At 56.8% G+C, this 48,307-nt stretch carries 50 protein-coding genes; 15 read left to right on the top strand and 35 right to left on the bottom strand.

What is annotated here, in order from left to right; genetic code table 11:
- Nucleotides 1–422 precede the first annotated feature (422 nt).
- Together JJL52_RS06375 and JJL52_RS06380 are read left to right on the top strand one after the other, a co-directional pair.
- Nucleotides 423–860, top strand: coding sequence for a hypothetical protein (locus JJL52_RS06375; protein WP_202051564.1), 438 nt, complete (start codon nucleotides 423–425; stop codon nucleotides 858–860).
- Between the two features lie 60 nt (nucleotides 861–920).
- Nucleotides 921–1,433 carry a lipocalin family protein gene (locus JJL52_RS06380; protein WP_202051565.1) on the top strand — a complete coding sequence of 171 codons (513 nt, stop codon included), beginning with the start codon at nucleotides 921–923 and terminating at the stop codon, nucleotides 1,431–1,433.
- 336 nt (nucleotides 1,434–1,769) lie between these two features.
- Here the strand turns inward: JJL52_RS06380 and JJL52_RS06385 are convergent, their stop codons facing one another.
- From JJL52_RS06385 to JJL52_RS06400, 4 genes are all read right to left on the bottom strand, one after another.
- Nucleotides 1,770–2,348 carry a DUF4166 domain-containing protein gene (locus tag JJL52_RS06385; protein ID WP_202051566.1) on the bottom strand — a complete coding sequence of 193 codons (579 nt, stop codon included), beginning with the start codon at nucleotides 2,346–2,348 and terminating at the stop codon, nucleotides 1,770–1,772.
- A gap of 22 nt (nucleotides 2,349–2,370) precedes the next feature.
- Nucleotides 2,371–2,844, bottom strand: coding sequence for a DUF2269 family protein (locus tag JJL52_RS06390; RefSeq protein WP_202051567.1), 474 nt, complete (start codon nucleotides 2,842–2,844; stop codon nucleotides 2,371–2,373).
- Entirely contained in the window at nucleotides 2,841–4,127 is a 1,287-nt protein-coding gene (locus JJL52_RS06395; RefSeq protein WP_202051568.1) for an SDR family oxidoreductase, read from the bottom strand. The genes JJL52_RS06390 and JJL52_RS06395 overlap by 4 nt, the downstream gene beginning before the upstream one ends.
- A 72-nt stretch (nucleotides 4,128–4,199) precedes the next feature.
- Entirely contained in the window at nucleotides 4,200–4,739 is a 540-nt protein-coding gene (locus JJL52_RS06400) for a GbsR/MarR family transcriptional regulator (protein WP_202051569.1), read from the bottom strand.
- A gap of 203 nt (nucleotides 4,740–4,942) precedes the next feature.
- Between JJL52_RS06400 and JJL52_RS06405 the strand changes: the two genes are divergently transcribed.
- Nucleotides 4,943–5,500 (top strand): hypothetical protein, encoded by a 558-nt coding sequence (locus JJL52_RS06405; RefSeq protein WP_202051570.1) that lies wholly within the window; start codon nucleotides 4,943–4,945, stop codon nucleotides 5,498–5,500.
- Between the two features lie 188 nt (nucleotides 5,501–5,688).
- Here the strand turns inward: JJL52_RS06405 and JJL52_RS06410 are convergent, their stop codons facing one another.
- Both JJL52_RS06410 and ispB read right to left on the bottom strand, forming a co-directional pair.
- A complete protein-coding gene (locus JJL52_RS06410; RefSeq protein WP_202051571.1) occupies nucleotides 5,689–5,964 on the bottom strand; it encodes a cupin domain-containing protein in 276 nt (91 codons plus the stop codon).
- A 171-nt stretch (nucleotides 5,965–6,135) separates the two neighbouring features.
- A complete protein-coding gene (gene ispB, locus JJL52_RS06415; protein ID WP_236994081.1) occupies nucleotides 6,136–7,146 on the bottom strand; it encodes an octaprenyl diphosphate synthase in 1,011 nt (336 codons plus the stop codon).
- 262 nt (nucleotides 7,147–7,408) lie between these two features.
- On the opposite strand from ispB, the gene rplU reads away from it, so the two are divergent.
- From rplU to proB, 4 genes are all read left to right on the top strand, one after another.
- Nucleotides 7,409–7,720, top strand: coding sequence for a 50S ribosomal protein L21 (gene rplU, locus JJL52_RS06420; protein ID WP_202051572.1), 312 nt, complete (start codon nucleotides 7,409–7,411; stop codon nucleotides 7,718–7,720).
- An 18-nt stretch (nucleotides 7,721–7,738) separates the two neighbouring features.
- A complete protein-coding gene (gene rpmA / locus JJL52_RS06425; RefSeq protein ID WP_202051573.1) occupies nucleotides 7,739–7,996 on the top strand; it encodes a 50S ribosomal protein L27 in 258 nt (85 codons plus the stop codon).
- A 147-nt stretch (nucleotides 7,997–8,143) separates the two neighbouring features.
- A complete protein-coding gene (cgtA, locus tag JJL52_RS06430; RefSeq protein WP_202051574.1) occupies nucleotides 8,144–9,181 on the top strand; it encodes an Obg family GTPase CgtA in 1,038 nt (345 codons plus the stop codon).
- Nucleotides 9,168–10,289, top strand: a complete 1,122-nt coding sequence (gene proB, locus JJL52_RS06435; protein WP_202051575.1) for a glutamate 5-kinase — start codon at nucleotides 9,168–9,170, stop codon at nucleotides 10,287–10,289. Before cgtA ends, proB begins: the two co-directional genes overlap by 14 nt.
- Nucleotides 10,290–10,454: 165 nt before the next feature.
- Here the strand turns inward: proB and rpsT are convergent, their stop codons facing one another.
- Nucleotides 10,455–10,718 (bottom strand): 30S ribosomal protein S20, encoded by a 264-nt coding sequence (gene rpsT, locus JJL52_RS06440; protein WP_202051576.1) that lies wholly within the window; start codon nucleotides 10,716–10,718, stop codon nucleotides 10,455–10,457.
- Between the two features lie 104 nt (nucleotides 10,719–10,822).
- Between rpsT and JJL52_RS21535 the strand changes: the two genes are divergently transcribed.
- The 5 genes from JJL52_RS21535 to JJL52_RS21735 all read left to right on the top strand — a co-directional run bounded on the left by JJL52_RS21535 (nucleotide 10,823) and on the right by JJL52_RS21735 (nucleotide 13,998).
- Nucleotides 10,823–11,200: a lipid II flippase MurJ gene (locus tag JJL52_RS21535; protein WP_272901713.1), complete on the top strand. Its 378-nt coding sequence runs from the start codon at nucleotides 10,823–10,825 to the stop codon at nucleotides 11,198–11,200.
- A complete protein-coding gene (locus tag JJL52_RS21540) occupies nucleotides 11,197–11,478 on the top strand; it encodes a lipid II flippase MurJ (protein ID WP_272901714.1) in 282 nt (93 codons plus the stop codon). Before JJL52_RS21535 ends, JJL52_RS21540 begins: the two co-directional genes overlap by 4 nt.
- Nucleotides 11,475–11,852, top strand: a complete 378-nt coding sequence (locus JJL52_RS21275; protein WP_236994082.1) for a lipid II flippase MurJ — start codon at nucleotides 11,475–11,477, stop codon at nucleotides 11,850–11,852. The genes JJL52_RS21540 and JJL52_RS21275 overlap by 4 nt, the downstream gene beginning before the upstream one ends.
- A 534-nt stretch (nucleotides 11,853–12,386) precedes the next feature.
- Entirely contained in the window at nucleotides 12,387–13,346 is a 960-nt protein-coding gene (locus tag JJL52_RS06450) for a GNAT family N-acetyltransferase (RefSeq protein ID WP_202051577.1), read from the top strand.
- A 310-nt stretch (nucleotides 13,347–13,656) separates the two neighbouring features.
- On the top strand, nucleotides 13,657–13,998 hold the full coding sequence (locus JJL52_RS21735; protein WP_202051578.1) for a cytochrome P450: 342 nt from the start codon (nucleotides 13,657–13,659) through the stop codon (nucleotides 13,996–13,998).
- A gap of 98 nt (nucleotides 13,999–14,096) precedes the next feature.
- Here JJL52_RS21735 and JJL52_RS06460 read toward each other — a convergent pair whose 3' ends face one another.
- The 25 genes from JJL52_RS06460 to JJL52_RS06580 form a co-directional block, all read right to left on the bottom strand.
- Nucleotides 14,097–16,268, bottom strand: a complete 2,172-nt coding sequence (locus JJL52_RS06460) for an amylo-alpha-1,6-glucosidase (protein ID WP_202051579.1) — start codon at nucleotides 16,266–16,268, stop codon at nucleotides 14,097–14,099.
- Entirely contained in the window at nucleotides 16,265–17,335 is a 1,071-nt protein-coding gene (locus JJL52_RS06465; protein ID WP_202051580.1) for a glycosyltransferase family 4 protein, read from the bottom strand. Before JJL52_RS06465 ends, JJL52_RS06460 begins: the two co-directional genes overlap by 4 nt.
- Before the next feature lie 156 nt (nucleotides 17,336–17,491).
- Nucleotides 17,492–19,321, bottom strand: coding sequence for a glutamine--fructose-6-phosphate transaminase (isomerizing) (glmS, locus tag JJL52_RS06470; RefSeq protein WP_202051581.1), 1,830 nt, complete (start codon nucleotides 19,319–19,321; stop codon nucleotides 17,492–17,494).
- A gap of 1 nt (nucleotide 19,322) precedes the next feature.
- A complete protein-coding gene (gene glmU / locus JJL52_RS06475; protein WP_202051582.1) occupies nucleotides 19,323–20,693 on the bottom strand; it encodes a bifunctional UDP-N-acetylglucosamine diphosphorylase/glucosamine-1-phosphate N-acetyltransferase GlmU in 1,371 nt (456 codons plus the stop codon).
- Between the two features lie 329 nt (nucleotides 20,694–21,022).
- A complete protein-coding gene (locus JJL52_RS06480; protein WP_202051583.1) occupies nucleotides 21,023–21,445 on the bottom strand; it encodes a F0F1 ATP synthase subunit epsilon in 423 nt (140 codons plus the stop codon).
- A 19-nt stretch (nucleotides 21,446–21,464) separates the two neighbouring features.
- Nucleotides 21,465–22,868 (bottom strand): F0F1 ATP synthase subunit beta, encoded by a 1,404-nt coding sequence (atpD, locus tag JJL52_RS06485; protein WP_202051584.1) that lies wholly within the window; start codon nucleotides 22,866–22,868, stop codon nucleotides 21,465–21,467.
- Nucleotides 22,869–22,903: 35 nt separating this feature from the next.
- Entirely contained in the window at nucleotides 22,904–23,770 is an 867-nt protein-coding gene (gene atpG / locus JJL52_RS06490; RefSeq protein WP_005374754.1) for a F0F1 ATP synthase subunit gamma, read from the bottom strand.
- Between the two features lie 12 nt (nucleotides 23,771–23,782).
- Nucleotides 23,783–25,324 (bottom strand): F0F1 ATP synthase subunit alpha, encoded by a 1,542-nt coding sequence (gene atpA, locus JJL52_RS06495; protein ID WP_202051585.1) that lies wholly within the window; start codon nucleotides 25,322–25,324, stop codon nucleotides 23,783–23,785.
- A gap of 12 nt (nucleotides 25,325–25,336) precedes the next feature.
- On the bottom strand, nucleotides 25,337–25,870 hold the full coding sequence (locus JJL52_RS06500; RefSeq protein WP_202051586.1) for a F0F1 ATP synthase subunit delta: 534 nt from the start codon (nucleotides 25,868–25,870) through the stop codon (nucleotides 25,337–25,339).
- Between the two features lie 11 nt (nucleotides 25,871–25,881).
- Nucleotides 25,882–26,352, bottom strand: a complete 471-nt coding sequence (locus JJL52_RS06505) for a F0F1 ATP synthase subunit B (RefSeq protein ID WP_202051587.1) — start codon at nucleotides 26,350–26,352, stop codon at nucleotides 25,882–25,884.
- 42 nt (nucleotides 26,353–26,394) lie between these two features.
- Complete coding sequence (gene atpE / locus JJL52_RS06510; RefSeq protein ID WP_005374759.1) at nucleotides 26,395–26,679, bottom strand: F0F1 ATP synthase subunit C; 285 nt, start codon at nucleotides 26,677–26,679, stop codon at nucleotides 26,395–26,397.
- A 52-nt stretch (nucleotides 26,680–26,731) separates the two neighbouring features.
- The gene (gene atpB / locus JJL52_RS06515; RefSeq protein WP_202051588.1) at nucleotides 26,732–27,508 is read right to left on the bottom strand and encodes a F0F1 ATP synthase subunit A; all 777 of its coding nucleotides are present in this window, start codon (nucleotides 27,506–27,508) and stop codon (nucleotides 26,732–26,734) included.
- A 21-nt stretch (nucleotides 27,509–27,529) separates the two neighbouring features.
- On the bottom strand, nucleotides 27,530–27,889 hold the full coding sequence (locus JJL52_RS06520) for an ATP synthase subunit I (protein ID WP_202051589.1): 360 nt from the start codon (nucleotides 27,887–27,889) through the stop codon (nucleotides 27,530–27,532).
- A 102-nt stretch (nucleotides 27,890–27,991) separates the two neighbouring features.
- Entirely contained in the window at nucleotides 27,992–29,278 is a 1,287-nt protein-coding gene (locus JJL52_RS06525; RefSeq protein WP_202051590.1) for a TolC family protein, read from the bottom strand.
- Nucleotides 29,275–32,382, bottom strand: a complete 3,108-nt coding sequence (locus JJL52_RS06530; RefSeq protein WP_202051591.1) for a CusA/CzcA family heavy metal efflux RND transporter — start codon at nucleotides 32,380–32,382, stop codon at nucleotides 29,275–29,277. Before JJL52_RS06530 ends, JJL52_RS06525 begins: the two co-directional genes overlap by 4 nt.
- 10 nt (nucleotides 32,383–32,392) lie before the next feature.
- Complete coding sequence (locus JJL52_RS06535) at nucleotides 32,393–33,508, bottom strand: efflux RND transporter periplasmic adaptor subunit (protein WP_236994083.1); 1,116 nt, start codon at nucleotides 33,506–33,508, stop codon at nucleotides 32,393–32,395.
- Nucleotides 33,509–33,588: 80 nt separating this feature from the next.
- Nucleotides 33,589–35,016 (bottom strand): sensor histidine kinase, encoded by a 1,428-nt coding sequence (locus JJL52_RS06540; RefSeq protein ID WP_202051593.1) that lies wholly within the window; start codon nucleotides 35,014–35,016, stop codon nucleotides 33,589–33,591.
- On the bottom strand, nucleotides 35,006–35,680 hold the full coding sequence (locus JJL52_RS06545) for a response regulator (protein ID WP_202051594.1): 675 nt from the start codon (nucleotides 35,678–35,680) through the stop codon (nucleotides 35,006–35,008). Before JJL52_RS06545 ends, JJL52_RS06540 begins: the two co-directional genes overlap by 11 nt.
- A 78-nt stretch (nucleotides 35,681–35,758) precedes the next feature.
- Complete coding sequence (locus JJL52_RS06550) at nucleotides 35,759–36,298, bottom strand: hypothetical protein (RefSeq protein ID WP_202051595.1); 540 nt, start codon at nucleotides 36,296–36,298, stop codon at nucleotides 35,759–35,761.
- A gap of 319 nt (nucleotides 36,299–36,617) precedes the next feature.
- On the bottom strand, nucleotides 36,618–37,715 hold the full coding sequence (gene nadA, locus JJL52_RS06555) for a quinolinate synthase NadA (RefSeq protein ID WP_202051596.1): 1,098 nt from the start codon (nucleotides 37,713–37,715) through the stop codon (nucleotides 36,618–36,620).
- A gap of 59 nt (nucleotides 37,716–37,774) precedes the next feature.
- A complete protein-coding gene (locus tag JJL52_RS06560; protein ID WP_202051597.1) occupies nucleotides 37,775–37,990 on the bottom strand; it encodes a 2-oxoisovalerate dehydrogenase in 216 nt (71 codons plus the stop codon).
- A gap of 43 nt (nucleotides 37,991–38,033) precedes the next feature.
- A complete protein-coding gene (locus JJL52_RS06565; protein ID WP_202051598.1) occupies nucleotides 38,034–38,216 on the bottom strand; it encodes a type II toxin-antitoxin system HicA family toxin in 183 nt (60 codons plus the stop codon).
- Entirely contained in the window at nucleotides 38,216–38,407 is a 192-nt protein-coding gene (locus JJL52_RS06570; protein WP_005374776.1) for a type II toxin-antitoxin system HicB family antitoxin, read from the bottom strand. The genes JJL52_RS06565 and JJL52_RS06570 overlap by 1 nt, the downstream gene beginning before the upstream one ends.
- 124 nt (nucleotides 38,408–38,531) lie before the next feature.
- Entirely contained in the window at nucleotides 38,532–40,316 is a 1,785-nt protein-coding gene (gene aspS / locus JJL52_RS06575) for an aspartate--tRNA ligase (RefSeq protein WP_202051599.1), read from the bottom strand.
- A gap of 83 nt (nucleotides 40,317–40,399) precedes the next feature.
- Nucleotides 40,400–40,657, bottom strand: coding sequence for an FmdB family zinc ribbon protein (locus JJL52_RS06580; RefSeq protein WP_202051600.1), 258 nt, complete (start codon nucleotides 40,655–40,657; stop codon nucleotides 40,400–40,402).
- A gap of 107 nt (nucleotides 40,658–40,764) precedes the next feature.
- Here JJL52_RS06580 and pyrC point away from each other — a divergent pair, with 107 nt between their 5' ends.
- Nucleotides 40,765–41,811: a dihydroorotase gene (gene pyrC / locus JJL52_RS06585; protein ID WP_202051601.1), complete on the top strand. Its 1,047-nt coding sequence runs from the start codon at nucleotides 40,765–40,767 to the stop codon at nucleotides 41,809–41,811.
- A 333-nt stretch (nucleotides 41,812–42,144) separates the two neighbouring features.
- On the opposite strand, the gene JJL52_RS06590 is transcribed toward pyrC, so the two are convergent.
- Nucleotides 42,145–42,546 carry a helix-turn-helix domain-containing protein gene (locus JJL52_RS06590; RefSeq protein WP_202051602.1) on the bottom strand — a complete coding sequence of 134 codons (402 nt, stop codon included), beginning with the start codon at nucleotides 42,544–42,546 and terminating at the stop codon, nucleotides 42,145–42,147.
- 116 nt (nucleotides 42,547–42,662) lie between these two features.
- Here JJL52_RS06590 and JJL52_RS06595 point away from each other — a divergent pair, with 116 nt between their 5' ends.
- Nucleotides 42,663–44,642, top strand: coding sequence for a DNA methyltransferase (locus tag JJL52_RS06595; RefSeq protein ID WP_202051603.1), 1,980 nt, complete (start codon nucleotides 42,663–42,665; stop codon nucleotides 44,640–44,642).
- A gap of 202 nt (nucleotides 44,643–44,844) precedes the next feature.
- On the opposite strand, the gene JJL52_RS06600 is transcribed toward JJL52_RS06595, so the two are convergent.
- Both JJL52_RS06600 and JJL52_RS06605 read right to left on the bottom strand, forming a co-directional pair.
- On the bottom strand, nucleotides 44,845–45,039 hold the full coding sequence (locus tag JJL52_RS06600) for a hypothetical protein (protein WP_202051604.1): 195 nt from the start codon (nucleotides 45,037–45,039) through the stop codon (nucleotides 44,845–44,847).
- A complete protein-coding gene (locus tag JJL52_RS06605) occupies nucleotides 45,011–45,208 on the bottom strand; it encodes a hypothetical protein (RefSeq protein ID WP_202051605.1) in 198 nt (65 codons plus the stop codon). The genes JJL52_RS06600 and JJL52_RS06605 overlap by 29 nt, the downstream gene beginning before the upstream one ends.
- Before the next feature lie 79 nt (nucleotides 45,209–45,287).
- Here JJL52_RS06605 and JJL52_RS06610 point away from each other — a divergent pair, with 79 nt between their 5' ends.
- Nucleotides 45,288–48,245 carry a DEAD/DEAH box helicase family protein gene (locus JJL52_RS06610; RefSeq protein ID WP_202051606.1) on the top strand — a complete coding sequence of 986 codons (2,958 nt, stop codon included), beginning with the start codon at nucleotides 45,288–45,290 and terminating at the stop codon, nucleotides 48,243–48,245.
- Nucleotides 48,246–48,307: the final 62 nt, after the last annotated feature.

Consider the following 48,307-nt stretch of genomic DNA (forward strand, 5'->3'; position numbering starts at 1 on the left):
GCCCTTGCCGGTGTCTTACACTGGCCGTCTCATTTCGGCACAAAGCCGCCAATCTCTAAATACACATAGGCCCATAGGATGGGCTGACGAAGGAAGCCCATCGTTCGCGATTGATACCCTAAAGGGCACTGGGCGAGCTTCGTCTCAGCCCATCCTATTCCATATCCTACGCAGAGAAACCGCGGTTGAATTTCTGCACCGCAAATCAACATCAATTCCCCTCAATTTTGTACAGATACTGTATAACTTTATCTTGACAACGAAATAAGCCCGGGTACACTGGCTTTGCAGAAGATGAGGTCTTCGCCGGCACGCTGACCGGACTGGCGCGGCTTCCATTCTGCACGTGCTCAGTGAGCAACATATATCCTCTTCTCAACCTCCCTTTCACAAAAGGGAGTTTTTTTTATGGATCGCGCAACATGAAGGCAATGCCGTCGAAAAGCCGGACAGCCCTGAAAGGGCTGATCGAGATCAATTTCTATGTGTCCGTAGCCGTACTGATTGCGGGCTGCGTCCTGTCGATTTCGGAAGACGCTTCGCTTTTCGAGTTCAATGTCGACCTCTACGGCCCCTTGGCGAACAACCTGCGGATGATCTTGGTTTATCTGGCGCTTACCGAAGTTTTTCTCTGCATCGGGTGTTTTTTATTGGGAAAAACCCAGTTCTTCATCCTGATCGGCCTGTCCCTGGTGCTGATGATCGGTTCCCTGGAAGTTTACGGCATGATCAACGGCATCGAAGTGGATCCCGATTTGTCGACTTTTTTCGCGTACACCGGCTTGTCGCACATCGCTTTCGGACTGTCGGCGTATTTTTCGAACGAGAAAAATATAAATGCCAAAGCAAAGCCTTACTGATTTTCACGCCTGCCCGGCAGTTTTTCCTCTTTGTATATAATTAGCCCGGATCGATTCAAGATGAACATTTTCTGGCTTCTGGCATTTTTACTCACGAGTTGTACAGGTTTACCGAAGGGCCTTACACCGGTCGAAGCGTTCGATATAAACCGCTATCTCGGCACATGGTACGAAATCGCCCGGCTGGACCAGCGTTTCGAAAAAGGCCTGGACAATATTTCGGCCAATTATACGCTCGCGCCTGACGGTGGCGTCGAAGTGCTGAACCGGGGCAGGAATCCGGAAACCGGCGAATGGAAACAAGCCGAAGGCAAGGCTTATTTTATCGATCAGCCGACCGTAGGCAGGCTCAAGGTGTCCTTTTTCAGGCCTTTCTACGGCAGCTATAACATCATCGCGCTGGACCGGGAAAACTATCGGTATTCGATGGTGACGGGACAGAACCGTTCTTATCTCTGGATCCTGTCCAGAACCAAGACGATGCCGAGGGAAACGCGCGACGCCTTGATCGATAAAGCCAGGAGAATGGGCTTCGCGACCGATAAGCTGGTCATGGTAAAGCATGACCGCTGACTCGCTGATAGACCGGCAGCGGCTCCTGGGTTTTTACCGGTGAAGTTCTTTGTTACCCTCATCAGAAATGAGTGATCGTATTAGGATTTCGCCAAAAATAACTTCCCCCTTTGAAAAAAAGGGACTTCGTCAACAACACCTCCCCCTTTGAAAAAGGGGGATCGAGGGGGATTTATTTGATCAATATCCCCCGCCCCCTCGGCAATATAGCTCCTGCATTGCCTACCTCCTGCTTCCCTGCAGTCGTCGGCAATCGCTCCTGCATTGCCCTACCTCCTGCATGAACGCTATGGATGGCGTGAATGCCAAGCTTAATCTCACCCTCATCCCTCAAGCTTATCGGGTTATCTTGAAAACTCCCCCATAGCTGTACGTCCTGCCCCATAGGGGGTGTACGATCTCAAACCGCAGCAGGAACGAGTCGTCCGACAAGGCCTCTTCGCTGATCACCGCCCGTCCAAGCAACAGGCTGTCCGGAATAGGCAGCGTGATCGGCCCGAGTTTCAGCAAATGCCCGTTGCTGCGGTAAACGAGCCGGCCTTCTTCAACGTGAACCTTTAGGCGAATTCCGAAGCCCATGCCGACATATTCGACCAATTCATGCGCCCGTCGGCTGACCATCCGCGAAGGAAACACGCAACTCCGCCCGTCGTCCGCCTGAACATGACGATGCCAGCGCAGCACGGAGCTATCTTCACCCCGCCATTTCTTGACCTCCACGGTCATCGGTCCGCCTTTCAGATCGACCAGCGCTTTGCCCAATCGCAGCAGCTTCAGCGCCGGCCTTAACCAATCCGGATAATCGATAGTCATGCTGCCGGTCACGAGCGTGCTTTCCTCCGGATCGGAAATAGCGTAATGGCTCCGAATCGCCAACGGCAGAGTCTCCCATTCTTCAGCCAGCACCCTTTGCATTAAAGCCCTATTTGAAGACATATTATCCCCACAGGGCCGGTTTAAGGACCATCAGCATCACGATCAAAATCATCGCGGCAAACGCCGGCACGCCCAGCCAGAACCAGATGCGCGCGCAGCGGAAATATTCCCCGGTCAGTCCGGTATTTTGCTCCACCGCCCGCCTGGACAGCTCGCGCATCCGGATTTGCAGAAAGACGACCGGCAGCCAGCAGGCGCCGGCCAGCAGATACAGCATGACCGAAACCAGCAGCCAGGGCGTAGTGAGCGAGAAAGGCAACTGCTGCAACAGGTAATAGCCGGTAATCGGCTGGATCAGCACCGTCGGCGTGGTGAACCACCAGTCGGCAAGCACCACATGCCTATTGGTCGTATAGATCGCCCGCACATCGCCGTGCAAATCGGCCATGAACTTGTAGAAGGCGCTGCCGAGGCCGGTGCCGAACAGCAACACCAGACTGAAAATATGCAAACTTTTTAGAGTCAGGTAGCTCACGGTTTTTCCTCTTCAAGAATTAACATGATCAGAGTCGCCGCCAAGAGCGGCAGATTTTTGGTTAACGGTCCGAAAGGATGCAGCCAGAACTCCGGCAGAAAAACGCTGATCACCGCCATGTAAATCAGCATGATCGCGACTTGCGCCGCCACTACCGGCCGCAGCCGCCAACGCATCAGTAATGCCAGGCCCATGGCGAAATCGGCCAGCGACGCTCCGTAGAGAACGAACGGGGCCAAGCCGCCTTCGATCCCGACGCGGCTCAGCATCCGGTAACTTTCGTCGACCGGATAGACAAAGGCGGATATCCAGCCGGTCCAAAGCCAGACCAGCGCGATGCTCAGCGTCAATAAAGGACGCAAAAAATACAGCCGCGCATGCCAGCGTTCGGCCTGCGAAACGGGCGTCGCCCGCAGAAACCGTTCCAGCCCGGCTGGACGGCGGCCGATAAGCGCCGCAAACGGATCGGGATCGGCAGTATTGCCGCGCTGCAGCATCGCCAGGCTTTGCCGGTTCAGGATCGGCTCATCCAAAACCGACGCCAACGGCAACAGCCTGTCGACCCAAACGCCGGACACCGGAATTGTGTTCAAACGCCTGCCCAAATGATCGGCCAACAGCCCCAGCAGCGCCGCAAAAGGGATCGGCTGCGGCCCTACCGCATCAATGATCCGGCGCGGCGGGGTTTCGGGTTTCAGCGCCAGCATCACTGCCTGCGATATATCGTCAACATCGACGGGCTGCAGGCTCTGTTCGCCTCCGCCCGGCAGCGGCGTGACCGGTAAAGCCGCCATCGCCGCCAGCAATCCCATGCTTTTGGCCCCCTTCCCGAACACGATCGACGGCTTGAAGATGAACCAATCCAGATCGAGCGACTGCAGATGGGCATCCGCTTTCGCCTTGCTGGTGAAATAGAGGGTTTCCGCATCGAGCGCCGCACCTAGAGCGGAAATCTGCACGACTTTTTTGACGCCTCTTTGCACACAAGCGCTAAACAAGGCAGCGGGAGCCAGATAATGCACGGCTTCGAAACTCGCGCCGGAAGACTCTTTGATCAATCCGGCCGCATTGACCACCGCATCGATATCCTGCAAATACGGCAGCCAATCGCCGCTACGGGTCGCGCCCGCAAAATCCAGCGCGATAGCCCGCACCTCCGGAAACTGCCGAAGCAGCCTTTCGGGGCGTCGGCACACCACGGTCACGCGATGATTTTCAGCCAACAAAACACGCAGCAGATGACCGCCGATAAAGCCCGCCGCACCGGTCAGCAGAATATTCATATTTTTATTTACCGTAATTTCTGAAATTAGAGAAATAAATTACCCAAATACAGTCCCGAGAATGACCGCGCCTTATGATTTTTTGGAAAACGACAGCAATTTGACCACCGAATCCCCCAGCCTGACCAGCTGCATCAACGTGCTATTGGGCAGTTTTCTCAACTGGTCGTACCAGTGCGTCATCACCTCCAGAAAATCCAGCATGTCGGCAATGCGTTTTTTGACTTCCGGGTCGGTTTCGGTATCCGCATCGGCTTCGATGCTCAGGTCGCGCAGCAGCGAAAGGGTGGGATCGACCTCGCGTTTCCTGCGTCCCTCGACCACGATATTGAACATCTCCTGCACGTCCTTGATCGCCTCGAAATAATCGCGCCGATCGCCGACCTCCAGATGCGTGACCTTGATCAGCCCGATGCTCTGCAGTTCTTTCAGGCTGGTGGACACATTCGAGCGCGCCAGCACCAGCGTATCGGCGATTTCTTCGGCATTTAGCGGCTTAGGCGACAAATACAGCAATGCATGGATCTGGGCCACGGAGCGGTTAACGCCCCAACGCGCGCCCATTTCTCCCCAGTGCAAAATAAAACGTTCCATTGCATTCGTAAGCCGCATTGAAGTTCTCTTATTTCTGTTTTGACAGAATTTAGAGAAAACCATAGTCATTGTCAAACTATTTTTTTACCGGGATCATTGCATCGTTACGGCAAGACTCGTAAGGTATAGCCCCCCAACCCGGAACCCAGCCGGGATCATCGCGGAACGGGCGCAACCCCTGCCGTTTACCGTTATATTTTTTACAGTTTGAAGGAATGACTATGAAAATGTGTTTTCGCCGGAGTTTCATCGTGTTCGCCTTGCTCGCGCTGCTGGGCTGCGCCAAAAGACTGGACGACGCCTCGTCAGGCATTAGCATCGGGGAGACCCATTACGCACAGGTATCGTTTCAGTATGAAAAAGGCCGGCATTTGACGACCAATTACCGGCGCGGCATTCTGGTCCCCGTGAATACGCCCGTCCGGCTGGAAGACATCGCTTCGGACGAGATTTTCGTGGAGATACTCCCGTCGCATGCCAAACTGCGCGTGGTCAACGTGAAAAAACACACCGGCGACAGCACGGCCCGCGCGTTCGCCAAGCTGTTCGGCAAAAATAAGCTGGACTTGTCGCACTTTTCGAAGCTGGAACAGGAAAACATTCCGGCCGGAAAAGCCGCGAAATCGATGAGCAAGAAAGCGGTGATTGCGGCAATCGGCTATCCGCCGATTACCGAAACGCCGAATTTAAGCATGAATCAATGGACTTACTGGAGTTCGCGGTTCAACCGGTTTATCGTCCATTTCGAAAATGACCGGGTGGCGCGAATTCAGGATTAACCCTAAATCGGATTAATCCCATACTTTTCGTTTCTAAACAACCGGAAACGGATTATTGTCCGGCATCGGGGTAGATTGCGAACCCGCGCCGTTTATGGAATTTGACAGCCCCTGTCGCGTTGCCGAGCGCTAACAGGATCATTTGAAAACGAAAAAAGGCATCCGAAGATGCCTTTTTTCGTCCGCGCTTAATCGTAGCTGTAGTGCTTGCGTAAGGGCTTGACCACTTCCCACTGGCTGTTCAGGCCTGCCGGAAACACCACCAGGTCGCCCGGCAGGATCCGCACCGGCTCGCCGCCTTCCGGCGTGACCAGAATCTCGCCGTCCAGAATATACGCAGTTTCGGTCTCGTCGAAGTCGATCGGAAAGCGGGAGACTTCTTTTTCCCAGATTGCCCAATCGGCAACACCCAATTCTTGCAGGCGTTCTTCACTGGGGTTGTGTTCAATCGTGATTTGCGGCATGTGAGTTCCGAGTATTTAGGTAAGGTTATTAAAAGGAGTATCCCCCTCTTTGAAAAAGAGGGGTTAGGGGAGATTTATCAAAATATAAATCCCCCTCGATCCCCCTTTATTTATAAGGGGGAAGCGAAGAGTCGCAAAAAAATTTATCACAGCAGGTTTGCAGCATTCTGATCAATAATTCCGCTGCACCGAAAACTTCGCCAGTTGAATCAGGGCGTCTTTGTAGTCGGATTGGGGCAGCACATCCAGCGCCTCGATCGCTTTTTCGGCTTCTTCGTCGGCCCGCTTTTCGGTATATGCGATCGCCTGCGTGCGCTGTACGACCGCGTAGACTTCGTTGAACAGTTCGCGCTTGCCGTTCCTGATCGCATCGATCACAATTTTCGCATCGCTTTCGCTGCCGTTCTGAATCGCATGGATCAACGGCAAGGTCGGCTTGCCTTCGGCCAGGTCGTCTCCCAAATTCTTGCCGAGTTCTTCCTGGTTAGCTTTGTAATCGAGCGCATCGTCGATCAACTGAAACGCAATGCCCAGATGCTGGCCGTATTTCGCGAGCCCTTCCTCGGTTTCCGGAGAAGCCCCCGAGATCACCGCCCCAAGCCGGGTCGCCGCACTAAACAGAATCGCGGTTTTGCGGGATATCACTTCGAGGTATTTGGTTTCGGTCGTCTCGGGATTGTTGCAGTTTAGCAGCTGTAACACCTCGCCTTCGGCGATCAGCGTAGTGGTTTTCGAGAGAATTTCCATCACCCGCATATTGCCGGTGCGCACCATCATCTCGAAAGCGCGTGAATAAAGGTAATCGCCGACCAGTACGCTGGCTGCATTGCCCCACACCGCATTGGCCGATTCCCGTCCGCGCCGAAGTTCGGATTCATCGACCACATCGTCGTGCAGCAAAGTGGCTGTATGAATGAATTCGATCACCGCGGCCAGGATCAGATGTTTGTCGGTCACCTCGCCGAGCGCCTTCGCCGCGAGCAGCAGCAGCATCGGCCTGAGCCGCTTGCCGCCGTTGCCGACGATATAGTGGCCCATCTGATTGATCAGCACGACATCCGAGCTCAACTCATTAATGATCAGTTGATCGACGGCTCTAGCTTCGGTTTTGGTCAGACCCTTGATCGATTCGAAATCGATCGGCGCCGTCGGACTCGGGGCGGTGTGTGTTTGCAATGCCATGCTAATCAGTATGAAAATTGGGGGTTATTTTTGATCGTAAAGCTGCAAATCCGCTGCATTTTGACACTACGCTGTCCGAGATTTCCTAATGAACAGCAAACTCCCCATCGTATTGAATAAGGCCTATTGATGTCAATAGCTTTTTTATGTTATCTTAAAAAGATAACTCACGGTCCGGCCAGATTTTGGTTGACGCGCCGTTAAATGCGAATATAATAGTCTGTTCACTTTTTACAGTAAATGCTTGACGGAGCTTACTCTGATGTATGCGGTAATTCAAACGGGTGGTAAACAGTACCGGGTGGCCGAAGGTACGACCTTAAAAATAGAAAAATTGGAACTGGGTACTGGCGACAGCGTTGAATTCGACAAAGTCCTGCTGGTTCAGTCGGGCGACGCGGTTAAAGTCGGCGCGCCTTTCATCGAAGGCGGCAAAGTCTCTGCGGAAGTTCTCTCGCAAGGCCGCCACAAAAAAGTCAAGATCATTAAATTCAGACGGCGTAAGCACCATATGAAGCAAATGGGCCATCGCCAATATTACACGGAAGTCCGGATCACCGGCATTTCCGCATAATTCTCAAAGAGGTGCATTGTGGCTCATAAAAAAGCGGGTGGTAGTACTCGGAACGGTCGCGACTCAAACGCGAAAAGATTAGGCGTGAAACGCTTCGGCGGCGAAGCCGTCAAAGCCGGCAATATCATCGTTCGTCAACGCGGCACGCATTTCCATGCCGGCGACAACGTGGGTATCGGCAAGGATCACACCCTGTTTGCAACGGCAGACGGCAAAGTCGTATTTCAGGTTAAGGGCGACAAAGGCCGCAAATTCGTCAGCATCGTTGCTGCCTAAGCCAAAACCGAAATCCAGGGCAACTCCGTAAGTTATGCTTCGGGATTTGCGCTTAGCAGCCCGAAACTCCCCAAAAAAGCTCCGCCAATTCATCGCGGGGCTTTTTTTGTTTTGAACGATTGCAAACCTGCACAGCATAATTGATCAATGAAGTTTGTTGACGAAGCAGAAATACGCGTGGAAGCGGGCGATGGCGGCAACGGCGTCATCGGTTTCCGGCGCGAAAAATACATTCCGATGGGCGGCCCGGACGGCGGCGACGGCGGCGACGGCGGCAGCGTTTATCTGATCGCGGCCGAAAACGTCAACACGCTGGCGGATTTCCGCTACCACGCCGTGCATCGGGCCGAACGCGGCCAGAACGGCATGGCGCGCAACTGCACCGGCCGAAAGGGGGAAGACTGCCACGTCCCCGTCCCGCTCGGCACGCGCGTCAGCGATGCGGACACCGGCGAAGTGATGGGCGAACTGCTCGCGGTCGGCGAGACCTTGCTGGTCGCAAAGGGCGGTTTCCACGGCCTCGGCAATACCCGCTTCAAAAGCAGCACCAACCGCGCCCCGCACAAGGCTAGCAAAGGCACGCCGGGCGAACATCGGAATCTGCTGCTCGAAATGACTCTGATTGCGGACGTCGGCCTGCTCGGCATGCCGAACGCAGGCAAATCGAGCCTGATCCGCGCCGTCTCGTCCGCCCGCCCCAAGGTCGCCGATTATCCTTTCACCACCCTGCACCCGAATCTCGGCGTGGTCCGGATCGACGAGATGAAGAGCTTCGTGATCGCGGATATCCCCGGCGTCATCGAAGGCGCAGCCGAGGGCGCTGGACTCGGCCTGCAATTCCTGAAACATCTGTCGCGGACCGGCCTGCTGCTGCATGTGATCGACATCGCGCCTTACGAGAGCAGCGACGACCCGGTCACTTCCGCCAAAAAAATCATCCACGAAATCGAGCAGTGGAGCGACGACCTGGCGGACAAACCGCGCTGGCTGGTGCTGAACAAGATCGACATTGTGCCGCCCGACGAAGCCGATGCGCACTGCGATGCGATCGTTAAGGCATTGGACTGGAACGGGCCGGTCTACAAAATTTCGGCCACCAGCGGCGAAGGCACCCGCGAACTGATGTTTTCGATCATGGACTTTTTAGAAGAGCAGCGACGGAAAGACGACAGTGAAGAGGAATGATTTTTCGCATGTGAAACGCGTCGTCGTCAAGATCGGCAGCTCGCTGCTGACCAAAGGCGGCAAGGGCCTCGACCAGACCGCCATTGCCGGCTGGGTTTCCCAAATGGCAGGGCTCCGCAAGCAAGGCATTGACGTGATCCTGGTCTCCTCCGGCTCGGTCGCCGAAGGCATGTGCCGCCTCGGCCTGAAAGTCCGCCCGAAAACGCTGCACGAACTACAGGCTTCGGCCGCGGTTGGCCAAATGGGCCTGGTGCGCGTGTTCGACGACAATTTTCAGCAGCATGGACTGCATGCCGCCCAGGTGCTCCTGACCCACGACGACCTGTCCGACCGGCGCCGCTATTTGAACGCGCGCAGCACCCTCTTAACCCTGCTCGACTTCGGCGTCGTGCCGGTGATTAACGAAAACGACACGGTCGCGACCGAGGAAATCCGCTTCGGCGATAACGATACATTGGCCGCCCTGGTCGCAAATCTGGTCGAAGCCGAACTCCTGATCATCCTGACCGACCAGCAGGGCCTGTTTACCGGCGATCCGACCGTTTATCCGGACGCCACCCTGGTTTCCGAAATCCGCGCGAACGATCCGAAACTCGACCAGATGGCCGGCGCCAGCCGCAGCGGCCTCGGACGCGGCGGCATGTCCACGAAAGTCCGGGCGGCGCGACTGGCTTCCCGATCGGGCACTGCCACCGTGATCGCGCCCGGCGTCGCCGAACAGGTGATCACCCGCGTGATGGAAGGCAAAAATATCGGCACCTATTTCGTCCCCGACCTGGAACCTTTGGTTGCGCGAAAACGCTGGCTGGCCGGCCAACTGCAGATCAAGGGCCAACTGACGCTCGATCCGGGCGCGGTGAAAGTCCTGAAGACCAACGGCAAGAGCCTTTTGGCCGCCGGCGTCAAATCGGTGTCGGGACGTTTCGAACGCGGGGAATTGGTATCCTGCATAGACGAGGAAGGCAATGAAATCGCGCGCGGACTGATCAATTACGGCAAAGCGGAAGCGGAACTGATCGCCGGCAAGAACAGCGCGGAGTTCGAAAGGATCCTCGGTTATGCGGACGACGCGGAGATGATCCACCGCGACAATATGGTGCTGATTTAGAACAGTCCCGGAGCCCCCCCCCCGGCAGGCGAATGCGCTTCGCTTATCCCGCCCGCTACATGCCCATACAGACAGCCGCAACCCTCCGGAAACAAAAAAGGCCGAAACTCGAAGAGTTCGGCCCTTTTGGAAGCTGTCGCCTTGCTACTTTATCTGCGTAAGGAATTACGCGAGCGCTCTGACTTTTGCGTTCAATCTGCTTTTGCTGCGAGCGGCCTTGTTTTTATGGATCAGACCTTTGTTCACAGCAGAATCGATGACAGGCACCGCAGTATTGTAAGCGGCTTGCGCTTTTTCCTTGTCGCCCGCGTTAATGGCGGCAATCACTTTTTTGATGAAAGTACGCAAGTTGCTGCGTTGTCCTGCGTTGCGAACACGGCTTTTTTCCGCTTGCTTCGCGCGCTTTTTAGCTTGTGCTGTATTAGCCATAGTGTCTCGACTCGTGCAAAAGTATCAAGGTAAGTTAAAAGACTGGCCATTATGCTGATAAATGTTATGATTGTCAAGAATTTAACTTCTTTTTCGAATCGTTCTTGCGCGGACAACTCTTAAAATCGACCGCGCTGGTTGGCGCCATGACCCTGATCTCCCGGCTGCTCGGCTTCGTCAGGGACATGCTGATCGCCCGCCTTTTCGAAGTCGATCCCGCTACGGACGCTTTTTTTGCCGCCGTCAAACTGCCGAACTTTTTGCGCCGCCTGTTTGCCGAAGGGACATTCGCGCATGCGTTCGTGCCGGCGCTGACCGATTACAAGGAAAATCACAGCCAGGCCGAATTAAAAGGTTTTATCGATAAAACCGCCGGTACGCGGGCGCTGATCCTGTTTCTGCTGACTGCGGCCGGCGTGGTTGCCGCGCCTCTGCTGATCATGGGGATCGCCGGGTTTCGCCTGACAAAGTGCCCAGCATGAACTGGCGGCAGAATTGCTTCGCATCACCCTGCCCTATTTTTTTCTTTTCGTTGACCGCTTTTGCCGGCGCGATCTTGAACGTGTACGGTGAATTCGCGCTGTCCGCCTTGACCCCCGTCTGGCTGAATATCGCGATGATCGCCGCCGCGATCGAACTCGCGTCGCGACTGAGCCAACCGGTCACGGCGCTGGCCTGGGGCGTGTTCGCGGCCGGTATCGTGCAACTGGCGTTTCAACTGCCCGCAAAACTCCGGTCCGCTACAGTATTTATGCGATGATCGTGAGTTTGCTCCTGAACGTACTCGCGATCCCTTACGCGCATGCGGGGCTGGCGCTGGCGACGTCGCTTGGCGCGCTCTTCAATGCTGCCCTGCTGCTCGTCAAACTGCGGCGCGAACGTATTTATCTGCCGGCCACAGGCTGGGGGCTCTTTTTATTGCGCATTGGGCTCGCCACCCGCGTAATGTCGGTAGCTTTATACAGCCAAACCGATCCGCACGATTGGTTATACGCAAGTTCGGACAAGCGAGCCCTACTGCTATTGGAGTGGATCGGCATCGGCCTGCTGCTTTACGGGTCGACCTTATGGCTGACGGGCATGCGAACACCTCTTCCGGCGATTAAATCGCGGATGGGCCGTTCGAACGGCTGACCGGAACCCGCTTTCATACTCCCGCCAAGGCAGTGAATTAGAAGCAAATCGCCGTTCCACTTAACCTGGCCTATGCCGCTGCAATAAGGATTTCGCCAAAAACACCTCCTCCTTTGAAAAAGGGGGATCGAAGGGTATTTATTAAAAAATCTCCCCCGGCCCCTCGGCAATATAGCTCCTGCATTGCCTACCTCCTGCCTCCCTGCAGTCGTCGGCAATTGCTCCTGCATTGCCCTCGATCGCTTGTTCCCGACGCGATCTACCTCCCCCATCCGTGGGGTCGTCGATCGCGTGTTCCCGACGCGATCTACCTCGCCCTTCCTTGGGCTCGTACCTCTGTCCATAGACCACCCTTTAGTGGTGGCATCCATGCAATCGTCTTTTTCAAAGAGGGGAAAATAAATCTGCTTTTCATAACAATCAATTTCGAAAAGTAATTTCCTACCAGATCTAAACGGAAGAAAAGCACATTCCTCCTATTCTCGATGTTCTGCTAGTCTTGTTGCTGCATTCAATCGAAAATTGGCCGCTTTTATGAACATACCCGATTACCGGATCGAACCTGCGGATTTTCAAGCCGATAGCGAAGACCTTCGCGCGGTGCGTAATACTGTGTTCGTGGACGAACAGCACATTCCTCCCGAGATCGAATGGGACGAACTCGATCCGCACAGCGTCCATCTGATCGCCCGTGACAGCCGGCACACTCCGATTGGAACAGGCAGGCTCACCCCCGAGCGCAAAATCGGGCGGATGGCGGTATTGAGCGCCTGGCGCGGCCAAGGGGTCGGCAAATCGTTGATGGCCGCCTTGCTGAGCGAAGCGCAAAAGCGCGACTGGCCGGAAGTGAGCTTGAACGCTCAGGTGCCGGTCGTCGGTTTTTACGAACAATTCGGTTTCGTCAGGGAGGGCGAGATTTTTATCGAGGCCGGCATCCCGCATCAGGCGATGCGCCTGAAACTTCAGCCTGCGACGGCAGCCGAACGACGGACCGTCCATTCAGGACGATCTTCGGTACCGGCCGTCGAATTCGCAACGCTTGAGTCAGCAATCGCAGCGACGCTCGAGATCATTGCGGGCGCCCGCCGCAGCCTCGGTGTCTTTACGCCCAATCTGGAACTTCCGCTTTACGGACATCCCGACATCGCCGCCGCCCTCAGGCAGTTCGCGATCCGAAGCCGGGACGGCTGCGCCCGGATCATCATACAGGATACCGCGAGGCTGCGCGGCCAGCCCCATCCTGTGCTCGAACTTGCGCAGAAGCTGCCGTCCTCGTTTCAATTCCGCACTCCGTCCGAACCCGAAGACCAGCAATATGCGTCGGCCTATCTCTTCAACGATCGCGAAGGCTACCTGTTCCGCCTGTTCGGCGACCGCTACGCGGGCGTCTGGAGCTCTTCCCTGTCGGGCCGTAATCGCCAACTCGCCGAGGAATTCGAGCGGTGCTGGCAGCGTTCTCAGCCCTGCACGGAATTCCGGTTATTGAGCATTTGACTCGAAATTCCGCTCGGAACCTTGATAGGCTTACTGCATCTGCCGAATGACGGCATAGCACTCGGCGAGTAACTGGAACAGCTTCACTGCACCCGCGCCGTTCTGTTCGAAACGATGCGAATCCGTCCCCCCGTAGAAATTATAATTCGAAAAATCGTGCGCAATACCCTCAAGGACCACAATCTGCACGCGACCGGCATGGCGATATCACTATCCGCAACGACCACCACCATCCGGCGGCTCAGGACAAACCCGACAAGCTTCGATCCAGTACGATTCGTCAACCAAAGATTAGCGAAATTCCACCTTCTTGCCGTTCGGTGTCGGCTCGCGGCTCTGCATCGGCTGCCATTTTACGGCAACGGAACTGACTTTGCTGCTGTCGATACTCGCGCAACGCTTTGATTTCGTACTTTGTAGCGAACGGAAACCGGGAATCGACATGGTAGTGACGCTGCAACCGAAAGACAGACTTAGACTGAAAATGAGTCAGACCGAGTCCCGAGAAGAGACTCGCGGGAGCATAATCGTAGAATGGGTACGACTACAAGAACATAGGAGTTACGCCCCTACGAATGGGGGAGATAGATCGCATCGGGAACCAGCGGTGGAGAGCAGCGTATGGAGCAATTACCGACGACTGCAAGGATGAGGGGACAGGGCAATGCAGGAACTATTGCCGAGAGCAAAACGAAATCCATTGCGTAAGCTTCATGATGGGTTTCGCTTCGCTCTATTATCCTACGGCCCTTAAAGGATGATTGCCACGTCAATTTCTCCCTCCTTACGGCGCACATGGATCCCGACTTCGGTGTCGCGGCGCTCGAATACCAAGTCCAAAAGCGCGCCCTTGAAGCGTAGATTATTAACTTCCACTTGGTCAAGGAAAGGAGGCAGCCGCGGGTGCTGAAAATGAAGCTGCGGCTTTTCCGGTGAAAAACTCATGCCGAGACAGGCCTTAAGCATGTGAAACACCGCTCCGCTGGCCCAAGCCTGCGGCGAACAGGCAACAGGATAACGAGTTGGTCCCTGTCCGGGCAGACGTCCGAATCCGCAGAATAATTCGGGCAGGCGATGCAACTCGGAAAAAAGACTGGCGTCGTACAGTCCGCCGAGAATGCTTAGGGCTCCTTCCTTGTATCCGTAGCGGGCCATGCCCATGGCGATCAGGGCGTTGTCGTGCGGCCATATCGAGCCGTTGTGATAAGACATGGGGTTATAGCGCACCTCGTTGCGGGCCAAGGTTCGCACGCCCCATCCCGAATAAAAATCTTCCGATAGCAGTGTCTGGACAACCTCCCCGGCGTGCGCCTCATCGGCGATGCCGGTAAAGAGGGCGTGACCGGCATTCGAGGCTCGTACCCGGCAAAGTTGCTTCCGGCCATCTAGAGCCAGTCCGAAACTGTGGAGTTCTTCACACCAAAATTTTTGGTTGAAGCGCTGCTTCAGCTGTTTCGCCTCGGCGATCAACGTGGCGGCGCGTTCGTTTTTTCCCAAAAGTTCGGCCAGTCCGGCACCTGCCAACTTAGCGGCATAGGCGTAACCTTGTACTTCACATAGGGCTATGGGGCCTTCGGCAAGGCGGCCGTCCGCATGAGACACGGCATCGTCGGAATCTTTCCAGCCTTGATGGACAAGACCGTAAGCCGAATGGCGGAGGTATTCCAGAAAACCGTCGCCGTCCATGTCGCCGTGGCGGTCCATCCATCCGAGCGCCCGGTCAATGCTGGGCCAGAGGACTTCGATAAAATCCCGGTCGCCGCTTCGGCGATAATAAGCCTCGGCCAGCATGACGAACAAGGGTGTGGCGTCAATGGTGCCGTAATAACGCCCAAACGGGATTTCGCCGAGAGCCGCCATCTCGCCTTCGCGCGTCTCATGCAATATTTTGCCGGGCTCCGCGTCATCTTCAGGACTCAACGCATCGGATTGAAGGGCGGCCAGGTATGCCAGCACGCCCCGAGCCATCGCCGGTTCCAGCCACAGATACTGCAAGGCGGTAATGATCCCGTCACGCCCGAATGCGGTGCTGAACCAGGGTACGCCGGCGTAGGGATAGGGGCCGTGGGACGTTTCGGTGACCAGCATGGACAGATCGGCCGTCGAGCGGTTGATCCAATCGTTGAATTGCCTGTTGGAGGTGTAGATGCTTGCCGCGGTTTCACAGGCGGCCGCCCGCGCCCACATCTGTTCGTGGACCTCACGGTAGGATAAGAGTTCGGACAGTTGTCCATCCAGTTCACAGGCGACGGTTAGGAAAAGTTCCGTTTCGCTGTGAGGTGTCAGTTCCAGATTGAAGTAGAGCTCCCGCTCGCCGGCAAATTGGGGGACATGGCTGAATAGGATATGGGTACGACGTAACGCCCCGTCCAGCCCCCGATAACTGAGGACAATCCCCATGTCGGTCCGCTCTATGGCCAGCCTCTCGCCGCGCCGGGGACGCCGCACGCCGCGCACCTCGAAAAGATCGGCAAAATCGGCGGCAAATACCCAGGACAGTCGAAGGGGTACATTGGACTGCCCGAAATTGGACAGTGAAATGTGCTCATGGAATGATCCTTTCCATATGATCTGTGCCCGAAAGATATGCAGCGTGCCTTTGGAAATCAGCAGTGTCTTGCCTTGTCTGAGGTCGGGTGTGGTCAGGTCCACGGCATGCAGGGTATTGTCCTCTTTTACCGCCGAATTAAGCAACATGGGCCGGGTACCGTTGACGGCAAGTTCCATCTGCGAAAGAAATCGTGTCCCGCGATGGAACAGCCCCTGCTCGCAGAGGCCGATAGGCCGCATCTCGCCGTAATGGTCGAGCACCCCGAATGTATCGTCATGTTTCAGCACACGGGTGCGGTCGTCGGCAAGGGATGATGTCGCCAGTACATACCAATGGTCGTCCACGCAGATGCGTTCGTGAGGCAAGTTCATATCGCCAATCTTGCAGTGGAGGTAATAGAGGTTTTCCGCATTCGTCCGGCCAGAAAATCCTCATAGACGGCTACATAGCCTTCGGCCATATGACGCGTCGTGAACCGTTTCTCAAATGCTTTCCGGCAGACAGCCCGGTCCAGGGCAGCTATTCGCTCGAGAGCCGATAACGCGTCAGCCTCGCTATCCACTATAAAACCGCTCACCTCATCGACCATGACTTCCGGGACCGATCCGCACCGCCAGGCAATGACCGGCGTGCCGCAGGCCATGGCCTCGATCATCACCAGCCCGAAAGGTTCCGGCCAGTCGATGGGAAACAGCAGCGCATAGGCGCCGCCCAAGAACTCAATTTTTTCGGCATCATTGATCTCACCGATATATTCCACCAGCGGATGCTTCAATAAGGGCTTAATCTTTGTTTCATAGTATTCGCAGTCGGCTTTGTCCACCTTCGCGGCAATTTTCAGTTGCATCCCGAACCGGATTGCCAGATCGATGGCGCGATCAGGACGTTTCTCCGGAGAAATACGGCCTAGAAAGGCCAAATATCGGCCTGGAGTAGGTTCGAATCGAAAAAGATCTGCCGGGATGCCGTTATAGACCGTAGCGAGCCAATTGGCAAAAGGCAAAGGGCTTCTTTGATGGTCCGAAATTGAAACTACCGGCATCTCGTTGAACTCCCGGTAAAGCGGCATGAGTTCGGGAATGTCCAGGCGGCCGTGAAGCGTGGTGACCGACGGCAGTTGGTGTGCACGAGTGGCCGGGAAGTGCAGATAATCGGTATGGAAGTGGATAATGTCGAACTTTCGCCAGTGACGCTTCACGGTCTCCAGTTGCAGGAAATGGGGGGCGAGAGAATCGACGCAGCGGCTGTCCAGGCGCAATGCCTGCTCGACAATGGGTTTGAGGCGCGCACTGGTAACCGAATCGCCACTGGCAAACAGCGTTACGTCATGCCCCATCGCAACCAGTTCTTCGGTCAGATACGAGACAACTCGCTCGGTGCCCCCATATAGCTTGGGCGGAACGCTTTCACTAAGAGGAGCTACCTGTGCAATACGCATAACTGACTCTCCTGGCAAGTCCATGCCTGATTTTTAGTAATTACTAATCGGACTCAGACATTCATTTGCGAGTTCAGAAACACTCCTTAAAATTAGTCGCGCAGATTGGGCTACACTTTTCGTAATCCCACAACAATATAGGGGCGAGATTAACGGTTATTCCACCGTAACCGATTTTGCCAAGTTTCTCGGCTGATCAACATCGGTGCCTTTCAATACCGCAACGTGGTAGGCAAGAAGCTGCAGCGGGATAGAGAAGACGATTGGCGAAATTTCGTTTTCGACCTTGGGGATTTCAATATACTGCACATTGCCGTCATCCGGAGCGGCAAACCTTTCGTCTTTGAAGACGATCAGTTGACCGCCGCGGGCACTGACCTCCTGCATGTTCGATTTCAGTTTTTCGAGCAGGCTGTTGTTCGGGGCGACCGTGATCACCGGCATGTCGGCGTCGATCAGCGCCAGGGGACCGTGCTTCAACTCCCCGGCCGGATAGGCTTCGGCGTGAATATAAGAGATTTCCTTCAGCTTGAGTGCGCCCTCCATCGCAATCGGATAATGCGTACCCCGGCCCAGAAACAAGGCGTGCTCTTTTTCGGCAAACTGCTCGGCCAATTCCTTCACCTCGTTGTCCAGCTCCAGCACTTTTTCGATCTTGCCGGGTAGGCCGAACAGTTCTGAGGTGATTTTTTCCTCCAGTTCGTTCGGCAGCTGGAAACGACGGCCGATCGCGATCACCAACAGCATCAGCGTGACCAGTTGGGTCGTGAAGGCCTTGGTCGAGGCGACCCCGATTTCAGGGCCGGCCCGAGTCATCAGCGCCAGGTCGGACTCCCGGACCAGTGAGCTTTCCGGCACGTTGCAGATCGCGACCGAGTATTTGGCGCCCTGCCGCCTCGCCTCCTGCAGCGCGGCCAAGGTATCGGCGGTTTCGCCCGACTGCGAGATCGTGATGATCAGCGTGTCCGGCGACAGTACCGGATTCCGATAGCGGAATTCACTCGCAACTTCGATATCGCAAGGAACGCGCGCGAACCGTTCGAACCAGTAGCGCGCGACCAGCCCGGCGTGGTAGCTGGTTCCGCAAGCGAGAATCTGCACCGATTTGATCCGGTCGAAAATTTCATTGGCATTATGCCCGAACGCGTTTTCCTGCAGGCGATTCTTGACGAAGCGGCCTTCCAGCGTCTGTGAAATCGCGAACGGCTGCTCGTAGATTTCCTTTAGCATATAGTGCCGGTAATTGCCTTTATCGACCGCATCCGGCTTCAGGCAGCTTTCCTTGATTGGACGCTCGACGATATGGTCTTCCGCATCGTAGATGACCAGCTGATCGGTCTTGAGGGCGGCAATATCGCCGTCTTCGAGAAAGATGAAACGCTGGGTGACAGGCAGCAGAGCGGCCACGTCCGAGGCAATGAAATATTCGCCGATACCGACGCCGATCACCAGAGGGCTGCCTTTGCGGCAGGCGATCAGAAGCTCCGGATCGACCGTGCTGATGATGCCGAGCGCGTACGCGCCTTCAAGCTTTTTGACCGTCTGCTTGACCGCATCCAAGAGCCCACCGGCAGTTTCCAGCGCATGGTTGATCTCATGCACGACGACTTCGGTATCGGTTTCGGAAGTGAATTCGTAGCCGTTCTGCTTTTGCACACAACGCAGATCTTCATGATTTTCGATAATACCGTTATGGACGACCGCGACTTTGTTGCGGCTGACATGCGGGTGCGCATTCTCGGTACAGGGCTTCCCGTGTGTCGCCCAACGTGTATGCGCAATCCCGAGCAGGCCGGATATCGGATCGGCGTCCAGCGAATCCGCCAATCCCTTAACCTTGCCGACTTCCCGTTTCCGTCGGATATCCTGTCCGGCGACGATCGCGATCCCGGCCGAATCATAGCCGCGGTATTCAAGCCGCCGCAAACCTTCAAGTAAGATCGGAACCACGTTCCGCTCTGCAATGCCGCCTACGATACCGCACATATCATTTTTCCTTTTTTACAGGCCGTTGCCAGCCGGGAATTGAAACCTGTTTGGCCCTGGACAGGGTGAGCTGATTTTCAGGACTGTCCTTGGTGATCGTCGAGCCGGCGCCGATCGTCGCATAATTGCCGACCGTGACCGGCGCGATCAATTGCGTATCGGAGCCGATAAAGGCGCCGTCGCCGATCACGGTCCGGAACTTGTTCACTCCGTCGTAATTGCAGGTAATCGTGCCGGCGCCGATGTTGACCCTGCTGCCGACCGTGCTGTCGCCGATATAGCTGAGATGGTTGATTTTCGAGCCCCGGCCAACCGTGGATTTCTTGATCTCGACAAAATTGCCAATATGCACCTCTTCGGCCAGTACCGTTTCCGGACGCAGCCGCGCGAATGGACCAACCCGGCTGCCCTGCCCGATCACCGCATTTTCGATCACGCAGTTCGGCAGAATTTCGGCGTCATCCTCGATCATCGAATCCTTGATTTGACAGTTCGCGCCGATTTTGACGTTGCTGCCGATGTTGATGCGGCCTTCCAGAATCACGTTCACATCGATTTCGATGTCCTGACCAAGCGCTTCGATCGTACCTCTCAGATCGAAACGCGCAGGATCGTAAAGCGTGACGCCTTGCGCCATCAGCGCCCCGGCCTGCTCGTTCTGATATACTCGCTCCAAATGGCTGAGCTGGTTCCGGTCGTTCACGCCGAGCACTTCATCCTCGGTTTCCGGCTGGCTCGTCACGACAGCAACCTGATCCGCGACGGCCATTTCAATGATATCGGTCAGATAATATTCGCCCTGGGCGTTATGGTTCTTCAACCGGCCGAGCCATTTTCTAAGCTGGCCGCCACGCACCGCCATGATGCCGGTGTTCACTTCGCGGATTTGTTTCTCGGCCTCGCCGGCGTCTTTTTCTTCCACAATTTTGGTGACCGCGCCCTGGTCATTCCGGACGATTCGGCCATAGCCTTTCGGATTGTCGAGCATCACGGTCAACAGGCCCAGCGATTTTTCGCCGACATTCTCAAGCAATTTTTCTACGGTCGATTTTTTCAGCAGCGGCACATCGCCATACAGAATCAATACGTTATCCTGCGCCTGAACATGATCGCTGACCTGCTGTACTGCATGGCCGGTGCCGAGCTGCTGTTTTTGTTCGAACCAGCCGGCATCGATGTCTTTCAACGTTTCGAGTACCCGCTCCGCACCGTGGCCATAAACAATTAAAACCCGGTTATTTTCGAGCGTGCGGCTCATGTCGTAAACATGGCGAAGCAAAGGTTTACCGGCGATTTTGTGCAAGACTTTCGGCAACTCCGAACGCATCCGGGTACCTTTCCCGGCGGCGAGAATGACGGTGGTCAGATTCATTGCATTTTTCCTATGCGTGCTGGATTCTAAGCGAATTTATCTAACAAAATTTGAACAATCTTCTTTGAATTTGCAGCTGCAGATAAATTGGCGAAATAGATTTTTCGCACCCGAGAAGAAAGATTAGGGCGCAGGAATAACTCGAACAATCTCTCTCCCGTAATCAACCTTTCACATCTGCAAGAGAAGGAATCTTAATTCCTGAATTCTATTATAGTAGCGGAGAGCTTGAGTACGATGAAAATTATTCAAAATAAAAAGCCCGATAACGCCGAATGACGTTATCGGGCTTGATTTATTCGCTGCGTAAAGAAAGCGGATTTTCGCGTTTAGCCGCCGCGTTTTCTGAGCCGATCCAGCGTACGAAGCTGCATGATCGCCTGCGCGAGCTGCGCCTGCGCGGTCGCGTAGTCGACTTTTCCGGATTTATCGGCCAAGGCTTCTTCGGCTCTGGCTTTGGCCTGCAGCGCCGCCGCTTCGTCGATATCCCGTGCGCGGATCGCCGTATCGGCCAAAATTGTGACCAGATGCGGCTGCACTTCGAGAATGCCGCCCGAAATGAAATACGGCTGGCTTTCCGTCGCGCTGACCTTGACCCTGACTTCGCCGGGATTCAAGCGCGTAATCATCGGTGCGTGCCGCGGCGCGATGCCCACTTCGCCCATTTCGGCGGGTGCGAACACCATTTCCGCAGCGCCGGAAAAGATCTCCTTCTCGGCGCTGACGATATCTACGTGTACGGTCATGACCATGTTTTATCCCGTCAAAAAATTAAGCTTTCAGGGTCTTCGCTTTTTCGAGCGCTTCGTCGATCGTGCCGACCATATAGAAGGCCTGCTCCGGAACCGAATCGTATTCGCCATCGATAATGCCCTTGAAGCCGGCAATCGTGTCTTTCAGCGAAACGTATTTGCCCGGGGAACCGGTGAACACTTCCGCCACGAAGAACGGCTGCGACAGGAAACGCTGAATCTTCCGGGCCCGAGCCACGGTCAGCTTGTCTTCTTCGGACAGCTCGTCCATACCCAGAATCGCGATGATGTCGCGCAGTTCCTTGTAGCGTTGCAGAATGCTTTGCACCTTACGCGCTACGTAATAATGCTCCTGACCGATCACCAGCGGGTCGAGCTGGCGGCTGGTCGAGTCGAGCGGATCGATCGCGGGGTAAATACCCAGTTCGGCGATTTGCCGCGACAATACGACGGTCGCATCCAAGTGCGCGAAAGTGGTTGCAGGGGACGGGTCGGTCAAGTCGTCCGCAGGCACGTAAACGGCCTGGATCGAGGTGATCGAACCGGTCTTGGTCGAGGTGATCCGCTCCTGCAGTACGCCCATTTCTTCCGCCAGGGTCGGCTGGTAGCCTACCGCGGACGGCATCCGGCCGAGCAATGCCGAAACTTCGGTACCGGCCAGGGTGTAACGGTAGATGTTGTCGACGAAGAACAACACGTCGCGGCCTTCGTCGCGGAAATATTCCGCCATGGTCAGACCGGTCAACGCCACGCGCAGACGGTTTCCCGGCGGCTCGTTCATCTGGCCGTAAACCATCGCCACTTTGGATTGGGTCAGATCGTCTGCATTGATGACGCCCGCCTCCTGCATTTCGTGATAGAAATCGTTACCTTCACGAGTCCGCTCGCCGACGCCGGCAAATACCGACAACCCGGAATGCGCGGTTGCAATATTGTTGATCAATTCCATCATATTGACGGTTTTGCCGACGCCGGCGCCGCCGAACAGACCGACCTTGCCGCCTTTCGAGAACGGGCAGATCAGATCGATGACCTTGATGCCGGTCTCCAGCAATTCATTTCCGGACGCTTGGTCGGCATAGCTCGGCGCTTCGCGGTGAATGCCCCATGAGGTCTTTTCGCCGATCGGCCCTCTTTCATCGATCGGCTGACCGAGAACATTCATGATCCGGCCCAGAGTCTCCAAACCGACCGGCACCGAAATCGGCGCCTTGGTATTGGTGACTGCCATGCCGCGGCTAAGGCCGTCGGTGCTGCCCATCGCAATCGTCCGGGCCACGCCGTCGCCCAATTGCTGCTGTACTTCCAGCACCAGGCCGGCGCTTTCCACGTTCAATGCATCATATACTTTGGGCAGTTCCTCGCGTGCGAATTCCACGTCGACGACCGCGCCGATAATTTGTACGATTTTACCCGAACTCATTGAGTTTTCCTCTTGTTTGTCTCGCTTTTTTGGGCTTAAACAGCAGCTGCGCCGCCGACGATTTCTGAAATTTCCTGGGTAATGGCTGCCTGCCGGGCTTTGTTGTAGATCAACTGCAGCTCGCCGATCAGGTTGCCGGCATTGTCCGATGCGCTCTTCATTGCGATCATCCGGGCCGCCTGCTCGCAGGCATTGTTTTCGACCAGCCCCTGGTATACCTTCGATTCGATATAGCGGGTCAGTAAATGATCCAGCACTTCTTTCGCATCGGGCTCGTAGATGTAGTCCCAATGGCCGCCCAGCTTTTCTTCGATTTCTTCGGTTACGACCGGCAGCAACTTTTCGATCGTCGGACGCTGCGTCATCGTATTCACGAATTCGTTGCTGACCACGTGCAGTTCGTCGATCTTGCCTTGCTCGTATTCGTCGAGCATCAAACGGATGATGCCGGCGATGTCATGCAGATGCGGCGTGTCGCCCAGCTTCGAAATCTGGCCGACCAGCTGCACTTTTTTCAGCGTGCTGAAAAAGACGGTCGCCTTGGTCCCGATCGTACTGACCTCGACCTCGATGCCGGCTTTGTCCCATTCGGCCAATTGGCTCAGCGTGCGCCGGAACAGGTTCGAATTCAGACCGCCGCACAGGCCGCGGTCCGAGCTGATGATGATCATTCCGATCCGCTTGACATCGCGCTTGATCAAGTACGAATGCTTGTACTCGGGATTCGCATGGGCCAGATGCTTGATGATCCGGCCGATCTGCTTCGAATACGGCCGCGTCGCCTGCATTCTGTCTTTGGTCTTACGCATTTTGCTCGCGGCGACCATTTCCATCGCGCGGGTGATCTTTTGAGTATTCTTGATACTCGCGATCTTGGTGCGTATTTCTTTGCCGACTGCCATTGGATGCGCCCTTTACCAGCTATGCGTTTTGACGAAAGTTTCGATGGCTGCCTGCAAGCCTTGTTCAATTTCGCTGTTCCAGTCGCCGGTCGCGTTGATCTTGTCCATCAATGCGCCGTGCTCCGTTTTCATGTACAACTGCAGCGCGGATTCGAACGCCAGGACTTTGTTCACTTCAACCGGATCCAGGAAGCCCTGGTTCGCGGCGTACAGCGAAACCGCCATTTGCGCAACCGACATTGGAGAATACTGATTTTGCTTCATCAGTTCGGTCACCCGTTGACCGCGTTCGATCTGCTTGCGGGTGCTTTCGTCGAGATCCGACGCGAACTGCGCGAATGCCGCCAACTCGCGGTATTGCGCGAGGTCGAGACGGATACCGCCGCCGAGCTTCTTGATGATCTTGGTTTGCGCGGCGCCGCCGACCCGGGACACCGAAAGGCCCGCGTTGACCGCCGGACGGATGCCCGAGTTGAACAGGTTGGTTTCCAGGAAGATCTGGCCGTCGGTGATCGAGATCACGTTGGTCGGTACGAACGCGGACACGTCGCCGCCTTGCGTTTCGATGATCGGCAATGCGGTCAATGAACCGGTCTTGCCTTTGACTTTGCCGCCGGTCAGTTTTTCGACTTCATCGGCATTGATTCGGGAGGCCCGTTCAAGCAAACGCGAGTGCAGATAGAACACATCGCCCGGATACGCTTCACGTCCCGGCGGACGGCGCAAGAGCAGCGAAACCTGACGGTAAGCCCAGGCCTGCTTGGTCAAGTCGTCGTAGATGATCAGCGCGTCTTCGCCGCGGTCGCGGAAATATTCGCCCATCGCGCAGCCAGTATACGGCGCAATGAATTGCATCGCGGCCGATTCGGACGCGGAGGCGGCGACCACGATGGTGTGTTCCATCGCGCCGTGCTCTTCGAGCTTGCGCACCACGTTCGCAATCGATGAACGTTTTTGGCCGATCGCGACATAGATACATTTGATGCCGGTGCCTTTCTGGTTGATGATCGCATCGACCGCGATCGCGGTCTTGCCGGTCTGACGGTCGCCGATGATCAACTCCCGCTGGCCGCGGCCGACCGGAATCATCGCGTCGATCGATTTCAGGCCCAATTGTACGGGCTGGCTGACCGATTGCCGCGCGATAACGCCCGGCGCGATTTTTTCGATTGGCGAACTTTCGGTCGTTTCGATCGCGCCTTTGCCGTCGATCGGTTTGCCGAGCGCGTCGACCACGCGGCCGAGCAGCGCTTCGCCGACCGGCACTTCAAGAATCTTACCGGTGCACTTGACGGTATCGCCTTCGGAAATGTGCTGGTAGGAGCCCAAAACAACCGCGCCGACCGAGTCGCGTTCGAGGTTCAACGCCATGCCGTAGGTATTGCCGGGGAATTCGAGCATTTCGCCTTGCATCGCTTCGGAAAGACCATGAATTCTCACGATGCCGTCGGTCACGCTGACTACGGTGCCTTCGGTGTGCGCTTCGGCGCCCAGATCGAAGCCTTCGATCTTCTTTTTAATCAGATCACTAATTTCGGATGGATTTAATTGCATTTTATATCACTCTCACTGTAGCGCTTTTTGCATGTGTTGGAGTTGACCTTTGATCGAACCGTCTATCACCTTGTCGCCTGCGCGCACCAGAACGCCGCCGATCAACGACTTGTCGACCGAAACGTTCATCCGGACTTTCTTGCCGAACTGTTTTTCGAGCTTGGCGGCAAAGCTCTGCTTGCCCTCTTCGCTAAACTTATAAGCGGCATGGACCTCAACGTCCAGATAGCCTTCATCCTCTGCCTTATGCTCTTCAAAAATCTTCGCGATCTGGGGAACCAGATTCAATCGCCGGTTCGCTACGAGCAGTTTCAGAAAATTCGCGCCTTCCTGATCGAGCCGGCCTTCGGAGATATCGAGCATCAATTTCGTCAAACGCTCATTGCCGACTTTGGGGTTGTTTACATAACCGGCAAGGCGGTCGTCGTTCAGAACGCTCGACAGGAATGCCAGCGTGTTGGACCACTGCTCGGACGTACCGGTTTCTTTGGCCCGCTTGAAGACAGCCGCCGCGTAAGGTCTTGCCAATGTTGCCAATTCGCTCATTATGCTCAACCTTATAGTTTATCGGAGACTTTGCCGATGATGTCCTGATGCTTTTTTTGATCGATTTCCGCACCGAGAATCTGCTCTGCCGCGCTGACTGCCAAGGCCGCTACCTCTTTGCGCAGGGCTTCCTTGGTTTGCTCGATTTCCTGTTCGATCTGCGCCTTGGCCGCCTGAATGCGGCGCTCCGCTTCCTTGTTCGCGTTATCCTTGGACTCCTCGACGATCTCGTTCGCGCGTTTTTGCGCCAGGGTGACGATCTCCGAAGACTGATCCTTTGCTTCCTTGATGATGTTTTTGGCTTTCTTTTCGGCCAGTTTCAAATCTTCCTGGCTTTTATCGGCCGCCGCCAAACCGTCGGAAATTTTCTTTTTGCGCTCTTCCATTGCGTTGATGAAAGGCGGCCAGATGTACTTCATGGTAAACCATACCAGAAGTGCAAAGGTGATCATTTGTCCAATCAGAGTAGCATTGATACTCACGATGCGTTCCTCTTGTCGTTTCTAGGAAAGGGTAGGCTCAACTTAGCCTGCAGCGGCTTGTACGGCTGACAGGAACGGGTTTGCGAAAGTGAAGAACAGAGCCAAACCGACGCCGATCATGGTGACCGCGTCCAAGAGACCTGCAACAACGAACATTTTGACTTGCAGCATAGGCACCATCTCAGGCTGACGCGCCGCGCCTTCCAGGAACTTTCCGCCCAACAGACCAAAGCCGATCGCGGTTCCGAGCGCGCCCATGCCCAATACCAGACCGACCGCAATCGCAGTCATGCCCTGCACGTCAGCAATCAATTTTGCAATTTCCATGATACCTCCAAAGGTAAAAAGTTAAGTTGTAGAATGGTTAAAAAATAAAGATTTAATGGTCTTCGTGCGCCATGCTCAGGTAAACGATCGTCAATACCATGAAAATGAACGCCTGCAGAGTGATAATCAGAATATGGAAGATCGCCCACGGCAGACTCAGGATCGGCTGCACGTAACACGGCAGGAGCGCGATCAGGATGAAAATCAGCTCGCCCGCATACAGGTTGCCGAACAACCGGAGGCCGAGCGAGATCGGTTTCGCGATTTCTTCGACCACTTTCAACAGCAGGTTGAACGGCATCAACCAGGGTCCGAACGGCTGCAGCAGCATTTCCTTTGCAAAACCGAAAACGCCCTTGACCTTGATGCTGTAGAAAATGATCAGCAGGAACACCGAAATCGACATCGCGAAGGTCGCATTCAGATCGGTGCTGGGCACGACTCTGAGGTAAGGTATGCCCATCGCCGAACCGATCATCGGCAGAATGTCGACCGGGAACAGGTCCATGAAATTGAACAGGAACACCCAGCAGAAAATGGTCAATGCCAGCGGCGCGATCAGCGCGCTTCGGCCGTGGAAAGTATCCTTAACCTGCGTGTCGACGAACTCGATCAGCATTTCCGCAACATTCTGCAGCGGACCCGGCACGCCGGAAGTCGCCTTTTCGGCCGCGGTCTTGAAAAACCAAATGAACAATACGCCGAGCAGCGCCGAAAAAAACAGGGTGTCCAGGTGCAAAGTCCAGAAACCCTCGCCTGCCCTCAACGGAGTCAAATGGTGGATGATATAGCCGGTTGCCCCTTCAGCCGCGTGCGCTTCGGTTGCCATCGTTCCTCTCTCGTCAAAAATTCAGCGCATCAATAGCGCAAACCAAAAAACCGACAATGCCGTCAGATAGCCGACGAGCAACGGTAATAAATCTATCTTAGGGATTTGAAAAATCAGGACGAAAATAGCCGCCGTCAACAGCAGCTTGCCCACTTCGCCAGTGTAAAATGATACGACGATCTTGCGCGCTTCTTGCCCGGTCGCCTTTTTAATTCTGTACGCAAAAAACAGGTTCGGAAAAAACGCCGCCGCCCCGCCCAGAGCCGTGGACAAGGCCGCCATTTTTCCGACAGCGGCGGCAAATCCGGCCGCCATCATTACAATTATCAGAACTTGATAAAGCAGTATCTTGCTGACAGTAGACAAGCTTCTATCTGCCACACACGTGCTCCAGTCAATTTAGCTGACGAATTATAACGGCCGAGGGGTTTTTAATCAAGGAGGAATGAAGCTGCCGAAACGCCGACGCCGCGGGGTTACGCGTCAATTCGCGCGGGCTGGGCCGTTTTCGAAGCGCCGGATCAATAAACCGGCAGCGCGCAGGGCATCCAGCTCGGCTTCGACCTCCGACTGCAACAGATCCAGCCGGGTCAAACGGGTTTCGGTCCTGGAACGCGACGCATCCAACAGTTCCAAAAGGCTGCCTTTACCCAGACGGTAACTGGACTCGCCCATGTCTTTGAGGTCCGGCAGTTTCGCAATGACACTGCGCTCGAAATTCGCCCGCGTTTCCCTGCGCCGCGCCAGCAGTTCGACGGCGCGTTCGAGCGTGCCCCGCGTACGCAAGACCGTCAAATCGCGCTGCAGCAACGCCGCATGTTTTGCCGCATTAGCGCGCGCCACGGCTCCCTGGCCGCGGTCGAAGATCGGCAAATCGACCGCAACGCCGGCAAAACTGGTATTCCCGTAGGGCGAATCGGTAAACACCGTGCCGACCTGAAAAGTCGGCGTCGGCCAGCGTTCGCGCTTGGCCTTCGCCAACTCGGCTTCGGCGGCGACCTCGCCGCGCCGCGCGGCTTCGATGTCCGGATGCGTCGCCTCGGCATCCGCCCACAGCGCGTCAAGATCGGTCGGCACGTTCAGGCCGGCCAGTTCTCCCCGCGCTTCCGGACGCCAATCCGGCAATCCCAGCAGAATACCCAGTTCGGCCGCCGAAGCGGCCAAGTCGTTACGCAAAGTTTCCCGGCGCGCCTCGACATTTTTCGCCTCGATATCGATCCGTAAGAGATCGTAGCGGCTGGCACTGCCCGCCTGCAGGCGCCCGGAAACAATGCCGGACAAATGTTCGATATAACGGGCCGTTTCGTCGAGTACGGCGATGCGCTGCTTATCCGCCAACTGTTTGACGAACAGCGCCCATTCGTCGTAAATCAGGCCGACAAAGTCGGCGGCGATATCGGCGGCGGCCGCGTCCGCCCTTTTTTCCGCCGCCTCCAGGCGCGCTCCGCGCTGGCCGGCGATCAGCACCGGCACCTCCAGAATGACCTGCTGCTGAACGTTGCCGTCATACATCGTGTTCGTCCGGCTCAACAGGTCGTAGCGCCCGTAGCTGAGCCGCGGATTGGGCAGAATGCCCGCTTCGACGATTTCCGCGCCGGCCGCCTCGATGCGCTGCTGCAAGGCGGCATAGCGCGGGCTTCGCTCGCGGGTGATGTCGAGCAACTGCTGCATGGTCACCGTTTCGGGCAACTCGGCGGCAACGGCGCCGGCGGCCAGCACAGCCAGGCCTACGAAAGCGATGACTCGAATTTTGCTATTGCGCTTTTTCATGAGCGTTCCCCCTGCATTTCGTCGGCTTCTTCAGGCGTGATCAGCCGCTTCGGCGTGATATAGGCGTAAATGACCGGCAGCACCAGCATGGCGACAAAAAACGTGGTGAACATGCCGCCGACGATCACGACGGCAAACGGCTGCTGGGTTTCGCTGCCGATGCCTGTCGACACCGCCATCGGCAACAATCCCAGGAGCGCCAGCAGCGAAGCCATCAACACCGGCCGCAAGCGGTCCGCCGCGCCTTCCATGATCGCTTCCGACAATATCTGGCCGCTGCGGCGCCGCTCTTCGATCGCGCTGAGCACCAACAGTCCCATCAGCGACACCTGCCCCAACAAGGCGATGAAACCGATCGCGGCACTGACCGACAGCGGGATGCCGGCCGCCAGCAGCAAAAAAATGCCGCCGGCCATCGCAAACGGCGTACACAACAGAATCGCCAGCGCGCTGCGCGCCGACTGCAAGGCGCTGTACAGCAGGCCGAGCACGATCAGTACCGCGATCGGCACCACGACCGCCAACCGTCCCATCGCCCGCTGCTGGTTTTCGAATTCGCCGCCCCAGACCAGGAAACTACCTTCCGCAAGCTTCACCTTCCCCTCTACGGCGGCCATCGCGTCGTGTACGACGGAACCCAGATCGCGGCCTTCGACGTTGAACTTCAAGGCCAGGAAACGGCTGTTGGCCTCGCGTTCGATCGATGTCCTGCCGCGTGCGATCGGCATCGCGGCAACTTCGCGCAGCGGAATGCGCGCACCCGAAGGCGCCGGCAGTTTCAGGTCGCCGATCCGCTCTTTATCGCTGCGCTCGCCGGCCGGCAAGATGGTCCGCACCGGCACCGGCCGCTCGTTCTGCCAAAGCTCGGTGACGACCTTGCCCGCCAGGCCGGTTTCGATCGTATCCTGCGCCGCATCGATGGTAATCCCCTCGCGCGCCAGAGCGGAGCGGTCCAGGTTGATCTGCAGCTGCGGCACGATGGATTCGCGGTACAAATCCAGATCGATCACGCCGGGAACGGTCTTCAACAAATTTTTCGCCTGCTCCAGCGTTGCGCGCATCTGTTCCAGATCGGTGCCGTAAATTTTCAATACGACTTTGCCGCGCACGCCGCTGACCGCTTCTTCGACATTGTCCTTGATCGGCTGCGAAAAATTGAAGCGTACGCCGGGAATCGCGGCCAGTTCTTCGCGCATCGCATCGACCAGCTGTTCTTTATGCACACCCGCCCGCCATTGCCCGCGCGGTTTCATATGCACGAACGTCTCGCTCATGTTGACGCCTTCATTGTCGGTGCCGTCCTCGGAACGCCCCTGCTGGCTGAGAATGCTTTTGACTTCGGGAAAGCGGAGCAGGCGTTCGCGCATATCCAGCAAGATCGCCTGGCCTTTGTCCAGCGAGATGCTGGCAGGCATTTCGACGAACACGTGCACATCGCCTTCGTCCAGCTCGGGCAGAAACTCGCTGCCGAGGCGGCTGGCCGCCAGCGCGCCGGCCAGCAGCAATACGGCGGCGGCACCCAGAACGGCCGGCCGCCGCTCCAGCGCCCGAGCCAACAGGCGCCGGTAAAGCACTTTCAACCGCACCAGAAAACGGGGCTCTTCGATCATCGCATGCTTGGGCTGGATCAGCACCGCACACAGCGCCGGCACCAGCGTCATCGCAAAGATCAAGCCGCCGCCCAGCGCGAAACTGTAGGTCAGCGCCAAAGGCCGAAAAATGCGGCCTTCGACGCGTTCCAGGGTAAACACCGGCAGCAGCGCGGCAATGATGATCAGCATCGCGAAAAAAGTCGGCTTGGCGACGCTGAAAGCGGCATCGACGATCAGCCGCACCATGTCGCGATGGTTTTGGGGATGGCGATGGCTGGCCTGATGAATCACACTTTCGACCAGCACCACGGCGCCGTCGAGAATGATGCCGAAATCGATCGCGCCCATCGAAATCAAATTGGCGGGCATCTCCAGCCGATACAGGCCGATGAACGCCACCAGCAGCGACAGCGGGATCACGCAGGCGACGATCAGCGACCCGCGCAGGCTGCGCAAAAACAGCCAGACCACGCCGACCACCAGCAAAAAGCCGTGCAGCAAATTGTCGTAGACGGTATGCAGGGTATTGTCGACCAGCTCGGTACGGTCCAGAAACGGCACCAGCTTCATGCCTGCCGGCAAAATACGGCCGTTCAAATCTTCGACTTTCTCGTGTATTCCCTGCAGTACGCGGCTGGGATTCTGCCCCCGGCGCAGCAGCACGATCCCTTCCACCGCTTCGTTCTGGCCGTCGAGTCCGACCGTGCCCTGGCGCGGCGTATAGGCTTGCACCAGGCGGGCAACGTCACCCAGGGTCAGCGGCGTGCCGCCTTCGCTCTTCAGGACGATCTTTTTCACCTCGTCGGGCGAACTGAGATAGCCGACGCTGCGGATCACCATCTGCTGATCGCCGTGGCGCAGGAAGCCCGCGCCCACGTTCCGGTTCGAACTGGCGATCGCCCGGTTGACTTCATCCAGCGTCAACCCGAAGGATTCCAGGCGCACTGGGTCGATCTCGACATGGATTTCCTTGTAATAGCCGCCGAAGGTCAAGACGTCGGCCACGCCCTGCACCTGGCGCAGTACGCGCGAAATGTTCCATTCCATTTCCGAGCGCAGCTCGTAAAGCGAATGGCGGTCGCTGGTCACCACGAATTTATAGATTTCGCCCAGCGGCGTATAGTCGGGCGCCAATACCGGCTGCACCGCTTCCGGCAATTCGGCGCCGTTCATGCGTTCGGTGATCAGCGTGCGCGAATGGAAGCTGTCGACGTCGTCTTCAAACGTGATAGTAATCAACGAAAGGCCGAACAGGCTCTGACTACGCATTTGCAGCATGCCCGGCGTTCCGTTCAACGCCCGCTCCAGCGGCACCGTTACCTGCCGCTCCACCTCTTCCGGGGCATAACCCGGCATCAGGCTGATCACGGTCACCTGGGTATTGGTCACATCCGGATAAGCCTCGATCGGGGTTTCGAGATAGGCATGGGCACCGAACAGCGCGATGAGGGCGGTGATCACCAAAGCGGCGACCCGCCGGTGCACGCAAGTTTCGATCAGCAATTCGAGCACGGACGGCCTCCTACAGCAGCATCGCAGCTTCGCCGTCGATCAGCAGCGCGCCGCCGACGACCACCCGCTCCCCGCCGGACAAGCCTTTCAATACCGGCGTCAGGCCTTCGCGCGCCTGGCCGACCTGGACCGGACGCGCCTTGAAGCGGCCGGGGCCGACTTCGACATAGACTACGGTTTCCCGGCCGTCCTTGATCAGCACGGCCGATGTCGGCAGCATGATGCGGCTGGGCGATGAAGCCTCGATGGCAACTCGGGCATACATGCCGGGACGCAGCGGAATTTTGGGATCGTCCGCGACGATGAAAACCGATGCCCGGCGCAGCTCGGTCTGAATCGCGGCGCTTTCGCCCACGACATGCCCCCGGATCGGATCCGGAAACGACGCCAGCTCGATAACCGCCTTGGCGCCTTTCTCGACCAGCAGCAAATCTTTTTCGAAAACATCGGCAACGATCCAGGCCGCCGAAGGTTCGCCCAGATCGAACAGGGGCGCCCCCTGCTCCACCGCGGCGCCGGTCGTTACATGAGCCTTCAGCACCGTGCTGTCGATCGGGGCGCGCACGATCACGTCGCCGGCACTGCCCTCGCCGAGCAGGTGCAGAAAGTCCCGGCTGCGTTCGAATTCGGCCCGCGCTTGTTTGAGCCGAGTTTCAGCCTCCGCTCGTTCGATGTCCAATCCGACCCCGGCACGCTGCATCTCCAGTTGCCGGTTCAGTTGATCCTGCGCGCGGGCAAGTTCGGCTTCTGCACGGGTGTGGTCGGCACGCATCTGGGCTGCATCGTTACTGACCAGCGTCGCGATCGGAGCACCCGCCTTGATTCTGTCGCCGACCTGCACGAACACTTTGTTCACACGCCCGGCCACCACCGTCCCTACCGTCGAAACCGCTTGCGCCCGAAAATCCACCCGTGCCGGCGCCGTAACCGTACTGGCGACAACCTCGGGTTCAACTTTGCGCACCGTGATGTAGGGCAGCGACTCCGGACGCAGGGTCACCACGCCCTTATCGGCCGGCTCGACGGCGGATTTCGGAGCAGCAGGCAGTGAGTCCTGCGGGCTGTGATTCTCGCAGCCGATGACCGTCAATAATCCCGATAAAGCAAACAACAAGGCAATTCGCATGAACTTTCGATTGGATAACAAAAGGAGGACCGGATGCGTTTTCCGCCCAGTCCTCACCATGTTACCAATCGAACCTTTCATCAACCTGTCACAGCTTCGTGTCGGGAAGAGGCTCCCCGCTGGCGGCCGACGGAAGGAGGAAAGACAATGGCGACCCGCGTACCGGCGCCTTGGGCACCGCAGCCGATTTCGATCCGGGCATTGTGCAGTTCCGCGATTTCACTCACAATCGCCAGCCCGAGGCCGCAACCGTCCCCCGGGCTGCCCGGTGTCCGGTAAAACCGCTCGCAGACCTTGTCGATTTCGCCGGCCCCGATGCCGGGGCCGTCATCTTCGACGATCAGCACACAGCGCGGGTCGGCCTGCACCGCAACATTGATGTGCCCGCCCGGAAAGCTATAGCGAATCGCATTATCGAGTAAATTATTCACCAGCTCGCGCAGCAACGTGGCGTCCGCGGAGACGGCCGAAGGCAGCGGCTGCGCATCGAAGCCCAATTCGATGTTGCGTTCGAGCGCTTTCGGCGCCCATTCGAGGCAGCACTGGCGGGCCAATGCCTTCAAGTCGACCGTTTCGAACTCGGCCATGCCGCCCGCGATCGACTCGGAACGAGCGAGCGTCAACAACTGGTCGTTCAGATGCGCGACGCGATCGGCCGCGTTTTTGATCTGTCCCATCGTCAGCTTCATCGCCTCGAAGTCGTCCGACAGCAGGGCGCGTTCCGCCTGCAGCTTGAGTCCGGCCAGCGGTGTCCGCATTTGATGCGCGGCGTTTTCGACGAACCGGCGCTGGCTCAGCATGGCCGCCCCGAGCTTTTGCAGCAAGGCGTTGATCGTATGCGTCAGCGAGTGGACTTCAAAGGGGGCATCCTGGTCGGGTATCGGATCGAGGTCTTTCGCGGAACGCTGTTCGATCGCGGCGGCCAGCTCCTGCAACGGCTTCAGGCCGCGGCTGATGCCCGTCCAAATATGGAAACCGGCGACGATCAGCAGCAGGCATTGCGGAACGGCGACGGCGGTCAGGATTTGGGCCATCATCCGGCGCCGTTTATGCAGTGTCTCCGCCACCGAAATCCGGACGGCTTCGCGGCTGCCGGGCGGAATCGTAACCAGCGAAACGATTCTGACGTTCATGTTTTGCATCCTGCCGTCGCTGAAATGCGGGGGGTCTTGCTCGTTCGGCGGCTCGGCCGGAGCAGGGAGCGCTCTGTCGCCGGCAATGAAGCCCGATGCGGCCGATTCGACTTTGAAGAAGGTTTTGTCGACCGCGTCCCAGCGGAACACTTTCAAGGCAACGGGCGGCAATTCGAAAGTGATTTTGTCCTCGATGCCTTTGACCTGCTGTACCAGCGAACTCGCGGAATCCAGCAGCCAGTGATCGTAAGCGGTATTGGCGAAATGCAGGGCCACGGAGTAGGATACGGCCGCATCCAGCAATACCAAGATGAGAAATGGAACCATCAGCCGCGACAGAATCCGGGAGCGGATACTTCTCGGCTTAGATTTCATTGCAGGCCTCCAGCACGTAACCTAAGCCGCGCAGCGTGCGAATGCCGATTCCGAATGGAGCAAGGCGCTTGCGCAGGCGGGACATATACACTTCGATCGCATTGTCCGCGAGCTCCTCTCCTTCGACCGCCAGCCTTCCGGCAATCGCATCCTTGCTGACCACGCGCCCGGCCTGCAGCATCAACGCCAGCAGCACGCCATACTCTCTGGCGGGCAGGAACAACGGCCGGCCGTCGGCCGTTACCCGTTGCCCCAGCGTATCGAGCGCCAACCGTCCGACCACGATCTCGTGACCTATCTGGCCCTGGCTCCGCCTGATCAGTGCTCTTACCCGGGCCTGCAATTCGCGCAACTCGAAAGGTTTGGCCAAATAATCGTCGGCCCCCGACTCCAAGCCGCCGATCCGGTCGTCGAGCGCGTTTCTCGCGGTCAGAATCAGCACCGGCAGCAGCGATTTACGGGATCTGAGCTGCCTCAAGACGTCCCTGCCGTCGCAATCCGGCAACCCCAAATCGAGTATGACCAGATCGAATACCTGGGTCAGCAGGGCCGTCATCGCGTAATTGCCCGTCATCGCGTGGGTGACGGTAAACCCCCAGTCGCCGAGGCTTCGCGACAGGCCGTCAGCCAAAATGGCGTCGTCTTCGACGAGCAATACATTCATCGCCGCCCGGAAGGCCGCCCTGCCGGCCCGGACCCGCACAGGCCGGAAACCGGGAACGGCTTGCGCGGCGCAGCGAGGTTAGTGCCAGCCGCCATATTGCGTGGTCGGATCGCCGCGGAAACCGGCGGTCGTTTTGTTGGCCTCCGGCACGGTGCCCATGCTCTCGGCCGCCACCAGCAGGTTGCCGTGCGTATAGCCGCCCAGCGCCCTGGCTTTTTTCGCGATCGCGGTGGAGAGCGGGGTGATGTCGTATTTAGTAACGGTCGGATGGATCACCGCAGTGACCAGTTGTTCGCCGCCGGCCACCGGATAAAAGGTCAGCAGAATCGGCAACGCCGTCCCGGCAGGTACCTGTACACGGTAATGCTCGCTGTCCTGCAGCGCCGTTTCGGCAATCACCGCCCCTTTCTCGTCGCTGACTTTGACGTTGCCGGTCTTGATCGGTCCTTTATTGTCGGAGACCGAGCCTTCCAGCGTTACGGCCTGTTCGTACTTGCGGGCCGTTTGCTGAGGAAAGGCGCTTTTCGGCGCCTCGTTTCCGCAACCGGCTGCCGTGATCAACGCCAGAAGAGACGCCGCCAGGACGCCTCGATGGAGTGAAAATGAATTTGTACGCATAAAATTATTCCCATCGAATTTGATCGAAACATATCGTCCCCATGTTGCGGCACTCCTCGTTATACACCCCGGATAGCCTGGTCCGATAAACGGACCGGCGGAAACCCAAGCCGACTTTGGATCGCTCCTGAATACGCCGTTCAAAGCAAGCTTTTCAAAGCAAAGCTTTGAACTCCGATTCCTGAGTTTCGCAGGACGGGTATACCAACGATGAGCGCCGGAGCGAGGGAATCCCCCTTACCGGCGCGCGGTAAATCACCGGAAACAATCCGCCGTCGGAACGCAGGAACGCTAGCCGCGCACAGCCGCCAAAGGCGGACTACGCCACCGCCAGCATGTTATCCAGCGCTTTTTTCGCCAGTTCCGACTCTTTCGGAGGCACCGTAATCCGGTTGATGACATGCCCGGCCGCCAGATTCTCCATTACCCAGGCCAGATGCTGGGGATCGGTCCGGAACATCGTCGAGCACATGCACAGCATCGGCGACATGAAATGCACGTGCTTGCCCTGCCCCTTGCACTCCTCGTTCAGCCGGTTGACCAGGTTCAGCTCGGTCGCGACCAGCCAACGCGTGTTCGGTTCGGCCTCGCGCACCGTCTTTAGAATGTATTCGGTCGAACCGATGTACTCGGATTTCTGGCAGACTTCGAACGCCGCCTCGGGATGCGAGATGACCTTGGTTTCGGGATAACGTTCGAGAAACCGGTCGATATGCTCCGGTTTGAAGGCCTGATGCACCGAGCAGAAGCCTTTCCAGAGAATGATCTTGGCGTTTTTGATCTGGTCAACGGTCAGCCCGCCGCGCGGCTTGGTAAAATCCCAGGTCACCATCTGTTCGAGCGGAATACCCATCCGATAGCCGGTATTGCGCCCGAGATGCTGATCCGGGAAGAACAAGACCTTGGACCGGCGCGCGAAACTCCATTCGAGAATCTTCTGCGCATTGGAAGAAGTGCAGACGATGCCCTCGTGCTCGCCGCAGAACGCCTTCAGGTCGGCCGCGGAATTGATGTAGGTGACCGGCGTGACTTCGTTTTCGACATCGATCACTTCGGCCAGCTCTTTCCAACACTGCTGCACCTTGAGCAAATTGGCCATGTCCGCCATCGAGCAGCCGGCCGCCAAATCGGGCAAAATCGAAATCTGCTCGGGACGCGACAGGATATCGGCCACCTCGGCCATGAAATGCACGCCGCAAAACACGATGTATTCGGCGTCGGACTGTGCCGCATTGCGCGACAGCTTCAGCGAATCGCCGGTGAAATCGGCGTGTTTGAACACTTCGTCGCGCTGGTAATGGTGACCCAGAATCACGCAGCGCTTGCCGAGCTTGGCTTTGGCCGCAACAATGCGCTCGTCGCATTCGGCGTCGTCAAGGAGGGCGTAGTTTTCTATGGGGAAAGGGGTTGTAAGCATATTTGATATAAGTAATGCTGGACGCAGAGATTAAGCTCCACTAAAAAATAACCGCCTGGTTAGCGTTTGGCGGCGATTTGGAAATGCAAACGGATCAGTTTGGGCCTGTCGGCCGGATCATAATGACACTTTACCGCATCACGTACCTTCTGACGTAAGTCGTTTAAATCTTTCACATCGGTGAAGATCGGAACACCCAACGCACGCGTGCAAAAACCGCCTTCAGCCGCATCTTCGACTAAGAAACTAATTTCGTTGCAGGTTTTTCGCTGCATGATAAAAAATGCGCCATTCCCCACTATCCCCTAAAGAATGGCTTTAATCCGGTTTGGATAATTTTTTAATGATTGACTTGGCTAAATATTCATCGATTTCGCTATGCCGCGGCACCGGCTGCGATTGTTGAGTTTCTTCATTCACATACCAGTCATGTTTCCCGCCGTGCCGCTTCAATTTACAACCCATTGCTTCAAGGAACCGTATCAAATCCTTTCTTTTCATCAGGCCACTTGCATTTGCTCTACCTTGCGAATATACGGAATTTCATTGCTTTCGAGGTCAGCCAGCAAATCCTTCAGATTCTCCTGCAACTCCTCTTTGGTTTCGCCCTGAGTAATATAGTCCGGATAATCATTGATAAAGCCCAGAAAGAAATCTTTGCTTTTCCAATAGGTATAACTTACCGTTTTCATCGCTTTGATACCTCACAGATTTCCCCGACGCTGACAGGGCTGCGGCTTCGAACGGTGGGTTCGGCGCGCGGAAAAAACGCTTAAACCCCAAAATTTTTGCGTGGCGCGCCGAACCCACCCTACATCAAACCTTCTCTTTGCCCGGCTGTTTGACCAGTTTGATACCCAACTCACGCAATTGTTCCTCGGGAACGACCGCCGGCGCGCTGACCAGGGGACAGGCCGCCGACTGCGTTTTCGGGAACGCGATCACGTCGCGGATCGAGGTCGAACCGGTCATCAGCATGACCAGGCGGTCCAGACCAAACGCCAGGCCGCCGTGCGGCGGCGCGCCGTATTTCAATGCATCGAGCAGGAAGCCGAATTTTTCCCGTGCTTCGTCTTCCTTGATGCCGAGAATCTCGAACACGGTCTGCTGCATCGCCGGCCGGTTGATACGGATCGAACCGCCGCCGACCTCGGTACCGTTCAGAACCAGGTCGTAGGCCCGCGACAGTGCGGCCCCGGGATTCGCCTGCAATTCCTCGGCCGAACACTTCGGCGCGGTGAACGGATGGTGGATCGCCGCATAACGGCGGCTCTTCTCGTCCCAGGCGAACATCGGAAAGTCGACCACCCAGACCGGCTTCCATTCGCCTTCCAAGAGGCCCAGGTCGTGGCCGAGCTTGACGCGCAGCGCGCCCATCGCCTCGTTCACGATGGAAGCCTTGTCCGCGCCGAAGAAGATCAGGTCGCCGTTTTGCGCGCCGGTCTTCGCGAGCACGCTGTCCCAGACTTCGGCCGGCGCGAACTTCACGATCGGCGACTGCAGGCCATCGACACCGGCCGCGAGATCGTTCACTTTAATATACGCCAGACCTTTCGCCCCGTAGATGCCGACAAACTTGGTCAGATCGTCGATCTCCTTCCGGCTCAAATCGCCGCCTTTCGGCAGGCGCATCGCGACCACCCGGCCCTGCGGATCGTTCGCCGGCGCGGAAAAGACCTTGAAATCGACGTCCTTCATGTCCTCGGCGATATCGACCAGCTCCAGCGGAATCCGCAGGTCAGGCCGGTCGATCCCGTATTTCGAGATCGCTTCCTGGTAGGTCATGCGCGGGAAATGCGCGCCGAGGTTCACGCCGATCACTTTCTGAAACAGTTGGCGGATCATCTCTTCCATGATGTGCATGATCTCGTCTTCGTCCATGAACGAAGTCTCGATATCGAGCTGGGTGAATTCGGGCTGGCGGTCCGCGCGCAAGTCCTCGTCCCGGAAGCAGCGCACGATCTGGTAATAGCGGTCCATTCCCGCGATCATCAGGATCTGCTTGTACAACTGCGGCGATTGCGGCAGCGCGAAGAACGCGTTTTCATGCGTCCGGCTCGGCACGATATAGTCGCGCGCGCCTTCCGGGGTCGCCTTGGTCAGGTAAGGGGTTTCGATCTCGAAGAAGTCGTGATCGTCCAGGAAGTTGCGCAACACCCGGGCGACATCGCGGCGCACCTTCATCTTTTCCTGCATCGCGAAACGGCGCAGGTCGATGTAACGGTAGCGCAGGCGCAGCTCTTCGTTGACTTCGATTTCGCTTTCGACCGGGAACGGCGGGGTTTCGGATTCGTTCAGCACGACCATCCGGCTGACCAGCACTTCGATTTCGCCGGTGCCCATGTTCGGATTGATCGTACCTTCGGGACGACCGCGCACGGTGCCGGCGACTTTCAGCACATATTCGCTGCGCACATGTTCGGCCAGGGAGAACGCCTCACGCACATCCGGGTCGAAGACGACCTGTACCAGTCCGGTACGGTCCCTGAGATCAATAAAAATGACCCCGCCGTGGTCCCGGCGGCGGTGCACCCAACCGCACAATTCGACGGTCTGCCCGGTATGGTGTTTGGTTAATTCCCCGCACTTGTGGGTACGCATGGTGTTGTTGTTCCTGTAAATCCGAAAAAATCGCCGATATTAACGGCTTATCATGCTGAATTCAAGCCAGCTTGTTCAAACAATCAGTGGCTGCAGCTACCGCTGCAACTGTGCGGCTTGGGCGACTCAGAGCTTTCGCCCGCGACATTCTTTTTCGCGCCGCTCTTGAAGTCGGTTTCGTACCAGCCGCCGCCTTTCAAACGAAAGCCGGCCGCGGAAATTTTCTTGATCAGATCGGGCTTGCTGCACGCCGGGCAATGAACCAAAGGCTGGTCGCTGATTTTTTGCAAGGCTTCGTGCTCGTGCCCGCAGGATTGGCACTGATATTCGTAAATTGGCATGGGGATGGCTCCGGTAAAAAAACAATACGTGAGATAGGGCTAGGCGCGTATTTTTCAAGCGGCTAAGATAGAATATAAGGTTATTCTACAAGAAAATGGCCTTTCAAATGAAGAAATTAACTCTCACCCGCCCCGACGACTGGCATTTGCACGTCCGGAGCGGCGCGCTCTTGAAAGCGGTGCTGCCGCATACCGCCCGCCAATTCGCCCGCGCGATCATCATGCCGAACCTGAAACCGCCGGTCACGACCGTCGAACAGGCATTGACTTACCGTCAGGAAATTTTAGGGGCCATTCCGGCAGGGCTCGATTTTACGCCTTTGATGACGTTGTATCTGACCGGTTCCACTTCTCTTGATGAAATCCGCAAAGCCGCCGCCTCGGAGCATGTGCATGCGTTCAAACTTTATCCGGCCGGGGCGACCACCAATTCGGACGCCGGCGTGGCGGATATCGAGGCCGCCTATCCTTTATTCGAAGAAATGGAAAAGCAGGATATTCCGCTGTTGGTTCACGGCGAAGTCACCGACGAAGCGTGCGACATCTTCGACCGGGAGCGCGTCTTTCTGGAAACCCGGCTGGCCCGGATCGTCGAGCGTTTCCCGGCGCTGCGCATCGTCGTCGAGCATGTGACTACCGCCGAAGCAGTCGACTTCGTGAAGTCCCAAGGGCCGAACGTCGCCGCCACGATCACTCCGCAACATCTCCTATATAACCGCAACGCCATCCTCGCCGGCGGCATCCGTCCGCATTATTACTGCCTGCCGGTGCTGAAGCGCGAACATCATCGGGAGGCCCTGGTTCAGGCCGCCGCCAGCGGTAATCCGAAATTTTTTCTCGGCACCGACAGTGCGCCGCATCTGACTTCCCTGAAAGAAAACGCCTGCGGCTGCGCGGGCTGCTTCAGCGCACCCGTGGCGCTCGAACTGTATGCGGAAGCCTTCGAAAAGGCCGGCGCGCTGGACAAACTGGAAGGTTTCGCAAGTTTTTACGGCGCCGATTTTTACCGGCTGCCGAGAAACCGGGGCACGGTAACACTGGAAAAGTCGGCCTGGCAAGTGCCCCGCGTTTATAACGACGGCGACATCGCTATTACGCCGTTGAAAGCCGAAGAACCCATAATATGGAAGCTGCAAGCCACTGCTCGAACTTAAGGCAGCTCAGATAAATCCTCGTATGAAGAGCGGGTTAGAGTGAAGCCGTTTACGCTATCGGATTATCGGAATCGCAAAGCTGGCTTTGCCAATGGCCAGGCGGATTGACAAAGCGGTTTTTGTTACCCCAAACGCCGGACGGGATATTCATCCCGCCAGTAACGTTCGGAGATGTTCCCAAAGACAGGCTGGCAAGTTTGTCACGAACGCTCCAAACCGGCCTCACGGCTTCGGCAAAACGTTCGGACGGGCTTAAAAACCCGTCCGGCGGAGAGGCCGCCAGGAGTTGCAAAGCTGGCTTTGCCACCCCAAAACTTATTCCGTCTTAACGGGCTACGGGGTTTTCTCTGAAAATACCTGAGCGAACGCACTGATGACCTCCCGAACGATCTTGCGCTGCGGGGCGGGCAAACTCAAATATTGCTCGATCGCCTCCCTTTCGCGGTAATCCAGCGCTTCCTCCCACTGTTTCCGTTTTTCGCGTATCGACAGCGCTGCCTCTTCGCCGTAACGCAAGGCATGCGGCTCGACTTTCAACCACTCCGCCAGCACCTGTAACTTTTCCTGGGAAGGAATCGCCTCGCCGCGCAGCCAGCGCGACACCGCCTGAAACGACACCGACCGTCCCCAATAGCGGCTGTTGAAGCCTTTTTCCAGCACAGCGGGACGGGCTTCATAGCCTGCGGACAGCATGGCTTTGCGCAGCCGTTCGGCGAATTCGAGTTTTTCATTCATGAACAAAAAGTTAAATTTTTACAGCCATCCAATTCAACTTTCTGTTGTATTATTTGTTAAATTTTTAATTGAACTATTGGTTTAACCGTTTCGGTTTGCCGTCTCAGGATGAAAACATGGCAAAAAGCCTGCTCGAACAACTTCCCATCATCGTCGCCGAAGGGCGGCAAACTGCCGAAAAAATATTGGAAAGCCTGGAAGACCCTCACCGCATTACACTGCAAACCCGCGAATGGGTATTGCCTGCGAAGGACTCGGCACAAAATGGCTTGTACAAAAGTGTAGACCGGGTTAGCGATGGCGTAACCCGACAAGCCGAAGCCACAAACGTCGGGTTACGGCTAACGACTAACCCGACCGACCCATCGAATCAATCTTGGCAAAATCGCCTGATCTACGGCGATAATTTGCTGGCGATGGCCGCACTGCTGGCCGGCGACGACGAAACGCCCAGCCTGCGCGGCAAAATCGATCTGATCTACATCGATCCGCCGTTCGATTCGAAAGCCGACTGCCGCACCAAAATCACCCTGCCCGGCGTGGAACTGGAACAAAAACCGGCCGTGATCGAACAGTTCGCCTATTCCGATACTTGGGCGGACGGCACCGCCTCCTATCTGGCGATGATCACGCCGCGCCTGATCCTGATGCGCGAGCTATTGAGCGACGCCGGCTCGATCTATGTACATCTGGATTGGCATATGGGGCATTATGTAAAGTTGGTTTTGGATGAGGTGTTCGGGAAGGATCATTTCATTAACGAGATCATTTGGCATTACCGAAAATGGTCCCCTCAATCAAAAAATTTCCAACATAACCATGACACCATTTTTTGGTATGGGAAAAATGCGGAAAACCGTTACATCCATATTCCCGAATTTCAAGAACAGTCGGCGGGAACTTTAAAACCTGGGAAAGGGAAAAAACAGCACGCCGTTTTTGATGAGTCAGGTATGCACCCGGCAACCCGTGCAGATGATGAGACGACTGGGGCACCACTGGCCGATGTGTGGGATGGGGGTATTTGGAACATCTCCATCATTAACCCCGCCGCGATCGAACGCGTGGACTACGCAACACAAAAACCTGAACAATTGCTCAAACGGATTATTCAACATTTCTGCCCCGAAAATGGTTTAGTCGCCGACTTCTTCGGCGGTTCCGGCACCACCGCCGCCGTCGCGGAGAAGCTGGGCCGCCGCTGGATCACTACCGACCTCGGCAAACCGGCCTGCATGATCATGCGCAAGCGTCTGATCGACCAGAACGCCCGGCCGTTTTTGTATCAGGCCATTGGCGATTATCAGGTCGAAGCCGCCCAATCCACACAGGGACGGCAATCTAGAATCGGCGATCTGGCGCAAATCGTCCTGCAGCTGTTCGGCGCGCTACCGCTGGCGCCGGAAGACAATCCGGGCCGCAATCTGGGACGGATCGTTTTCGGTAACAATAAAATATTGGTCTACGCCGACTCGCCGAACAAATTCACCTGCGCGGCGACGCTGAGAAAAGCCATCGCCCAGCGCGACATGCTAATGGGAGGATGGGATAAAGTCGTGGTGCTGGGCTGGAATTTCGAGCCGTCCCTCGGCGAAACCCTTACCGCTTTGAATGACGACCGCCTGGAAGTACTGATGATTCCGCCGGATTTGCCGGACCGGCTGAGAAAGAAAGGCGGCTTCGACAAGCTGAAAGGCGTCGTGCGCTTCGCCGGATTGCAATATCTGACCATCAAGCCGGTGCAAAGGCAGCGGCAAGGTGAAGATGAAATCTTATCCGTTGCCCTCGACAATTACGTCCTACTCTCCCCGGAAGCCATCAACCTCGACGCAGCCAACCGCGCCAAACTGCACGGCATTATCAACAGCGAACCGTTGGCGCTGCTTGAATACTGGGCAGTGGACCCGGATTACGACGGCAAACTGTTCCGCTCGGTCTGGCAGAATTACCGCGGCAACAACGACACCGACCCGCTGCGCGTGGCGACCTTAGCCTGGCTCGCCGTGCCGGCCAAAAACGGCAGCCGCAAGGTGTGCGTGCGGGCGGTGGACGTGTTCGGCTTGGAAGCGGAAGTGGTAGTTGAGGTGGCCGGATGATGACTTATTGGTCATTTTCTGTCCTTTTGAGACGTCTCCGGTCAAAAAGGCGGCGGCCAATCCGGTAACGGCAAGTCCGGCAATCGTGCCGCCTGCCTCCGGCCGCCTGTTTACAGCCGTATAAGCACCACCGCCTATGCCGGAAAAACCGATCAGCAATGCGCAAATTGTCCGATAAGCCGTTCGATAAAAACAAAGGTGTTTACCCGATGTGTTTCTTTGCGCCGATATTCGGCTTCAGTCTGGGCTGTTCGAAAGTCCAATCGATACGGTCAGGGCGGAATGGGTGAAGTTGCTCGATTTGATGGACGGGGATAATCGGGCTGTCGGTTTCGTGCTGTTGAACCGTCAGGTCGCCGTGCCGTCTTTTAACGGAGGCGTGAGTCGATTTTGCCATGTTTGTTTACATTTTTTTGCAGCCCTCTGGCAACTTTAGCCGCGTCACTGCGCAATATGCCGGCATCTTTGCGAAAATCGCCGCGCGGCGAACGAAAATGGTCCTGCTCCGGATACAAGACCAGCGCCTGACTTATACCCGCCAACCAATTCTTCAAATGTTTGTTCATAAGCTTTTCCTTGAAGAATAAGGTTTTTCCCTACTCTAGCAAGATCAGCAGTCTTCTATCCGCATAAACAAGATTTATCATGTCACAACTCGAACTTGCCAGTGCTTTAACCACCAAAACCCGGCAACTCTGTACCGGCCTGGAACACGGCACCGCCGATATTCTCGATTGGGTCACGCCAACCACGGCCGCGCTTTTACACGGGTGGTTCGGCGAGGAAGCCTACGCAACGCGCCGCCTGAATTTTCATCCGGGGCAAAAACAGGCGATTTTGAACACCATCGCCGCCCACGAAATTTATGCCGTTGCCGACTTAAAAAGCCTCTATCAACAGGCCGCGCCGGATGTGCTGTTGACCAGCAAGCGCCTAGCTGAAGTGTCGCAAAACAAGCACCGGCATCCGAAATACTGCTTGAAAATGGCGACCGGCACCGGCAAGACCTGGGTGCTGCAAGCCTTGCTGATCTGGCAGCTGCTGAACAAGAACGCGGCGCTTGCGGAAGGGGTGGACGATGCGCGCTTTACCCGGCATTTTCTGATCGTAGCCCCCGGCCTGATCGCTTACGACCGCCTGCTGGATGCGTTCTGCGGCAAGCAGGCGGAGAACGGGCGCGATTTCGCGACCTCCGACATCGTGCAATACGCCGAGCTGTTCGTGCCGGAAAACCACCGGGAGGCGGTGTTCAACTTTATGCGCGGCAATGTCTGCGACAAAACCGAAATCGGCCGGAAAACCACCGGCAACGGCATGATCGCGATTGCCGACTGGCACTTGCTGCAGGCAGCCGGCGCGAAACAATGCGACGCCTACCCGGAAACGCCGGGATCGCCCCCCGACCCGCAAGCGGCCGTCAACGCCCTGCTGCCGGTCATGCCGGGTAAAGCGGCAGGGAATAGTCTCGACGTACTGGACAAACGTTTCGCGCGCGGCGACGTACTCGATTTTCTGGCCCGCCTGCCGGAACTCATGGTGTTCAACGACGAGGCGCACCACATTCACGACCTCAAGCGCGAGAGCGAAACCACTGAGGTGGAATGGCAACCGAGCCTGATGCGGATCACCGAAAACAAGGGCCACCGCTTCATGCAGGTGGATTTTTCCGCCGCGCCTTACAACGCCGTCGGTTCCGGCAAAAACAAACGCAAAGTCTATTTTCCGCACATCATCGCCGATTTCGACCTGAAAACCGCGCTGCGGCAAGGCCTGGTAAAGTCGCCGGTACTGGATCGGCGCAAGGAAATCGGCGCGCTGCCGCTGGAGTTCAAGGCTGAACGCGGCGAAGACGGCAATCCGATCTTAAGCGCAGGCCAGCGGGTGATGCTGCGCGCCGGCTTGCAGAAGCTGCACCAGCTGGAAGCCGATTTCGCCCGCCTCGATCCGAACCGGTATCCGAAAATGCTGGTGGTCTGCGAAGACGCGGCGGTGTCGCCGCTAGTCGCGAATTTCTTCCGCGAGGAAGGGCTGGCGGAAATGGATATCATCGCGATCGACTCCGGCAGAAAGGCCGAACTGGGCGAACAGGACTGGGCGCGGGTGCGCGAACGCCTGTTCGAGGTCGACCGCCGCGCCGCACCGCGCATCCTCATCAGCGTATCGATGCTGCGCGAAGGTTTCGACGTCAACAACATCTGCGTGATCGTGCCGCTGCGTTCCTCCCCAGCGCCAATCTTACTGGAACAGATCGTTGGCCGCGGCTTGCGGCTGATGTGGCGCGAGCACGAATTTGCCGGCAGCAAACGCGAAAACCGCGAACGTATCGCCAGCGGCCGGGAACCGAACAGCCTGATCGATATTCTGGCGATCATCGAACATCCGGCGTTTCAGCCGTTTTATGCGGAATGGCTGCAGCAAGGTTTGGCGGGAACCGTCGGCGAAGAACAGCATAACGCCAGCAGCGTGGGTGACATGACTTCGGTAAACTTGCGCGAAGGCTTCAAAGCATTCGATTTCGCGATGCCGTTCATCTTGCGCGAGGCGGAAACGTGGCAGGAACATCGCGGATTCGATATTGGCGAGCTGCCGCCGTTTTCCGCGCTGAGCCTGGCGCAACTGAAGGCGATGCTCGGCAAAAGCGATGCGTTCGTCTCCCAGGATTTGCAAAATAGCGCGCTGTTCGGCGATTACCGCCTCGACGGCGCGGTAATGAAGGTAACGGGCTATAACGATTTTCTGTCGCGCCTCACCCGGCGCATTGCCCAGGCGCTCAGCCGGCCGCTGCCGAAAGGCAGCCGGATTGCCGTCCCTCTTGCCAACCCTTATCTGCAAGTCAATACCGCCGAATTGGCCGGACGGCTGGAAAGCTACATTCGCAAACGCCTGTTCGGCCGGCCGTTCGAACCTTTTGACGATGAAAACTGGCGCCTGCTGCTGTTGCGGCCGGTTGTCGACCACATCACCCAAGTGATCGCGCCGGCTTTGCTCGAGGCGGAGCAAACGCATGTCGGCCGCGACAGCGAAGTGCATTACCGGCGCCTGTCAGAGCTTGACCAATGGCCGATGCGGGAAAGCCGCTCGCTTGCGGTCGACAAGTGCATTTATCCACGCCTGCCCTATCCCGCCCGTAATGGCGGCCTGCAAAAAGCCCTGATCGAGTGGGCGAACCTCGACGGCAGCGTCCGGGCATTTTGTAAAATCAGCGCAACCCGGCATGATTTTGCGAAGCTGCGCTATGTCAGGGAAGACGGCCTGTTCGCGTTTTATTCGCCGGATTTTCTGCTGCGCACCGACCGGGCGGTTTATCTGGTGGAAACCCAGGCGCAAGCGCAGGTTTCATCGCCGAACGTGCAAAGAAAGCTGAAAGCGGCGGCGGCCTGGTGCGACAAGATCAACGCGTTGCCGGACGAGGACCGTTCGCATTTGACATGGCATTATGCGTTGCTGGACGAAAGCCTGTTTTACGAATGGCGGAATAAAGGCGGGCGCCTGGCCGAGCTTTGCGACTTTGCCCGCCTAAGCGCGCCGGTTTTGCACGATTCGCAAAGCCGCTTGGAAGTCAGAATGAAATACGGAGGCTGTCCTGGCGGTTTGTGGAGATAGCGGCATCCGCCCTTGTATCTTAATCCCGGCCATGATTAGCTATCATGACCTGAGGCAGAATG

The sequence above is a fragment of the Candidatus Methylomicrobium oryzae genome, from assembly GCF_016745425.1.
GTDB lineage: Bacteria > Pseudomonadota > Gammaproteobacteria > Methylococcales > Methylomonadaceae > Methylomicrobium > Methylomicrobium oryzae.

Excerpts from the sequence above, each read along its gene's own strand:
- JJL52_RS06375 (WP_202051564.1), top strand. The coding sequence starts at position 423 with ATGAAGGCAATGCCGTCGAAAAGCCGGACAGCCCTGAAAGGGCTGATC.
- JJL52_RS06380 (WP_202051565.1), top strand. The coding sequence starts at position 921 with ATGAACATTTTCTGGCTTCTGGCATTTTTACTCACGAGTTGTACAGGT.
- JJL52_RS06385 (WP_202051566.1), bottom strand. The coding sequence starts at position 2,348 with ATGCAAAGGGTGCTGGCTGAAGAATGGGAGACTCTGCCGTTGGCGATT.
- JJL52_RS06395 (WP_202051568.1), bottom strand. The coding sequence starts at position 4,127 with ATGAATATTCTGCTGACCGGTGCGGCGGGCTTTATCGGCGGTCATCTG.
- JJL52_RS06400 (WP_202051569.1), bottom strand. The coding sequence starts at position 4,739 with ATGCGGCTTACGAATGCAATGGAACGTTTTATTTTGCACTGGGGAGAA.
- JJL52_RS06405 (WP_202051570.1), top strand. The coding sequence starts at position 4,943 with ATGAAAATGTGTTTTCGCCGGAGTTTCATCGTGTTCGCCTTGCTCGCG.
- JJL52_RS06410 (WP_202051571.1), bottom strand. The coding sequence starts at position 5,964 with ATGCCGCAAATCACGATTGAACACAACCCCAGTGAAGAACGCCTGCAA.
- ispB (WP_236994081.1), bottom strand. The coding sequence starts at position 7,146 with ATGGCATTGCAAACACACACCGCCCCGAGTCCGACGGCGCCGATCGAT.
- rplU (WP_202051572.1), top strand. The coding sequence starts at position 7,409 with ATGTATGCGGTAATTCAAACGGGTGGTAAACAGTACCGGGTGGCCGAA.
- cgtA (WP_202051574.1), top strand. The coding sequence starts at position 8,144 with ATGAAGTTTGTTGACGAAGCAGAAATACGCGTGGAAGCGGGCGATGGC.
- rpsT (WP_202051576.1), bottom strand. The coding sequence starts at position 10,718 with ATGGCTAATACAGCACAAGCTAAAAAGCGCGCGAAGCAAGCGGAAAAA.
- JJL52_RS21540 (WP_272901714.1), top strand. The coding sequence starts at position 11,197 with ATGAACTGGCGGCAGAATTGCTTCGCATCACCCTGCCCTATTTTTTTC.
- JJL52_RS21275 (WP_236994082.1), top strand. The coding sequence starts at position 11,475 with ATGATCGTGAGTTTGCTCCTGAACGTACTCGCGATCCCTTACGCGCAT.
- JJL52_RS06450 (WP_202051577.1), top strand. The coding sequence starts at position 12,387 with ATGAACATACCCGATTACCGGATCGAACCTGCGGATTTTCAAGCCGAT.
- JJL52_RS06460 (WP_202051579.1), bottom strand. The coding sequence starts at position 16,268 with ATGAACTTGCCTCACGAACGCATCTGCGTGGACGACCATTGGTATGTA.
- JJL52_RS06465 (WP_202051580.1), bottom strand. The coding sequence starts at position 17,335 with ATGCGTATTGCACAGGTAGCTCCTCTTAGTGAAAGCGTTCCGCCCAAG.
- glmS (WP_202051581.1), bottom strand. The coding sequence starts at position 19,321 with ATGTGCGGTATCGTAGGCGGCATTGCAGAGCGGAACGTGGTTCCGATC.
- glmU (WP_202051582.1), bottom strand. The coding sequence starts at position 20,693 with ATGAATCTGACCACCGTCATTCTCGCCGCCGGGAAAGGTACCCGGATG.
- JJL52_RS06480 (WP_202051583.1), bottom strand. The coding sequence starts at position 21,445 with ATGGTCATGACCGTACACGTAGATATCGTCAGCGCCGAGAAGGAGATC.
- atpD (WP_202051584.1), bottom strand. The coding sequence starts at position 22,868 with ATGAGTTCGGGTAAAATCGTACAAATTATCGGCGCGGTCGTCGACGTG.
- atpG (WP_005374754.1), bottom strand. The coding sequence starts at position 23,770 with ATGGCAGTCGGCAAAGAAATACGCACCAAGATCGCGAGTATCAAGAAT.
- atpA (WP_202051585.1), bottom strand. The coding sequence starts at position 25,324 with ATGCAATTAAATCCATCCGAAATTAGTGATCTGATTAAAAAGAAGATC.
- JJL52_RS06500 (WP_202051586.1), bottom strand. The coding sequence starts at position 25,870 with ATGAGCGAATTGGCAACATTGGCAAGACCTTACGCGGCGGCTGTCTTC.
- atpE (WP_005374759.1), bottom strand. The coding sequence starts at position 26,679 with ATGGAAATTGCAAAATTGATTGCTGACGTGCAGGGCATGACTGCGATT.
- atpB (WP_202051588.1), bottom strand. The coding sequence starts at position 27,508 with ATGGCAACCGAAGCGCACGCGGCTGAAGGGGCAACCGGCTATATCATC.
- JJL52_RS06525 (WP_202051590.1), bottom strand. The coding sequence starts at position 29,278 with ATGAAAAAGCGCAATAGCAAAATTCGAGTCATCGCTTTCGTAGGCCTG.
- JJL52_RS06535 (WP_236994083.1), bottom strand. The coding sequence starts at position 33,508 with ATGCGAATTGCCTTGTTGTTTGCTTTATCGGGATTATTGACGGTCATC.
- JJL52_RS06540 (WP_202051593.1), bottom strand. The coding sequence starts at position 35,016 with ATGAAATCTAAGCCGAGAAGTATCCGCTCCCGGATTCTGTCGCGGCTG.
- JJL52_RS06545 (WP_202051594.1), bottom strand. The coding sequence starts at position 35,680 with ATGAATGTATTGCTCGTCGAAGACGACGCCATTTTGGCTGACGGCCTG.
- JJL52_RS06550 (WP_202051595.1), bottom strand. The coding sequence starts at position 36,298 with ATGCGTACAAATTCATTTTCACTCCATCGAGGCGTCCTGGCGGCGTCT.
- nadA (WP_202051596.1), bottom strand. The coding sequence starts at position 37,715 with ATGCTTACAACCCCTTTCCCCATAGAAAACTACGCCCTCCTTGACGAC.
- JJL52_RS06560 (WP_202051597.1), bottom strand. The coding sequence starts at position 37,990 with ATGCAGCGAAAAACCTGCAACGAAATTAGTTTCTTAGTCGAAGATGCG.
- JJL52_RS06565 (WP_202051598.1), bottom strand. The coding sequence starts at position 38,216 with ATGAAAAGAAAGGATTTGATACGGTTCCTTGAAGCAATGGGTTGTAAA.
- JJL52_RS06570 (WP_005374776.1), bottom strand. The coding sequence starts at position 38,407 with ATGAAAACGGTAAGTTATACCTATTGGAAAAGCAAAGATTTCTTTCTG.
- aspS (WP_202051599.1), bottom strand. The coding sequence starts at position 40,316 with ATGCGTACCCACAAGTGCGGGGAATTAACCAAACACCATACCGGGCAG.
- JJL52_RS06580 (WP_202051600.1), bottom strand. The coding sequence starts at position 40,657 with ATGCCAATTTACGAATATCAGTGCCAATCCTGCGGGCACGAGCACGAA.
- pyrC (WP_202051601.1), top strand. The coding sequence starts at position 40,765 with ATGAAGAAATTAACTCTCACCCGCCCCGACGACTGGCATTTGCACGTC.
- JJL52_RS06590 (WP_202051602.1), bottom strand. The coding sequence starts at position 42,546 with ATGAATGAAAAACTCGAATTCGCCGAACGGCTGCGCAAAGCCATGCTG.
- JJL52_RS06595 (WP_202051603.1), top strand. The coding sequence starts at position 42,663 with ATGGCAAAAAGCCTGCTCGAACAACTTCCCATCATCGTCGCCGAAGGG.
- JJL52_RS06600 (WP_202051604.1), bottom strand. The coding sequence starts at position 45,039 with ATGGCAAAATCGACTCACGCCTCCGTTAAAAGACGGCACGGCGACCTG.
- JJL52_RS06605 (WP_202051605.1), bottom strand. The coding sequence starts at position 45,208 with ATGAACAAACATTTGAAGAATTGGTTGGCGGGTATAAGTCAGGCGCTG.
- JJL52_RS06610 (WP_202051606.1), top strand. The coding sequence starts at position 45,288 with ATGTCACAACTCGAACTTGCCAGTGCTTTAACCACCAAAACCCGGCAA.